The sequence below is a fragment of the Rothia amarae genome, assembly GCF_014705945.2.
In the GTDB taxonomy this organism is placed as follows: domain Bacteria; phylum Actinomycetota; class Actinomycetes; order Actinomycetales; family Micrococcaceae; genus Rothia; species Rothia amarae.
Genome location: NZ_CP061538.1, coordinates 806638 through 864308 on the forward strand (window position 1 = coordinate 806638; position 57671 = coordinate 864308).

General features: G+C 53.1%; 50 protein-coding genes, 1 tRNA gene and 1 pseudogene (2 of these 52 only partly in view). 31 read left to right on the plus strand and 21 right to left on the minus strand.

Annotated elements, in window-relative coordinates:
- On the minus strand, positions 1 to 1157 hold the 5' portion of the coding sequence (locus IDM48_RS03855; RefSeq protein ID WP_068171404.1) for a magnesium transporter MgtE N-terminal domain-containing protein. It extends 163 nt beyond the left edge of the window; the window shows 1157 of its 1320 coding nt (coding positions 1-1157); the start codon lies at positions 1155 to 1157; the stop codon falls past the left edge of the window.
- 171 nt (positions 1158 to 1328) lie between these two features.
- Between IDM48_RS03855 and IDM48_RS03860 the strand changes: the two genes are divergently transcribed.
- Positions 1329 to 2189: a YflT domain-containing protein gene (locus IDM48_RS03860; protein ID WP_151147277.1), complete on the plus strand. Its 861-nt coding sequence runs from the start codon at positions 1329 to 1331 to the stop codon at positions 2187 to 2189.
- 117 nt (positions 2190 to 2306) lie between these two features.
- Here the strand turns inward: IDM48_RS03860 and IDM48_RS03865 are convergent, their stop codons facing one another.
- The gene (locus IDM48_RS03865; RefSeq protein WP_190618138.1) at positions 2307 to 3854 is read right to left on the minus strand and encodes an aminopeptidase P family protein; all 1548 of its coding nucleotides are present in this window, start codon (positions 3852 to 3854) and stop codon (positions 2307 to 2309) included.
- Positions 3855 to 3937: 83 nt separating this feature from the next.
- Between IDM48_RS03865 and IDM48_RS03870 the strand changes: the two genes are divergently transcribed.
- Positions 3938 to 4777 (plus strand): PHP domain-containing protein, encoded by an 840-nt coding sequence (locus IDM48_RS03870; RefSeq protein ID WP_190618140.1) that lies wholly within the window; start codon positions 3938 to 3940, stop codon positions 4775 to 4777.
- Positions 4778 to 4828: 51 nt separating this feature from the next.
- Here IDM48_RS03870 and IDM48_RS03875 read toward each other — a convergent pair whose 3' ends face one another.
- The 4 genes from IDM48_RS03875 to IDM48_RS03890 all read right to left on the minus strand — a co-directional run bounded on the left by IDM48_RS03875 (position 4829) and on the right by IDM48_RS03890 (position 8993).
- Positions 4829 to 6376: a DEAD/DEAH box helicase gene (locus IDM48_RS03875; protein ID WP_238398035.1), complete on the minus strand. Its 1548-nt coding sequence runs from the start codon at positions 6374 to 6376 to the stop codon at positions 4829 to 4831.
- A gap of 248 nt (positions 6377 to 6624) precedes the next feature.
- Positions 6625 to 6852, minus strand: a complete 228-nt coding sequence (locus IDM48_RS03880) for a DUF3107 domain-containing protein (RefSeq protein WP_145173488.1) — start codon at positions 6850 to 6852, stop codon at positions 6625 to 6627.
- A 106-nt stretch (positions 6853 to 6958) separates the two neighbouring features.
- Positions 6959 to 7627, minus strand: coding sequence for a TetR/AcrR family transcriptional regulator (locus tag IDM48_RS03885; RefSeq protein WP_233126020.1), 669 nt, complete (start codon positions 7625 to 7627; stop codon positions 6959 to 6961).
- A gap of 64 nt (positions 7628 to 7691) precedes the next feature.
- Positions 7692 to 8993: a glutamyl-tRNA reductase gene (locus IDM48_RS03890; RefSeq protein WP_145173485.1), complete on the minus strand. Its 1302-nt coding sequence runs from the start codon at positions 8991 to 8993 to the stop codon at positions 7692 to 7694.
- 179 nt (positions 8994 to 9172) lie between these two features.
- Between IDM48_RS03890 and hemE the strand changes: the two genes are divergently transcribed.
- The 8 genes from hemE (at position 9173) to hemL (ending at position 18259) form a co-directional block, all read left to right on the plus strand.
- Positions 9173 to 10291: a uroporphyrinogen decarboxylase gene (gene hemE / locus IDM48_RS03895; protein WP_083147264.1), complete on the plus strand. Its 1119-nt coding sequence runs from the start codon at positions 9173 to 9175 to the stop codon at positions 10289 to 10291.
- 19 nt (positions 10292 to 10310) lie between these two features.
- On the plus strand, positions 10311 to 11762 hold the full coding sequence (gene hemG / locus IDM48_RS03900; protein ID WP_190618142.1) for a protoporphyrinogen oxidase: 1452 nt from the start codon (positions 10311 to 10313) through the stop codon (positions 11760 to 11762).
- A gap of 122 nt (positions 11763 to 11884) precedes the next feature.
- Positions 11885 to 12619, plus strand: coding sequence for a hydrogen peroxide-dependent heme synthase (hemQ, locus tag IDM48_RS03905; RefSeq protein WP_238398071.1), 735 nt, complete (start codon positions 11885 to 11887; stop codon positions 12617 to 12619).
- Entirely contained in the window at positions 12620 to 13945 is a 1326-nt protein-coding gene (locus IDM48_RS03910; protein ID WP_190618146.1) for a ferrochelatase, read from the plus strand.
- Positions 13942 to 14904 carry a hydroxymethylbilane synthase gene (gene hemC, locus IDM48_RS03915; RefSeq protein WP_068171373.1) on the plus strand — a complete coding sequence of 321 codons (963 nt, stop codon included), beginning with the start codon at positions 13942 to 13944 and terminating at the stop codon, positions 14902 to 14904. Before IDM48_RS03910 ends, hemC begins: the two co-directional genes overlap by 4 nt.
- Entirely contained in the window at positions 14904 to 15788 is an 885-nt protein-coding gene (locus IDM48_RS03920; RefSeq protein ID WP_068171371.1) for a uroporphyrinogen-III synthase, read from the plus strand. The genes hemC and IDM48_RS03920 overlap by 1 nt, the downstream gene beginning before the upstream one ends.
- Before the next feature lie 35 nt (positions 15789 to 15823).
- Positions 15824 to 16822, plus strand: coding sequence for a porphobilinogen synthase (gene hemB / locus IDM48_RS03925; protein ID WP_068171369.1), 999 nt, complete (start codon positions 15824 to 15826; stop codon positions 16820 to 16822).
- A 111-nt stretch (positions 16823 to 16933) separates the two neighbouring features.
- Positions 16934 to 18259, plus strand: coding sequence for a glutamate-1-semialdehyde 2,1-aminomutase (gene hemL, locus IDM48_RS03930; RefSeq protein WP_068171366.1), 1326 nt, complete (start codon positions 16934 to 16936; stop codon positions 18257 to 18259).
- Between the two features lie 87 nt (positions 18260 to 18346).
- Here hemL and IDM48_RS03935 read toward each other — a convergent pair whose 3' ends face one another.
- A complete protein-coding gene (locus IDM48_RS03935) occupies positions 18347 to 19696 on the minus strand; it encodes a threonine/serine exporter family protein (RefSeq protein ID WP_233126019.1) in 1350 nt (449 codons plus the stop codon).
- 85 nt (positions 19697 to 19781) lie between these two features.
- Positions 19782 to 20471 carry a 3'-5' exonuclease gene (locus IDM48_RS03940; RefSeq protein ID WP_068171363.1) on the minus strand — a complete coding sequence of 230 codons (690 nt, stop codon included), beginning with the start codon at positions 20469 to 20471 and terminating at the stop codon, positions 19782 to 19784.
- A gap of 188 nt (positions 20472 to 20659) precedes the next feature.
- On the opposite strand from IDM48_RS03940, the gene IDM48_RS03945 reads away from it, so the two are divergent.
- Positions 20660 to 23989 (plus strand): ATP-dependent helicase, encoded by a 3330-nt coding sequence (locus IDM48_RS03945; RefSeq protein ID WP_068171361.1) that lies wholly within the window; start codon positions 20660 to 20662, stop codon positions 23987 to 23989.
- A gap of 7 nt (positions 23990 to 23996) precedes the next feature.
- The gene (locus tag IDM48_RS03950; RefSeq protein ID WP_068171358.1) at positions 23997 to 27644 is read left to right on the plus strand and encodes an ATP-dependent DNA helicase; all 3648 of its coding nucleotides are present in this window, start codon (positions 23997 to 23999) and stop codon (positions 27642 to 27644) included.
- Positions 27645 to 27674: 30 nt separating this feature from the next.
- On the opposite strand, the gene IDM48_RS03955 is transcribed toward IDM48_RS03950, so the two are convergent.
- Positions 27675 to 28685: a phosphotransferase gene (locus tag IDM48_RS03955; RefSeq protein WP_068171356.1), complete on the minus strand. Its 1011-nt coding sequence runs from the start codon at positions 28683 to 28685 to the stop codon at positions 27675 to 27677.
- Positions 28686 to 28721: 36 nt separating this feature from the next.
- On the opposite strand from IDM48_RS03955, the gene nudC reads away from it, so the two are divergent.
- Genes nudC through IDM48_RS03970 form a run of 3 tightly spaced genes read left to right on the plus strand, consistent with a single transcriptional unit; the run spans position 28722 to position 32343 of the window.
- The gene (gene nudC / locus IDM48_RS03960) at positions 28722 to 29843 is read left to right on the plus strand and encodes an NAD(+) diphosphatase (protein WP_068171353.1); all 1122 of its coding nucleotides are present in this window, start codon (positions 28722 to 28724) and stop codon (positions 29841 to 29843) included.
- 44 nt (positions 29844 to 29887) lie between these two features.
- Positions 29888 to 31732, plus strand: coding sequence for an ATP-dependent helicase (locus tag IDM48_RS03965; protein WP_190618147.1), 1845 nt, complete (start codon positions 29888 to 29890; stop codon positions 31730 to 31732).
- Positions 31733 to 31767: 35 nt separating this feature from the next.
- Positions 31768 to 32343 carry a M48 metallopeptidase family protein gene (locus tag IDM48_RS03970; RefSeq protein ID WP_238398037.1) on the plus strand — a complete coding sequence of 192 codons (576 nt, stop codon included), beginning with the start codon at positions 31768 to 31770 and terminating at the stop codon, positions 32341 to 32343.
- Between the two features lie 160 nt (positions 32344 to 32503).
- On the opposite strand, the gene IDM48_RS03975 is transcribed toward IDM48_RS03970, so the two are convergent.
- Entirely contained in the window at positions 32504 to 33961 is a 1458-nt protein-coding gene (locus IDM48_RS03975) for a zinc-dependent metalloprotease (RefSeq protein ID WP_190618148.1), read from the minus strand.
- 173 nt (positions 33962 to 34134) lie between these two features.
- On the opposite strand from IDM48_RS03975, the gene IDM48_RS03980 reads away from it, so the two are divergent.
- Positions 34135 to 35247, plus strand: a complete 1113-nt coding sequence (locus IDM48_RS03980; protein WP_190618150.1) for a YlbL family protein — start codon at positions 34135 to 34137, stop codon at positions 35245 to 35247.
- 72 nt (positions 35248 to 35319) lie between these two features.
- On the opposite strand, the pseudogene IDM48_RS03985 reads toward IDM48_RS03980, so the two are convergent.
- Positions 35320 to 36923, minus strand: a pseudogene (locus IDM48_RS03985) (helicase HerA-like domain-containing protein).
- 262 nt (positions 36924 to 37185) lie between these two features.
- Here IDM48_RS03985 and IDM48_RS03990 point away from each other — a divergent pair.
- A complete protein-coding gene (locus tag IDM48_RS03990) occupies positions 37186 to 40191 on the plus strand; it encodes a UPF0182 family membrane protein (protein ID WP_238398039.1) in 3006 nt (1001 codons plus the stop codon).
- A 140-nt stretch (positions 40192 to 40331) separates the two neighbouring features.
- Positions 40332 to 40405 (plus strand) — tRNA-Met (locus IDM48_RS03995).
- On the opposite strand, the gene IDM48_RS11815 is transcribed toward IDM48_RS03995, so the two are convergent.
- A complete protein-coding gene (locus IDM48_RS11815) occupies positions 40365 to 40727 on the minus strand; it encodes a helix-turn-helix domain-containing protein (RefSeq protein ID WP_083147272.1) in 363 nt (120 codons plus the stop codon). The genes IDM48_RS03995 and IDM48_RS11815 overlap by 41 nt on opposite strands.
- Positions 40728 to 40837: 110 nt before the next feature.
- Here IDM48_RS11815 and IDM48_RS04005 point away from each other — a divergent pair, with 110 nt between their 5' ends.
- From IDM48_RS04005 to IDM48_RS04020, 4 genes are all read left to right on the plus strand, one after another.
- A complete protein-coding gene (locus IDM48_RS04005; protein WP_068171340.1) occupies positions 40838 to 41074 on the plus strand; it encodes a helix-turn-helix domain-containing protein in 237 nt (78 codons plus the stop codon).
- A gap of 624 nt (positions 41075 to 41698) precedes the next feature.
- On the plus strand, positions 41699 to 42103 hold the full coding sequence (locus tag IDM48_RS04010; RefSeq protein WP_068171335.1) for a hypothetical protein: 405 nt from the start codon (positions 41699 to 41701) through the stop codon (positions 42101 to 42103).
- Between the two features lie 40 nt (positions 42104 to 42143).
- The gene (locus IDM48_RS04015; RefSeq protein WP_068171330.1) at positions 42144 to 43046 is read left to right on the plus strand and encodes a hypothetical protein; all 903 of its coding nucleotides are present in this window, start codon (positions 42144 to 42146) and stop codon (positions 43044 to 43046) included.
- Positions 43047 to 43170: 124 nt separating this feature from the next.
- Entirely contained in the window at positions 43171 to 44199 is a 1029-nt protein-coding gene (locus tag IDM48_RS04020; protein ID WP_190618152.1) for a DUF2637 domain-containing protein, read from the plus strand.
- Between the two features lie 108 nt (positions 44200 to 44307).
- Here the strand turns inward: IDM48_RS04020 and IDM48_RS04025 are convergent, their stop codons facing one another.
- Complete coding sequence (locus tag IDM48_RS04025; RefSeq protein WP_190616923.1) at positions 44308 to 45084, minus strand: transposase family protein; 777 nt, start codon at positions 45082 to 45084, stop codon at positions 44308 to 44310.
- 300 nt (positions 45085 to 45384) lie between these two features.
- Here IDM48_RS04025 and IDM48_RS04030 point away from each other — a divergent pair, with 300 nt between their 5' ends.
- From IDM48_RS04030 to IDM48_RS04055, 6 genes are all read left to right on the plus strand, one after another.
- Positions 45385 to 45870 carry a sigma factor gene (locus IDM48_RS04030; protein WP_068171322.1) on the plus strand — a complete coding sequence of 162 codons (486 nt, stop codon included), beginning with the start codon at positions 45385 to 45387 and terminating at the stop codon, positions 45868 to 45870.
- Complete coding sequence (locus IDM48_RS04035) at positions 45870 to 46571, plus strand: hypothetical protein (RefSeq protein ID WP_190618154.1); 702 nt, start codon at positions 45870 to 45872, stop codon at positions 46569 to 46571. Before IDM48_RS04030 ends, IDM48_RS04035 begins: the two co-directional genes overlap by 1 nt.
- Complete coding sequence (locus tag IDM48_RS04040; protein WP_158004408.1) at positions 46534 to 46956, plus strand: hypothetical protein; 423 nt, start codon at positions 46534 to 46536, stop codon at positions 46954 to 46956. Before IDM48_RS04035 ends, IDM48_RS04040 begins: the two co-directional genes overlap by 38 nt.
- Positions 46957 to 46968: 12 nt before the next feature.
- Positions 46969 to 47559, plus strand: coding sequence for a hypothetical protein (locus IDM48_RS04045; RefSeq protein WP_068171312.1), 591 nt, complete (start codon positions 46969 to 46971; stop codon positions 47557 to 47559).
- A gap of 140 nt (positions 47560 to 47699) precedes the next feature.
- On the plus strand, positions 47700 to 48452 hold the full coding sequence (locus IDM48_RS04050) for a hypothetical protein (protein WP_068171310.1): 753 nt from the start codon (positions 47700 to 47702) through the stop codon (positions 48450 to 48452).
- Positions 48453 to 48467: 15 nt separating this feature from the next.
- Positions 48468 to 48761 (plus strand): hypothetical protein, encoded by a 294-nt coding sequence (locus tag IDM48_RS04055; protein WP_068171307.1) that lies wholly within the window; start codon positions 48468 to 48470, stop codon positions 48759 to 48761.
- A gap of 259 nt (positions 48762 to 49020) precedes the next feature.
- Here the strand turns inward: IDM48_RS04055 and IDM48_RS11820 are convergent, their stop codons facing one another.
- The 5 genes from IDM48_RS11820 to IDM48_RS04065 all read right to left on the minus strand — a co-directional run bounded on the left by IDM48_RS11820 (position 49021) and on the right by IDM48_RS04065 (position 50617).
- Positions 49021 to 49380: an integrase core domain-containing protein gene (locus tag IDM48_RS11820; protein WP_369796766.1), complete on the minus strand. Its 360-nt coding sequence runs from the start codon at positions 49378 to 49380 to the stop codon at positions 49021 to 49023.
- Positions 49334 to 49690, minus strand: coding sequence for a hypothetical protein (locus IDM48_RS11825; RefSeq protein WP_420803878.1), 357 nt, complete (start codon positions 49688 to 49690; stop codon positions 49334 to 49336). Before IDM48_RS11825 ends, IDM48_RS11820 begins: the two co-directional genes overlap by 47 nt.
- A gap of 42 nt (positions 49691 to 49732) precedes the next feature.
- Positions 49733 to 49918, minus strand: a complete 186-nt coding sequence (locus tag IDM48_RS11830; RefSeq protein ID WP_083147259.1) for a hypothetical protein — start codon at positions 49916 to 49918, stop codon at positions 49733 to 49735.
- On the minus strand, positions 49915 to 50130 hold the full coding sequence (locus tag IDM48_RS11835) for a transposase (RefSeq protein WP_420803879.1): 216 nt from the start codon (positions 50128 to 50130) through the stop codon (positions 49915 to 49917). Before IDM48_RS11835 ends, IDM48_RS11830 begins: the two co-directional genes overlap by 4 nt.
- Positions 50131 to 50284: 154 nt before the next feature.
- Positions 50285 to 50617, minus strand: a complete 333-nt coding sequence (locus tag IDM48_RS04065; RefSeq protein WP_068170513.1) for a hypothetical protein — start codon at positions 50615 to 50617, stop codon at positions 50285 to 50287.
- Positions 50618 to 51125: 508 nt separating this feature from the next.
- Between IDM48_RS04065 and IDM48_RS04070 the strand changes: the two genes are divergently transcribed.
- Complete coding sequence (locus IDM48_RS04070) at positions 51126 to 51329, plus strand: cold-shock protein (RefSeq protein ID WP_068170519.1); 204 nt, start codon at positions 51126 to 51128, stop codon at positions 51327 to 51329.
- Positions 51330 to 51396: 67 nt separating this feature from the next.
- On the opposite strand, the gene IDM48_RS04075 is transcribed toward IDM48_RS04070, so the two are convergent.
- Positions 51397 to 52734, minus strand: a complete 1338-nt coding sequence (locus tag IDM48_RS04075; RefSeq protein ID WP_190618156.1) for an MFS transporter — start codon at positions 52732 to 52734, stop codon at positions 51397 to 51399.
- 169 nt (positions 52735 to 52903) lie between these two features.
- Between IDM48_RS04075 and udk the strand changes: the two genes are divergently transcribed.
- Positions 52904 to 53524 carry a uridine kinase gene (gene udk, locus IDM48_RS04080; protein WP_068170521.1) on the plus strand — a complete coding sequence of 207 codons (621 nt, stop codon included), beginning with the start codon at positions 52904 to 52906 and terminating at the stop codon, positions 53522 to 53524.
- A gap of 73 nt (positions 53525 to 53597) precedes the next feature.
- On the opposite strand, the gene IDM48_RS04085 is transcribed toward udk, so the two are convergent.
- Complete coding sequence (locus tag IDM48_RS04085) at positions 53598 to 54314, minus strand: PspA/IM30 family protein (protein ID WP_068170522.1); 717 nt, start codon at positions 54312 to 54314, stop codon at positions 53598 to 53600.
- Between the two features lie 120 nt (positions 54315 to 54434).
- On the minus strand, positions 54435 to 56453 hold the full coding sequence (locus IDM48_RS04090) for a TPM domain-containing protein (RefSeq protein WP_190618158.1): 2019 nt from the start codon (positions 56451 to 56453) through the stop codon (positions 54435 to 54437).
- Between the two features lie 268 nt (positions 56454 to 56721).
- Here IDM48_RS04090 and IDM48_RS04095 point away from each other — a divergent pair, with 268 nt between their 5' ends.
- On the plus strand, positions 56722 to 57671 hold the 5' portion of the coding sequence (locus IDM48_RS04095) for a S1C family serine protease (RefSeq protein ID WP_238398041.1). The gene runs 517 nt beyond the window's last position; the window shows 950 of its 1467 coding nt (coding positions 1-950); the start codon lies at positions 56722 to 56724; the stop codon falls past the right edge of the window.

The window sequence follows — 57671 nt, forward strand, 5'->3', positions numbered from 1 at the left end:
ATGCGGGAAATTTCCGCAAGAGAAGACATATCGGAGACCGGTTCGATGGAGGAATCCAAAAGTGTTCCCACCAGCTCGCTGGGCGGATAGCGAAGAAGCTGCTGCATATGAACCATACCTAGATATTTACCAGTGGGGGTTTCCAACGGGGGACGGGCTACCAAGACGGCAGCTGCCATCGCGGGGGAAATTTCTTCCTGCCGGATATGCGCCAGTGCCTCAGCAACGGTAGCTTCAGGGGAGAGAATAATTGGAACAGGGTTCATTAACGAACCTGCGGTTCCCTCCTCATATTCCAGAAGACGACGGACATCGTCTGCTTCTTCTGGTTCCATCAAGTGCAGCAGTTCTTCACGTTGAGCATCGGATAGTTCGTTGAGGAGGTCGGCGGCGTCATCCGGTTCCATTTCCTCGAGAACCTGGGCGGCGCGTTCCACATCGAGGTGAGAAAGAATTTCCACCTGGTCATCTTCGGGAAGTTCCTGCAAGACGTCTGCTAGGCGCTCATCTTGGAGTTCATGGGCAACTTCGACCATGCGCTTGTCGTTCATCTCGTGGATGGCATCTGCCAAGTCCGCAGGATTGGCGTTTGCATGGTTTTCGACGAACGCGGTCGCAGCCTGGGGTTCTAAATCGGTGGAGAGAATCGCTTCATTCCAGTCCACAATCAGAGTATCTTTACGACGGCGCAGCAGACCACCGGTTTCGTGGGCGCGAGAGACAAAGAGCTCGGAGAGGAACCAGTCACCATTCCGGCGCTGCTCCATGGCAACATCTTCAACCATTGCTTCACCTGAACCGTCGGTCAGTCGTACCTTGCGGTCAAAAATTTCAGCAACGACCAGTGCCTCGGATCCACGCTGTTCGAACCGGCGGAGATTAACCAAACCGGTACAGATAATCTGCGAAGATTCAATAGTCGTTACGCGGGTCATAGGTACAAAAATTCGTTTCTTACCCAGGACTTCAATCACGATGCCCACTACGATGGGCTCTTTGCCCTTTTGTCCAGCGGTTCCTGTCAACGCGGAAAGGGCACCAAAACTCTGTTTGAGCACCACAATATCGCGTAATCGTCCTAGACGATCACCCAGGGGGTCAAAAACGTCCATGCCGAGTAGACGGGCAATAAAGATTTTGTTCGGTGTAGTACTCACCCTTTCAAGATTAGGGGATATTGAGGGCAAATCGGGAGTCCCAGAGAAAAGTGTGAGATAAACGAGTAGATTTCCCTGTCAAGGAGTCAAAATTTACTCAATTTTTCGCCTGTTGCGATACCTTGGGCAATTATTAGGAATCTTTGCGGTAAACACGGAAAAATAAAGTGCATGAATGAGCAACAGATAACACCCGTTATTCCAGAAGCCGGCAAAATTCCCCGCGGTGAGCTGGTGCAAAACTTTACTTCTCGTGCAGAACTGGATGCCGCGATGGGGCGTCTGACGAGCGCAGGCTTACCTGCCCAGGCATTTTTTGTGGTGGGGCATGACCTCAAACAAGTTGAATATTTTATAGGCAAGCTGTCATATCCACGTATTGCTTTGAGCTCAGCGCTTAGCGGTGCAACCTTCGGTGCTCTAATCGGCGTGGTGACCGCATTGGTGACCGGCACATCTGTCTTGCCGCATCTTGCTTCCGCAGTACCCTTGGGCATTGCCATCTGGATGATTTTTGGCATTCTCTCTTTTTCTCGGGGGAACAAGAACGGCGCCTTCCAGATGCGCCAGCAAATGATTCCTACAGCTTTTTCGCTGATGAGCAATCCCAGCGTAGCGGCACAGGCTCGTGAAGTACTGGGCGTCCGTTCCCAGAACTTCCGCCCGCAGCTAGCACACCCCAATACCCCCGCATCGGGAACACCATCATCTGTAGTTCAGGGGCACTCCCATGAACAAGCAGATCCCACCACCTTTGTTGGCCCCGAATATAACAGGGACGGCTCGCCCGCCGGCGGCAAATTTGGGCTACGCATTGACGACCCCGAAGAGTACGCCAAGATGGTGCGCACCGAACCAATGCGCCCGGACGATTCTGAACAGAGAATCGAAAAGGTGCGAGAAGAGCAGAGTCCTCAACGATACGGTCTGAAGGTAGAGGATTCTCAAGAGGTTCAGGATTCCGTACGCAACGCACCTGCTTCATCTGCCCCAGAGGAGCCCTCGGAACACCACGGTTCCCGCAAGTCCTAACTTATGACCTCTCTTGATTGAGAGACACTGTAGAACAGTTATCTGCTGAACTCATGAGCAAGGCCCATCACCTGAGCGGTGATGGGCCTTGTTCTTGTCTTCGGACGCAAGATTGCTCTATTGAGCTAGCTCTGCCATCCACTGCTCAATTTCTTCAACCGTACGAGGCAACGCAGCGGAAAGATTCTCATTGCCTGCTTCAGTAATCAGGACATCGTCCTCCAATCGAATGCCGATACCTCGTAGTTCTTCTGGAATGGAAAGATCTTCTTCTTTGAAGTACAGACCGGGCTCGATAGTGAAGACCATACCCGCTTCGATAGTGCCATCCAAGTAGAGGTCTTTTTTCGCCTGCGCGCAGTCGTGCACATCCAGCCCTAGATGGTGGCTGGTGCCGTGCGGCATCCAACGACGGTGTTGCCCGCCCTCGTCCGAAAGAGCGACCTCGGCGCTGACCGGCAGAAGCCCCCAGTCCTCAAGGCGGGAGGCGAGAACATTCATCGCTGCAGCATGGACGTCGCGGAATTTATTGCCAGGAACTGCTGCCTTAAATGCCGCATCTGCAGCGTCCAGCACCGCCTGATAAGCCTTTGCCTGAACTTCGGAAAATTTTCCGTTGACGGGGAAAGTACGGGTGATATCAGCGGTGTACAGCGTATCGTCCTCAACACCGGCGTCCAACAGTACTAGCTTGCCCTCTTCGACTGCACCGGTGTTCTGAATCCAGTGCAGTACGGTGGCATTGTTACCGCAGGCAGCAATGGTGTCATAACCCAAGTCGTTGCCCTCTTCGCGGGCTTTCGTGAAGAAAGCACCTTCGATAACGCGTTCGCCACGACGGTGCGCTACCGCACGAGGCAAAGCTCGAATAACGTTTTCGAACCCTTCAACGGTAGACGCTACCGAACGGCGTAGATTATCGATTTCTACCGCGTCCTTCACCAAACGAGCCTCGGAAAGCGCTTCGGTCAACACAGCATCGGTGGCATCTGCCTGTTCCAAATCAACGCCGGTGTTATACCGCGAGGTATCCACCAGCGCGTCGATGTTCAAATCGACATTGCGCACCAGTCGAATCTGAACACCACCGAGCGCTTTATTTCCGGCATTCTTGGTGATAGCAACTTCGAGCTCGGAAAGATCTTTACACTTCACACCGTACTCAGCTTCAATTTCAGCAAGGGTGGGGCGGGGGCCAATCCAAAATTCACCGTATCGAGGATCCGAATAGAACTGCTCGGTATCTCGCCCCGCCAAAGGACGGAAGTAAAGAGTCACCTCATGATTCGAACCATTATCCCCAGCGCCTTCTTCTACAGGCTCAAAAATCAGCACTGCGTCGGGCTCATGGTCGGTACCTAACCCCGTCTGATGTGCAAAAGCAGAATGGGGGCGGAAGCGGTAATCCGTATCGTTAGAGCGAACTTTCAAAGGCCCCGCAGGCAAAACCAAACGCTCACCGGGGAACTTCAATGAAATAGCCCGACGGCGCTTTGCAGCAAAATCGGCTACCTCAGCACGATTGGGAATCTGATGGTTGCTCGGTGCCCAGTTAGAACTAATAAACTCAGTAAAAGCATGGGATTTAGGAGGCTGCGAGCGATTATTAACACGCTCTTCCAGCGGCTGATCATCTATTTCAAAATTGTTCTCAGAAGTATTCATGGTTTTAACTCTAATACGGCAGGTAACGCTTATCATCTCCGGTTCACTTCTGGCTATGGGTGCAAGCGACCTAAGATAGAGGCATGGGTTATGACCTGCATGTGCATTCAAAAATTTCAGACGGTACTCAGTCGGTCAAAGATCTGGTTCAGGAAATTGCTGAAACAGGTCTAGACGGCTTTGCGCTGACCGACCATGACACCACAGCTGGCTGGTCTGAAGCAGATCAAACCGCTCAAAAACTAGGACTAGATTTTGTGGCGGGAATGGAAATTTCCTGTGCGGGGCATGGCGTGAGCATTCACCTGCTCAGCTACTTGCATGATCCCACCTATCAGCCACTCTTGCAGGAAATTGCTCGTGCCCGCGAATCCCGCATTCACCGTGCCCAGCGGATGGTGACTCTTCTGAGCGAAGACTATCCTATCGATTGGGACGACGTCATGGAACAAACGGGTGAGGGAGCCACTGTAGGCAGACCCCACATAGCTGATGCTCTCGTGGCAGCCGGTGCTGTGGAGAACCGCTCAGAAGCCTTCGCTTCCATCCTCACCCCACAATCGCGCTACTATGTGTCGCACTATGCAGTGAATCCGGTTGAAGCCGTACGGCTGGTACGTGCCGCCGGGGGAGTACCGGTTATGGCGCATCCGCGCGCTCGTAGTCGAGGCCGCATTGCCTCTGCAGAGCTCATCGAAGAAATGATTGATGCGGGACTTGCCGGGCTAGAAGTTCATCACCGCGATAATTCACTTGAAGACCAGAAATGGTTACATAGCATAGCGTTCGAGCATGACTTGTTGGTAACCGGGTCATCTGATTATCACGGTGCTGGCAAGCCAAACCGTCTGGGTGAAAACACCACCGATCGGCACACGGTTCAATGCATCCGGAAACTTTCCACCTTTTCACCCAGTAGATAGAAAGGGGAAGGAACCGGTGAAATCACCTGCTCCTTCCCCGCCAAGAACTACTTACTCGCCCTTGTTATCCGCGGGCTTGCGGCGACGTCGACGACGGCGCGTGCCATCTGAAGACTTCTCTACCGATTTTTCACGAGAGTCTGCCGTTTTCTGCGCGGAATCCCCATCAGCGCGCCGGCGCTGAGGACGGCGATTATTGGACTTCTCGTTCTGTGCGGATTGCTCGCCGTCGCGGCGGCGATCGCCACGGCGCTCCGAGCGGTTACGGTTCCTGCCGTTGCCTTGGCGAGAACCAACGCGCTCGTTGCGGCGATTATTACTCCGAAGCCCGGCTGAGTGGTTCTGAGAGAGGCCTTCTTTCGTCTGTTCGTCGCGGGGCAACTTGCCCTTGACGCCCTCAGGAATATCGAGGTCAGTAAACAGATGATCGGAGGATGAGTAAGTCTCTACGGGCTCAGGAACGCCCAGCTCCAGTGCTTTGTTGATGAGCGACCAGCGGGGGACATCTTCCCAATCCACCAGGGTGACTGCGGTACCATTGTTCGCCGCGCGTCCGGTGCGACCCACACGGTGCAGGTAGGTCTTCTCGTCTTCGGGGCACTGGAAGTTGATGACGTGTGTGACGTCATCAACGTCGATACCGCGAGCGGCGACGTCGGTTGCCACGAGAACATCAACGCGGTCATCACGGAACGCCTGAAGAGCCTGTTCGCGCGCTCCCTGGTTCAAGTCACCGTGAAGGGCGCCGGCGGCGAATCCGCGGGTGTTAAGTTCGTCGGCAAGTTTCGCGGCCGATCGCTTGGTCTTACAGAAAATGATGGTGCGACCGCGACCGTTCGCACGGAGGATGCGGCCGACCAGCTCGTCCTTATCCAGCGGGTGCGCACGGTAAATCACCTGGCGGATGGATGCCTTAGTAATAGACTCATCGTCCGGAGACGACGCCTGAATATGCATAGGCTTGGTCATGTAGCGGCGAGCCATAGTTACTACGGGGCCGGGCATAGTGGCTGAGAACAGCATAGTCTGGCGAACTTCGGGCAGGACCGCCAGGAGTTTTTCAACATCGGGCAAGAAGCCTAAGTCCAACATTTCATCGGCTTCGTCAAGAACTACAATCTTGACCTGCGAAAGATTCAGCTTCTTTTGGCGCTGCAAATCGATCAGGCGACCGGGGGTGCCCACTACCAACTCGACGCCCTCATCCAGAACCTTAACCTGCGATTCGTAAGGCACACCGCCGTACAGGGTGACTGTACGAGCGTTGCGTTTCTTAGCCGCAGCTTCAAGGTCAGAACCCACCTGAATAGCAAGCTCGCGGGTAGGGACCACGATGAGTGCCTGAGGCGCACCGGGGGATTTGAGGTGGGACCAACCGGCGTCATCTCGGCCAACCACTCGCTGAATAGCTGGCAAACCAAAACCGAGGGTCTTACCTGTACCGGTTTTCGCCTGGCCGATAATGTCATGGCCGCCAAGAGCGACGGGAAGGGTGAGTGCCTGGATAGGGAAAGGAGAAAGGATACCGCGTTCGGCTAGTGCCTCGCAGATATCTTCTCGTAAGCCGTAATCGGCAAAAGTCTTAATTTCTTCAGTCAACGAAGGTTTCCTTGAAAATATAGGTGCATCTACTGTCTGAAATCCGCCAGTTTTAGAACCGGGATAGACAGGACGCGAGTGGAGAAGCCGATCGTAAAAAGTACGCTCTCAACGGGGAGAGTCTCAAAATGGTATATGCCGTCCAACGACCGGGCAACCAGATAACACTTCTCATAGTAGCAAATTGAAAAATGAAGCAGTGAGAGCGGCAACACGCTCTCACTGCTTCATCAGGGTTTTATTAATTCTTATTCGGAAAATCCAAAGCCAATACGAGGCTTGGTCTCTGCGCCGAGTTCGATGTAACCAATCTGCTCGGCAGGAATCAAAGTGATAGCACCCTTAGTATTTTCTAGCTCTAGAACTGACTTATCCTGCAAAGCCTGGGATACCTTTGCCTTGATGTCATTCGTTGACTCTTCGGTCTCAATAACGATTTCGCGTTGGACATGCTGAACGCCAATTTTGATTTCCACTTTTACTCCGTTTCCTTCAACGAAAAATATTTGCGTTGAATTTAGTCTAGGGGGAGCGCCCCTGTGATTTTTCGAATATCACTCAGAGCAAATTTTGAGATCTCGATTATTCCCAATCTTCGTCAATAATAGAAATGCCGCCCCACGCTAAGCGGAACACCAGTTGCTCCACCTGAGCGAGCTCATCGGTGGATGCACCTTGGCTAATTGCGTGTTGCGTGGCAGAAATAACCATGCCTGTAAGCGTTCGTGCCAGCAGGACTGCTTCTTTGATGGGCAGACCGGCGTTGGGACCCAGAATGCCAGCGATATGCCCCGCGATAGAGGTGTAGAGCTTGTCCAAGCATTCTTGAACTGCAAGGTCACTTTGAATATCAGACTCAAAAATGAGCCTGTAGCCCTGGGGATTGGTGCGGATGAACTCAAAGAAAGCGCTGAGGGCACCCTCTACGCGGCTACGATTATTTTCTGTGCGGTAGAGAGGCTCAACAATGCGCTTGATGAGATCATCAATTTGCTCATCGAGAACGGCAAGATAAAGATCGCGCTTTGATTTGAAGTGCTGATAAAGAACTGGCTTGGTGACGTCTGCTGCCGACGCAATGTGGTTCATGGTCGTGACGTGATAACCCTGGGAGGAAAAAACTCGAAGGGCTGAAAAAACTAACTGCTGACGTCGTAATTTTTTAGGAAGGCGAATTCCACCGGTTGCCTGTTCTGCGGAGAGTCCGCTGAGGGCAGTGGGCTCGGACTGATTCTCGAAATGTGCGCTCAAGTGTGTGTCCTGACGTATCTAAGGTGCGAAATTATCTACGTGTGAGATTGATGAATGCCATACTCTAAGACGCGTCTGCCTGAGGGATATCTCGGACGACTTTTTCTTGAGACTGCGAAACTTCAATGCCGTAAAGTGCTTCGAGACCCGCAATATATTCGGATTCTCTGCCTTCTTGGGCTAGCGAACGTGCTCTGACCGTAGGAGTGTGTAAAAGGGATTTGACCATGCGACGCATTGCGAATTCGACCTGATCAGCAGCTCCTCCACACCCAAAGTGTCCACGAACTTTCTCTAACTCGGAGTCGAGAATGGACATGGTGTGCTCTCGAAGAGCAACAATAGCAGCATCTACAGTGCGCGCCTTTTGTTTAATGCGGAATTCCTCAACAGCATTGTCCACTATTGTGTGGGCAAGCTGCACGGAACTATCCATTTCTTCAGGGGCTGCCAAGCGCACAGACTCTAAAGTAATGAGTTCTGTATCTGGGAGGTCGGCTACCTCGGGGGCGAAATCGCGAGTGAGGGCAAGATCGAGGATAACCCGCTTTCCCGCAGGAATTTCATCGGCACTGAGCGGATCAGAGCTACCCGAACACCCGATAATGACATCTGCACTAGCCAGCGCCTGAGGCAAAGAAGCGCCGTCAATCGCTTTTACCCCACGCTTGTGGGCAAAAGTAGCTGCACGGCCGGTGAAGGAATATACCGTAATATTCTGGCAACCTCTATCTCGCAAGGCTGCAACGGTGGCACCTGCATAGGCACCCGTACCAAAAACCAAAGCCGATCGGTCTTTCCACGTTTTCTCGGCGACGTCGTCGGCAAGGTCCAAAGCAACAGAGACCACCGAGCGTCCGCGAGCGCCCAAGAGTGTTTGCTGTCCTACTCGTCGGGCAGTATTGGCTGCGTTGTCAAAAAGCCGCACAAGATTTCCAGAGGCTTTGCCCTCTTCTTGAGCGGCAGTGATGGCGCGGCGAACTTGGCCGGTGATTTCTCGTTCTCCCACAACTGCGGATTCAAGACCTGAGGCAACGGTGAAGAGATGGTGAGCTACAGCGTCGTTGAAAAAGACGTCAAAACTTGATTCAACGGTCGAATAATCTAAGGACGATAGCGCTGAGAGTTCTTCAAAAATCGCGGTGGCTACTTCGGCGACATCTTGTTCTGCTTTTTGGTCCGTCGCCACAGAATCCTGAGCTGTTTCCCCGTAGATTTCTAGGCGATTGCAGGTAGAGAGAACCACTAAACCTCGGGTTTCTACATCGAGTTCTGAGGCATCAAGTGAACTAGCACCGTTGGCTAGATGTGCCACGGTGCTCAAATCGACAGTTTGGTGAGATGCTACGAGAGAAAAAATAGTCACGACTTCAATATCATAAACATGTCTGAGCTACCTTGGCGAATAGCTGAGGTCAAACTCATGAATGAGATACCCCGAATGGGTTGGACTCAGCGGGGAATGCGCGCTACTTACCGTGCCGAGCACAAATAAATGACAGAGTGTAGACAAAACACCCAGAATTTATTGGCACAATAGAACATATGACTTCATCACTTCGCCAGCGTAACTTGCTCACCGACGAGCAGCTGAAGCACCTGCCTGCCCATCACCCCTTGCGAGCGGGTGGAACCGCTGACTCTCCGATGATGAGAGCACTGACCGGGCGGCAGAGCGCGCATCGTCCCGTGTGGTTCATGCGTCAGGCTGGGCGTTCACTTCCTGAATATTTAAAGGTTCGCGAAGGTGTCCCGATGTTGGATGCTTGCCTGACTCCTTCGTTGGCAGCTGAAATTACCCTCCAACCTGTGCGGCGACACAACGTGGATGCGGGCATCTTCTTTTCTGACATCGTGATTCCTATGAAGCTCGCCGGGGTTGGCGTTGATATTGTGCCCGGGCGCGGTCCAGTACTCGATACTCCGGTTCGCACGTTGGAAGAGATCAAGAACCTTCCCGAACTTGAAGACTCTGCGTTGGATCCTATTCGCGAAGCTGTTGAGCTGACCGTCAAAGAACTAGGAGATACCCCGCTGATTGGCTTTGCTGGGGCTCCTTTCACCGTTGCCGCTTATATGGTGGAAGGCGGACCCTCCCGCGACCACCTGCGCCCACGAACCATGATGCACGCTGAACCCGAAGCATGGGAAGCCCTGGGGCAGTGGGCGGCACGCACCTCAGGCCAGTTCCTTCGCGCTCAGATAGAAGCCGGCGCGTCTGCGGTGCAGCTCTTTGACTCTTGGGCAGGTTCACTATCTGAAGCGGATTATCGGCGTTTCGTTCAGAAACACTCTGCGGATGCTTTGGCAATGGTTGAAGAATTCGGTGTCCCACGTATCCACTTTGGCACGAGTACTGCTGAGTTACTCGGCGCTATGCACGAGGCTGGCGCTGACGTCGTTGGAGTGGACTACCGCCTATCCCTGACCGAAGCTGAGCAGCGCTTGGGCGGAGGGATTCCACTGCAAGGAAATATCGACCCTGCCTTGCTGGCATCGGGTTGGGACGCTCTGCGCGAGCACACCGATCAGGTACTAGCAGCTGGCAACAGCGCACCCACCCACGTGGTAAATCTGGGCCACGGCGTACCCCCGAGCACCGACCCCGCCGTCCTGACCCGCCTGGTGGAGTATATTCACACCCAAACTACCCAGCACGAGTAGAAAGCATTCTTGAACAATAATGGCTATGGACTCCCGACGAACTCACCGCGAATCTGCGGTGGTGGTAGGTGGCGGCATCTCCGGTTTGCTCGCTGCCCGTGAACTAGCGATGAAGGGGCTGCGCGTTACTCTCGTTGAAAAGCGCTCTCATCTCGGTGGTGCTGTAGGCGCACACGAGGTAGATGGGCACGTGCTCGATTCGGGGGCTGAATCGTTTGCTACCCGCACCTCTGATGTTGCGGAACTGCTCACCGAATTGGGCATTGAAGATAAGATTTGCTCACCTTATGACGGCGGCTCATGGCTGTACTTGCAAGACGGCGCCCACCCGGCTCCTCGCACGGGAATTCTGGGTATTCCTGGCGATTTGAGCGATCCTTCAATCCGGGAAATTCTTTCATCAGCTGGTCTTCGACGAGCCAAGATGGATAAGCTACTCCCTGCGTCTGTGGGCGCCAACGCTAAGACTCTGGGTGAACTTGTTCGCAAGCGTATGGGCCAGCAGGTTGTTGACCGACTCGTTGCGCCGGTAACCACCGGCGTCCAATCGACCCATCCCGATGAAGTCGAAATTGAAAGCGTTATCCCCGGTCTGCAGGCAGCGCTCGCCCAGCGAGGTTCGCTTGCCGCCGCTTCGGCATCATTGCGAGCTGCCTCTCCGGCTGGATCCCAGGTTGCTGGCCTAGTAGGAGGTATGAACCAGCTCTCTGAGGCTTTGGTGCGTGATGTTCTGCGCCGCCGTGTGCGTATCCTCACCGGCTACGATGCCATCGCCGTTGACCGTGACCCCGATCGAGGCGGTTGGACCCTGCTACAAAGGGCACCCCAGCTGGGGGAGCGCGTTGCACCGGTTCACGGCAAATACTTAGTGATGGCAACCGATGCACCCACTACCTTGCGAATCCTGGGATCCCATTTGGATGCTTCCACCATTCCCCAGGTCAAAGCAGGGCACGAAATTGCTCTGGTTACCCTCGCCATTGAGCAGCCAGAATTGGATTCTCGCCCCCGCGGCACCGGTCTGCTAGTCAGCGATCAGGTAGCCACCGTACGCGCCAAAGCGCTAACCCATGCCACTGCCAAGTGGAAGTGGATTGCAGAGGAAATGGGTCCGGGCAAACACGTCGTGCGTCTGTCTTACGGACGAGGCAACGACCACGGACCTTTGCGCGAAGTTTCCCTCTATGATGACCAGCTCATCACTCTGGCAATGCACGATGCAGGCAAGCTACTGGGCGTCAGCATCACCCGGGGCAATTTACTGGGGGCTGACGTAGTGCGATGGAAGGGCTCTTTGCCCACCATGCGCCCCGGACACCGCGAAAAAGTACAGCAGTTTCGCAACTCACTGCAGGATCTAGAAGGCGTTACCGCAGTGGGCGCCTGGTTATCAGGCAACGGGCTAGCCGCCGTCACCGCAGATACCCGCCGCACCATGCACGAATTTATTGACGCAACATCAGCCGACTAAAGATTTTATTTTCCAGACAGAAGCCGCGTGCCAGCTCAACACAAACTGGGACGCAGAAAAGGAAGAACACCATGTCACAGCAGGAAAAAGCACACGCATACAGCCACGGTCACGGCGCATCCATGCCCACCGCTAAAGATGCCCACGGAAAGATTCAGGGTCAGCGACCCGGCGAAACCGCCGAGCTCGATGACCAGTTCCACTATTCCATTCACACCGTTTTTGCCCGTGACACCCAGCCTGCGGACAACGCATCCTCTGAAGCTGCCACCGAAGAATTGAACAAGGTTGTAGCACGCCTTGAATCCAACGGCGTCACCGTACGCGGATTCTACGATGTCTCAGCGATGCGCAACGACGCCGACGTCATGGTCTGGGTTCACGGCGCAACCCCCGAAGACCTTCAGGCAGCTATCCGAGATATCCGCCGAACCGTTGCATTCTCCGGCACCAAAATCGTCTGGTCGACCATGGGCGTACACCGCGATGCAGAATTCTCTAACAACCACACCCCATCCTTCGCCAAGGGTATTGCCCCAGAGCGTTGGATTTGCGTCTACCCCTTCGTTCGCTCCTACGACTGGTACACCATCAACCCCGAAAAGCGCCGCGAAATCATGAAGAATCACGGCATGAAGGGCGTAGACTTCCGCGAAGTTCTCCCCAACACCATCGCAACGTTCGGACTCAATGACTACGAATGGCTCATTGCCCTCGAATCCCCTGAACTGGTTCTGCTGGTAGACCTGATGCGTTCATTCCGCAACACAGAGGCACGCCACTACATCCGCGAAGAAATCCCGTTCTACACTGGTCGCCGCATTGAAGCCAGTGAAGTGGCAGGAGTACTTGCTTAAATGACTCAACTTCCCACCGACATTATTCCGAATCGGACAGACCCCCAGAACACTGCAACCAACGGGCCAGCCGTTCTGAATGAGCAGAACCTGGAGGTGTTCCATGGGGAAGAGAACCTTACCCGTGTGCGCTCTGAGGCACCGCGGGATTACGACCTCGTTATTCTTTCCTCCTTCGGCGGCCCTGAAGGCCAAGAGGACGTTATCCCCTTTCTGCGCAACGTCACCGCAGGGCGAGGAATCCCCGACGAGCGTCTAGAAGAGGTAGCCACTCACTACCGTGCCAACGGGGGAGTCTCGCCGATTAACGAGCAGAACCGTGCGCTCCTGGCAGCCCTACAAACGGCACTCGTTGAAAAAGGTCCCGATGTGCCCATAACCTGGGCAAATCGAAACTGGGAGCCTTACGTCAAAGACGTAGTTCAAGAGGCCTACGACAAGGGCGCGCGCAAAATCTTGGTACTGGCTACCAGCGCTTACCCGGGATATTCATCGTGCCGCCAATACCGCGAGGATTACGGTATTGCCTTAGAGGAGCTGGGCCTCGAAGGAAAGCTACAAATCGATAAGGTACGCCAGTATTTTGACGCCCCCGGTTTCATCGCGCCTTTCGAAGACGGTCTTATCGAAGGACTACAGGACGTGCGCGCCCGGCTGGAGCAGGCAGAGCGAAAAGCTGCCGGCAACGGCAAGATTCGCATTATGTTCTGCACCCACTCGATACCCACCAGCGCGGCAAATGAAGCGGGACCTCGCGGCGTCGACTACGAAGGTGGCTCCGCCTACGTTGAAAAACATCTGCAGGCTGCTCGCGCGGTGCTCGCCGGAGTGGAGAAAAAACATCCTGAGCTGTTGAAGGACGTGGAATGGGAGCTGGTCTACCAGTCTCGTTCCGGTCCGCCGTCCATGCCCTGGCTTGAACCCGATGTGAACGATGCCCTCGAAGCGCTAGAAGGCACTGTGGACGGCGTGGTTCTGGTGCCGCTGGGATTCGTCTCAGACCACATGGAAGTCAAGTGGGACTTGGACACCGAGGCTCTGGACACCTGCGAAAAACTGGGGTTTGTGGCAACACGGACACCGACTCCCGGAACCCACCCCGAGTACGTTGAAATGTTGCGCCAACTCATCGGCCAGCGTGTGGCATCTTCTGCCCCTTCGCAAAATCCCGCTGAGCTGGATGAATTGAGAACCAGTGCCTGCGGCACCCCTGGGTGGTTTGACGCCTGCAACCCTGACTGTTGCGTATCGGCACGAGCAAAAGCTCAGAAGCCTACCATTGCTACGTATACAGGTGCCGATAAAGCAGAAGGAGCGCGTTCATGACCTTTATCCTAGGAACGCGCGGTTCTGCTCTTGCCCTCACCCAATCGGGAATGGCAGCTGATCAAATCGCTGCAGCCGGCAACTTTGAGGTGGAACTACGTACCGTTCGCACCGAGGGCGATGTGTTGACCGGCCCCCTCTCTCAGATGGGTGGTACCGGAGTATTCGCAGCAACCCTACGTACCCGCGTGCTCGACGGATCGGTTGACTTTGCGGTGCACTCTCTCAAAGATTTGCCCACTGCTCCCTGCCCCGGACTGGTCGTTGCGGGGATTCCGGAGCGAGAAGATCCCCGTGATGCTCTGATTGCTCGCGACGGGTTGACCTTAGAGAAACTACCCGCTGGTGCCCGCATCGGAACCGGATCTCCCCGCCGCGCAGCACAATTGCGCTTGATCCGACCCGATATCGAGATTGTAGATATTCGCGGCAATGTGGGTACTCGGTTGGCGCGCGTAGCAGGATTCGAATCCTATGGAAATCAAAGCACACCTGCCGGGGACTGCGATGCGGTGGTTCTGGCGGCCTCGGGTTTACGCCGTCTGGGTTTTGAAGAGACAGTTACCGACTATCTTGATCCCACTCAGATGCTCCCCGCCGCTGGTCAAGGCGCTCTGGCGCTGGAGGTGCGCGAGAGCGACGTCGAAAAAGCTACTGAACTGGCAGAGGCAATTCGCGCCGTCGACCATGCGCCTACTCGTTGGGCAGTGACCGCCGAGCGGGCTCTGTTGGCACGTTTAGAAGCCGGATGCGCAGCTCCCGTAGGAACTTTTGCGCGGTTAGAGGAGCAAACACTCGTCCTAGACGCAGTGGTAGCAAACCCTGACGGCTCTGAATCCCTACGCCACCAAGCAACCACTTCCGATCTATCGGCGGATGGCGCGAAAACATTGGGAGAAAAACTTGCTGATGAACTTCTCTCCATGGGCGCCGCCCGCCTGGCAAATCTGACCCTCTAATGACTGCATCTGCACAAATCTTTGTGACGAGAACACCTGCCGCCGCTGGGGAGCTCATTGATGAGCTCCTCGAGGGGGTAGGGAAATCCCTGTTGTCTTCACCTTCTGGCGCAATTGAGCTGCTCTGCGTACCTCTCCACGAGGCAGAGCTTATCCCCCAGAATGCGCGGGAAGTAGCCCGCGAGTTGCTCCGCCAGAGTTTGAAAGGGCAGTTTGATGCGGTCACGTTTACCAGTCGCAATGGAGTACGGGCCTTTGAACAACTGATAGCTTCTCAAGCTCTACCCTTTCCCCCGGAAACATTGATTGCCGCCGTGGGACAGGGTACTGCTGCTGAACTAAAAAAACTGGGCATTACTGCGAATTTCATTCCCGATATCCAAGATGCTCAGCACATGATTCAACAGTGGCCAGCATCTGCTGGTTTGAACCAACGTATTTTGTGCGTACAGGGTGCCAACGCTCGTCCAACACTTCGCGAAGGACTGAAAGCGCTAGGACACCGGGTTGATGTCGCCACCGTCTATCAAATGCGGGACTTTCCCGCTGAATCGGCGCTCGTACAGGGCTCAAAGTCTTACGGGGAGTACGAACCGCTTTCGCTCAATCAGGCTTTAGAAGTAGCTCAGGGACGTACCTCGGCAGATAATTCCACTGCGCGAATTCTGATTGCTACAGCGCCCTCGTTACTCCGGGCGTTTTATCAAGGATGGGTGACTTCGCCGCAGGGTAGCCGAGAGAATTTCCCCCATCTCATTGCCATTGGAAAATCAACCGCCCTCCAAGCTGTCGAATTGGGTCTGACCGCCACCGTACCTGCCAGCCCAGCTGCTTCAGACCTTGCAACCGCAGCCTGCGATACCCTTCTACACCTGACCCGCTAACTTTCTTCCTACAGAATTTTCGTTAAAGGAACACCATGAAAAACCTAGAACTTCCCTTCCGCCCTCGCCGCCTGCGCACCACAGCCGCAATGCGCTCGCTAGTCGCTCAAACTGAGCTGACCCCTCGCAACCTTATTCAGGTGCTTTTCGTTCGAGACGGCATCGAGTCACCCCAGGAAATTGCATCTATGCCCGGGCAGTATCAGCACACTCTTGACTCGGTCTTAGACGAGGTGAGTCGCGCTATCGACGCGGGTATCGCCTGTATCGACCTGTTCGGTGTACCTCTCGATGAAGATAAAGACGATCAAGGCTCCGTTGCCTGGGCTGAAGACGGAATCCTGAACCGCGCAATTGCCGCTATCCGGCACAAGTTTGGCAACGACATCGTGATTATGGCTGATACCTGCCTCGACGAATTTACCTCTCATGGCCACTGTGGTCCGCTCACCACCGACCAATTTGGAAATACGGTAGTGGATAATGATGCCTCGGTAGAGTCATACTGCAAAATGGCGGTAGCGCAAGCGAAAGCTGGTGCCCACATGGTGAGCCCCTCGGGCATGATGGACGGGCAGGTCGCCGCCATCCGTCAGGCACTGGACGACGCCGGATTCACCGACGTCGCCATCATGGCATACTCCGCCAAATACGCCTCAGCATTCTTTGGCCCCTTCCGCGATGCCGTGGGTTCATCCTTGGACGGCGATCGCAAGAGCTACCAGCAAGATCCGGCAAACCGCCGCGAGGGCGTTCTAGAAGCACAGCTCGATATTGAAGAAGGCGCCGATTTTGTGATGGTCAAGCCTGCTATGGCTTACCTAGATATCGTGCGCGAGGTAGCAGATTTCTCACCAGTTCCTGTAGCTGCCTACCAGGTTTCGGGGGAGTACGCGATGATCGAGGCGGCATCTGCCAATGGCTGGGTGGATCGCGAGCGCATCGTTCTCGAATCGCTGAGCGGCATCAAACGTGCCGGGGCGGACATGATTTTGACCTATTACGCTACCGAGGTCGCTGGCTGGTTGAAGTAACGGGCGTACGTTTGCTTGGTTTATTCCGCTGGAGGAAGCCTTACTGTCCCCATCCCGATTTCTTACGCATTAGACTTATCCCCAGAAACCTAACGAAAAGGATTTAGACCTGTGACTGTTTCTGAAGAATTATTTGCCCGCTCTCAAAAGGTAATTCCCGGCGGCGTGAATTCCCCTGTTCGCGCCTTTAACTCTGTAGGCGGTACTCCTGCTTTCATGGTGGAGGCGCAGGGGCCGTACCTGACCGATGCTGATGGCCGTAATTATGTGGATCTGGTTATGAGCTGGGGCCCGAGCTTGTTAGGGCATAAGGATTCGCGCGTTATTGAAGCGGTTCATGCTGCCGTGGAGCACGGTCTTTCTTTTGGTGCGTCTACCGAATCTGAGACTCGTCTGGCTGAGCTGGTAGTTTCCCGTATGAACGATGTTCTGCCCGGCGCTATCGATCAGATTCGCATGGTCTCTACCGGTACGGAAGCTACCATGACGGCGATTCGCTTGGCACGCGGTTATACCGGCAGGGATAAGATCATCAAGTTTGCCGGCTGCTACCACGGGCATGTTGACTCCTTGCTCTCCGAGGCTGGTTCGGGCGTGGCTACCTTGGCAATGCCCGGTTCGGCAGGCGTAACGGAGGCTACCGCGGCTGAAACCATTGTGTTGCCCTATAACGATTTGGATGCAGTCCGCGCAGCTTTTGCCGCTCACGAGGGGCAGATTGCCGCAGTCATTACCGAGGCAGCTCCTTGCAACATGGGTGTAGTTACCCCTGCCGAGGGATTTAACCGCGGACTGCGGGAGATTACCCAAGAGCATGGCGCGCTGATGGTCTTCGACGAGGTATTGACCGGTTTTCGCGTGTCTTCGGCTGGCTATTGGGGCTTTGCATCACCCGACGACGGCGGGTGGGTTCCCGATATTTTCACCTTCGGAAAGGTGATTGGCGGCGGTATGCCCATCGCAGCGTTGGGCGGTAAACGAAAAATCATGGAGTATCTTGCTCCCACCGGCCCGGTGTATCAGGCTGGTACGCTCTCGGGTAATCCGATTTCGATGGCGGCAGGTTTGGCTACCTTGCAGGCGGCAGACGCTGAGGTTTATCAGAGCATCGATGCCAAATCCCGCCAACTGCAGCAAGCGATTGTCGAAGCCTTCGATGCCCAGGGGCTGAATTATTCGATTCAAACTGCTGGAAATCTGTTCTCGGTGGCTTTCGGTACGGCTGAAAACGGCGTCCATAACTACGCGGATATCAAGAATTCTGAGACTTTCCGCTATGCGCCGTTCTTCCACTCCATGCTAAACGCGGGCGTCTACTTACCGCCGAGCGCTTTCGAGGCGTGGTTCTTATCATCGGCTCATACCGATGCTGTGATGGATCGAATCATTGCTGCGCTTCCCGATGCCGCAGAGGCAGCAGCTCAGGCTACCGCCTAACACCAATAGTAAGAGACTATTTTCTCTATAACGATGCCCCGGTATTCTCACCAGAGAGTGCCGGGGCGTCGTCTTCTCACCGCATCATTAGCGTAAATGAGCATGGGAATCATACGTGCGGACTTTTTGAAGATCTCTGTTGAAAAGCCAGTTCTCATCGGTGACAAAACGGGAGATTACTAAGCCACTACCAATAGCTAAGAAAATCAGAAAAACATCAACCATGCCGGAAATCGCATCCGTGAGATTACCGTTAGAAAGATACGCCATGGAACGGTAGAACATCACCCCCGGTACCATAGTGACAACAGCAGGCACTGAGAGCGAAATACGGGAATACTTCCGCCCATGGAGCGGTGAGATGAGTTCAGCCAGAAGAGCAGCGACGAGCGCGGCCAGAAAAACCGAAATCTGCGGCGTCAAACCAGCTTCGGTGAGAAATAGACGAGCTGGGTTAACTAGCGCCGCTATAAATCCTGCCCATAAACAGGCAAAGGGGAGCGCTGAGAAGAGCATGGCGAAACCATAGGCTGCAATAAACGAAGCAACCATTTGGAGTGAATAACGCATCCAAGGGGTCATAGGCGCTGGGGTGGCGACGTCCAAAGGGAGCTCGAAGAGGAACGCCAGAATCCATACTGCAGCGGATGCGCTCACCAGCAATAGAGCAACATAGGTGAGCCGTGAAATCGCCGCCGAAAAGTCGAAGCGGGCAAGATCGAGCATACCTGTGACCAAAGGAAAACCTGGCACTAAGAAAAGAATGGAAGAAATGAAGCCCACCATATGGTTCGGAGCAATCAGTGAAGCTGAGGCAAGGACACCAATCGTACCGCTATAGATTCCTGCTGAAATTACACCACACACAAACCAAATCGCCAGATGATTGACCTCGCGATGCATCAAAAGGGTACGAATCAACTGACCAATGCCAGCTGCACCGAAAACTACAAGGCACCCCACCAAGCCACCACCATTAAGGAAAGCAAAGCCTGCACACGCGAAAGCTGCAGCCAATGCCAACCAAAATTTTGAATAGAGATGGGGGAGCGTGGCGATCCGATCAATCTCAGCGGAAGCTGCTTGAGGGGAAATTTTCTCGGGTAGATTTGAGACAAAATCGCTGAGTAAATCCATCCGATAGGCAGAAATGCCCATGACTCGTTGCTCAGCAATTTCAGTGCGAAAATTGCCGGTAGAGTACGCAGTAGTAGTAATTTCGGTAAAAGAGACCTGCGAATGATGCTCTTCCAAACCCACCGCACGAGCTAGCCGTGCCATGGATGCTTTGACCCGGTAGGCGCTCGCTCCAGACTTCAACAGGAGCAACCCGAGTTTCAGCACAACACCTGATTGGGCCACGAGATGCTCGTGCTGGGAGCGGGTGGACCCTAGATAGATGCTATTGGTGGGCGGAACCATAGACGAATCAGCCACAATAATCCCTCTCGAATGGAATCAGAATCGATTCAATGGTGGCATCCATTGAGCAGAAGCAGGTCGCGTGTAAACGCGATGTTACTCACCTAGCAGTACGCACAGGCCATGAACCATCGATAACTTCGTTCTTTCCCTGGCGCTGCAGATAATCCTGAAATTCAGCAGCCTGAGCGCGTGCCCAACCTATTTGTTCTTCGTGCAAAGACTGAGCATCTACAATAATTTGCGGATACTGCTGAGCCATCGCTGCAAGCAACCGCTCTGCCGCCATCGCGTCGTCCTTAGAGGTATGAGCATTTTCCAAACTCACGCCGTATTCGGCGCTCAGAACTTCGAGGGTGCGCTTACCTTTTTTGAACTTGTGCACCTGTTTATTGATGACGTAAGGGTCAAGTACCGGATAGCAGGTGAGCTCAGGGAAGTCATAGCGTTTGAGCTCGTGATGAAGCACCGAAAAATCGTAGGCGGCATTGAATGCAATAACGGGCACGCCGTCATGAAAGAGACCGCCGAGAGCCATTGCCAGCTCGTAGACCACCTCGCGGGCATCTCGCCCGTGTTCTTGGGCGTATTCGGTAGTGATTCCGTGAACTGCCGCGGCTTGCTCCGGTATTTCTACACCGGGGTTGGCTAGCCACTCGCCAGAACGCAGCACTGTGCCATCGGGATTGACCAAAACCAGCGACGCCGTCACGATACGGGCTGTTGAGGGATCAATTCCAGTGGTTTCTAAGTCAAAGGTGGCGCGGGGTAGCTCAGTCCATGCAGTCATGGAACGACTATATAACTTCTGAGAAAATTCTTCGATTCTCAGATTTCCTGCTGTCATGAAGGGAAAAATTACTTATCTTGTCAGTCGTCTTTGCCATAGTTCTGACATAGTCTTGAAGAACCCGCCTGCTAGCAGATAGAAATTGCAGGGAAAACAGGGGTAGAAGAGAGAAGGATAGAGCGCACAACATGAACCAGAAATTATCAGGTTTGCCCCAGCACGAACTCATCCTCGGTGCACCAGGAACCGGCAAGACCGAGGGCATAATAGAGCGTGCCCACCGCTTTCTCTCAGAGGGCGCAGACCCCGCCTCTTTGCTGATACTCACCCCCACCCGTCAATCTGCTACTCGCATACGCGAAGAACTCACTGCCCGGGCGCAAACCACCATGTCTTCCGCGCCGATTCGCGCTTGGCAGGCATATGCCTTTGATGTTCTCCGACGAGCGCATGCTTTAGGCATCCTGCCCGGTCTAGAGTTCTCTCCCAAACTCATTTCCGGTCCAGAACAGGACGTCATGATTGCCGAGCTTCTCGCCGGACATAGCCGGGGAGAAGGTCTAGCAGTGTTCTGGCCCGTGGATTTACATGAAGCTCTAGGAACACGGGGTTTCCGCCACGAAATACGCGATTTCTTTGACCGCATGGCCGAATACAACCTCACCTCCGAGCACGTCAAAGAACTAGCCCAGCACTGGGACCATCCAGAATGGGCGGCAGCGGCGCAACTATATACTGAATATCAGCAGATACGCCGCCTACGGATGCCCAACGCTTTTGACCCTGCGGCATTGATTCATCAGGCAACGGAAACATTCCTGAAAAACCCTGAATTCCTAACTGCCGAACGTGCTCAACTGCAACTGGTTTTGGTAGACGATATGCAGGAGGCTACGCCCTCTATTTTTCGCCTTCTGCGCGTCTTAGCAGATTCAGAAAGTTCAGCAGAACCTGCCCCTGTATTTAGCGTGACGGTATGCACCGACACCGTAGTTCAAGGTTTCCGCGGCGCCCGTCCTACTCTCGCGAGCCAGCTTGAAGATATCTTGAATCACCCGCACCGAGACATGCTCGATGTTTCTTATAGAATGCCTCCTGACATCGCGCGCTCCTGGGAATCGGTAGCAACCCGCATTCCCGTCGTCGCCCAGGCACGGCATAGCCGTGATCTCACCGAACCGGTGGGTGATACCCAGGAACAGGCACTGTGGAATTTAGGCGACGACGGCACCCTGCTGGACCCCGAAAAGTCCCAGGACAATCGCCCTATCGTACAAGGGTTGACAGTCGAAACAGCCCAGCATGAATCACGTCTGATAGCGCAAATGCTTTTGGAAGATCATCTTTACCGAGGCAAAGCTTTTTCGCGTTCAGCGGTGATCGTCCGAAATGGTTCGGATGTTTCTCGTATCAAACGGGTTTTGGTGGGGCAAGGTATTCCCGTGCAAACGTCTTCTGCGCTCACACCTGTGCGTGATGAACCCGCGGTGCGCCCCTTCCTTGATGCCCTTTCGCTGATTCTTCTTGCTCCTTCTCCGCGCTCGTCTGAGGATGAAACTGAACCTGGTCAAGAAGAAACCCATACTCAGCGCCCTGCTCAAGGATGGGGAGTTGATACTGCATTGTCTCTTCTGACCTCCCGCTTGGGAGGTGCTTCTCCCATGGACGTACGCCGTCTCAGGCAGAGATTGCGCGCCGAAGAACTCCGAGCCGGAGGAACACGGTCCAGCGATGATTTGCTGGTGGAAGCGCTCTTGAACCCCAGCAACTTGCCGGCGGGAAATGCCGGAGCTGCTGCACGTCGAATCAGCAATGTTTTGGCGGCGGGAACCGAAGCTCTACAACAAGAAGGTGGAACGGCTGAAACGGTGCTCTGGGCGCTGTGGGAGGCATCGGGTCTTGCCCAACCTTGGCGAGAACAAGCCCTCTCTCAAGGAGTAGGAGCCGACCGCGCGCACCGCGACTTAGATGCCATGCTCGGATTATTCGAGGCAGCTGCTCGCTACGTTGACCAGATGCCCGGTGCCACCGCCGCACAGTTCTTGGATTACATTGATTCCCAAGATTTGCCGATGGATACCCTAGCTCAGCGGGCAAATTCTTACGATGCCGTTGAGATCCTTACCCCCGCACTCGCAGCGGGGAGGCAGTGGGACACTGTCTATATCGCCGGATTGCAAGAGGGCACCTGGCCCAACACCACCATTCGTGGTTCTTTACTGAATACCCAGCAACTCACCGATATTTTTGATGTGGGTCCGCAAGCAGCCGCGACTGTCTCTATCGGCGATCGAATACGAGATACCCGCTACGATGAGTTACGGCAATTCTCTACGGCTGTTTCCCGCGCCAGCGAACGCCTCATCTGTACTGCGGTTTCCTCGGTTGATGACGCACCGAGCGAATTTCTCGATATGGTAGCGCCAGCTCCAGAGGGGCAGCGCACCAACGTAGAAGTGCGGCGTCCTATGACCTTGCGCGCTCTCATCGCTGAGCTTCGCCAGTGGGCAGAAAAACAGGACGACGATTTCCACCGAGCACAGGCGGCAACTGAAATTTTGCATCGGCTCAATGATCCTGCCCAAACAGCGGGAGCCCACCTACCCGGTGTTCACCCTGCTACCTGGTGGGGTCTGCTACCGATTTCTTCAACTGGCGCAGGGTTCGGGGAGAACGAGCCAATTCCCATCTCACCGTCCCGGGTAGCCGAAATTCACCGCTCACCTCTGGACTGGTTTGTTTCCGCTTCCAAAGCAGAGGCGGCCACAGACCTATCGCGAACACTCGGTACTCTGGTACACGAACTTGCTGAAGACATGCCAGATGCTCCCCGGCATCAACTACTCGATGAATTACACCAGCGCATCAAACAACTGAACTTGCCAGATACGTGGGAGTCAGCGCAGGTGATAGAGCGTGCGGAAACAATGGTGCGAAAGTTTGCGCAGTACACCGCAGATCTTTCCACGCTGGGGCGCAAACTGGTGGGTGTTGAAGGTGCCTTTAGTGTACTCATTCCCGGGCCAGCGCGGGATGCTCTTCTGAGCGGACGAGTGGATCGACTAGAAGTGGACTCGCTGGGCAGATTCGTGATTATTGACTTGAAAACAGGCTCCACCCAGCCCACCAAAGCTGACCTGCAGAAGCACCCTCAGCTCGCCTCTTACCAGGTTGCATTGGAAGCTGGCGCAGGTGAGCACATGGCGCAAGCTTTTAGCGAGCACCATCTATCGCTACCCAACAAGCTGAAATTCGAGGGTCTTCAGGAACTTTCCGGTGGAGCCTTCCTCATTCAACTAGGTAGAGATACCAAGACGTACATAGAGCAAGAACAACCGGCTCTCACTTCTTCAAGCACTTGGGCTGTTGAACTCATTAATCGAGCGGCCGAACTGATTGCGGGCAACCATGTGGAGGCACGGCATACGTCGTCCTCCAGCAGTTCTTTCGGCATTCAATGCAAACTTCCCGATATCTGCCCGCTGTGCAACCGCGGCCGCCAGGTCACTCAGAATTAGGTCTACGATGCAACAACATTTATATACTCCCGAAGAAATTGCCGATGCTCTGGGACGTCCGCGCCCTACAGTTGAACAGTCAGCGATTATTGCCTCCCCCCTCACCCCGCGTTTGGTCGTGGCAGGCGCCGGATCGGGTAAGACGGCGACCATGGTGGATCGTGTGGTCTGGCTTGTAGCCAACGGATTAGTTCGAGCCGATCAAGTGCTGGGCGTCACCTTTACCCGCAAAGCCGCCGGTGAACTACGGGAGCGTATGCGTATGCGCTTGGAACAGCTACGCCGCTTAGACATGGTGCGTACTCCGCAGAATGAGGAAAATGCCCCGGTTTCAGATCCCAGTGTTTCCACCTACCACTCCTATGCCAATACGTTAGTGGCGAATTACGGTCTGCGACTGGGGATTGAACAGGATGCGCAGATGCTGGGTAGCGCACAGGCATGGCAGCTGGTCGCACAGCTGGTTGAGTTTGTAGATCCCAAACTGTTGCCGGTTGATCCGCCGTCGAAAAAGAGCATCATCGAGGGCGTGATGCAACTGGCAGGGGAGTGCTCCGAGCACCTCATTGACCCCGAAACCATCATTGAATGGTGCCAGCAGCAAATTGCCGCATTAGAAAACATCGATAAACCCGGGGCTGTGAGCGAGCGGAACAAACTGGTACAAAGGCTTCACAACCGTGTTTTCTATGCTCTTTTAGTGCAGCAGTATTCTCGCTTGAAGAAGCAAATGCAGGTTATGGACTATGGCGATTTAGTGGCGTTAGCTGCGCGTATAGCCCGCGAGATACCGCAGGCAAGTGCCACGGAGCGGGATCGTTTCAAGGTGGTCTTGCTGGACGAATTTCAAGATACGTCCCATGCTCAGATGCAGTTATTTTCCGATTTGTTTGGCGGAACAAAGGGGCGCGAAGAACATCCGGTCATGGCGGTGGGCGACCCCAAGCAATCCATTTATGGTTTCCGCGGGGCATCCGACGGCCAGCTGTTTAGCTTCTACAGCTACTTTCCCACCCAAGACACCACCGCAAGTTATCTGACCGTCGCGTGGCGAAATGACACGGCAATTCTTCATGCGGCTAACCGGGTAGCTGATCCGCTCAAAGTGCAACCCGCATGGGTTCGTTCACCTCACCAGGTGGACGTACCCGATTTGGTGGCCAGACCAGAACCGGGCGTCGGACAAGTGCTGATGGGCCGCTACCTCACTGACCAAGAAGAGGCTCGCTCGATGGTAGAGAAAATAGCCCAGGAACGAGCCCATCATGCTCACCGTCCTCTGACCGAAATGCCCACTATGGCAGTGCTGTGTAAGAAACGCGCCATGATGGAACCTATCCGCCAGGCATGTGAAGAGTTGGGTGTTCCCTATCAAATCGTTGGATTGGGAGGTTTGCTGGATACCCCTGAAGTAATCGATATGGTCTCTGTCCTGCGAGTTCTTGCTGACCCGGGGCGCTCGGATGCCCTGATGCGTCTCATGGCAGGTGCCCGCTGGCGACTCGGTTTATCTGACCTGCTGGCATTGTCCGACTGGTCCACCCACCTTGCACGCGAGCGCGAGAAAGCTATTCGAGAAGGGCGCGCGGAGAACCTTTTTGCCGACTTGAGTGAGCAAGAACGGGCAGAAGAAGAGGCAAGGCAGGCGAGGGAGACCGTTTCGGATATTACGGATCATTCCTCTTTGATTGAAGCGCTGGAAACCTTACCGAAACCGGGCTGGACGTCGGTCCGAGGTCGTTCACTGACCGAGGTGGGTCTGCAAAGGCTTCAGGCACTTGCTGCAGAATTCAGTTATCTTCGCCAATTTATGGCAGATGATATTTCAAGTTTGCTGGTAGAAATCGAGCGGACAATTCTGCTCGATATCGAGTTGGCGGCTAAGCCGGGGCGAGGGAACCATGAGGCGCGTCGAAATCTAGATGCCTTCCACGAGGTTGCCGCTCAGTATGCGATGAGCGCTCCGCGCATCAACGCCACCCTACATGCAGGAGCGGCAGCGTTTCAGAACAGCGATGAGCTGACTGAAGACGACGAACGAATACTTCGTTTCAGCTTGACCGCATCGAGCGGATCAGCCAGCGGAATTAACGGTTTCTTGGCATGGTTGGACGCCGCTGCTGCTGAAGAATCTGGGCTGGAAATGGCTGCTGAAGAGCCGCGTCATGATGCGGTGCAGATTCTGACGGTGCATGCCTCGAAGGGTCTTGAATGGGATCACGTCTACATTCCAGGGCTCTACCAAGGCGATTTTCCCCTGACAAAAGACGCGCGCTGGACCCAGAATTCGCAGACTGTTCCCTGGCCTCTACGCGGGGACAAGAACTTTTTGCCCGGGTGGAATCCCGACCACGAAAACCTCACTGATTTCAAGGCATATATAGGGCAGTTCAAAGAAGAAGCCCTGATACACAGTACTGCGGAGGAACGGCGTCTTGCCTACGTGGGTATCACGCGCGCTCGCACTCTTCTGATGCTGGGCTCGGCAGCTTGGAAAGGGACCGCGAGTAAGCCTGTGCAAGCTTCTGAATTTTGGGAGGAACTGGCTGAGGAAGCACAATTGAGTCCCCAGCATGATCCTGCGAGCGACATGCCGTTGATGCTGCGTACCTTGGACGAAACTCAGATAGGGGAGGAGAATCCTCAATCGGCGTCGCTCACCACCGCTCTATGGCCTTTTGACCCTCTGGACGGGCCCGAAATTATTCAGTGGAAGAACGAAGAAGAATGGGATCTGGCTCATGATGCAGGACATAGTTCAGAGAATACTTCCCCCTCTGCAGGTGAATCTATGACCACAGATATTCTTCGCGACCCGGCGGTTTCCCGGCGAGCGAGGCTTACCCGTGCCGCGCAAAACGTCCTTCGTGGTTCTGCGGAGGAGGGCGACTCGCCAGCTGTCATCGGAGGAGAACAAACCCAGCTGGACGGGCCTTCCATTGAGGATTGGCGTCAAGAAACCGAGCTACTCCTGGCGCTGCTCAACGAACCAACGGAGTATCGCGAGTTTGAGCTACCCTCTCATCTCAGCGCCTCGCAGCTGGTGGCGTTGAAAAGTAACACAGAAGCTGTTGTGAGTAATTTGATACGACCGATGCCGCAGCGTCCCGGCATCGCAGCCCGTCAGGGTAGCATTTTTCATGCCTGGGTGGAGTCCCATTTTGAGCACTCCGCAATGCTAGATATGGGAAATGAAGAGTTTGCCGACGATGACATTGATGATTCTTTAGATTTACCGCAACTACGGGAAAACTTTTTGGCGAGCGAGTGGGCAAACCTGCAACCGTGGGCAGTGGAATTTCCGCTCGAAACCCCGGTTGAAGGTATTTCGGTGCGGGGGCGAGTAGATGCTATTTATCGCCACATTGATGAATCGGGACATATGACGTGGGAACTGGTGGACTGGAAAACGGGTCGAGTTCCTCGTGCTTCTGAGATGGAGGCTAAATCCATCCAGCTAGCACTGTACCGGTTGGCTTTTGCCCGGTTGAATGACATCCCAGTTGAGGACGTTTTTGCCACTTTCTTCTACGTGGGGGCGGCAAAGACAGTGCGACCGCAACATCTGGCTGACGAAGAATCGTTGAAGAGGCTGATTCGTCGAGCGTACAAGGCTGGACAACAGGGGGAAGCGTCTCAGCGTAGAAAACGCTAAACCTACCTCTTATACTTAGAAAATGATGAGTTAGGGAGCCGCTACCGACCCTGACGGTTTATCATCTGGACTCAGCGCGAAGTTGGTCTTATCGTCGGTGATTTCTCCGACTCTGCGCAGATCATTTTCTAGTTGATGGAGCATGGCAAATGCTTCATCGACCATCGCCTGATCCTCTAATTCGATACCACGTATCAACCATTGGGCTAGGGCAAATTCGGCGTAAAGATTCGCGCGTAGCGCCAGAGAATTATCGGGGCGTTGCGGCATCTGTTCGGTATAGACGTTCATGACCCGGTCGCTAAAGGAACGGTCTTCGCAGGCAAGAAGCCAGGAGAAATCCATGGCAGGATCCCCCACACATACTTCGGACCAGCCGGTTACTTCGGTGACTTTTTTCTGGTTGAGGACCAGGTTATCTTCGTTGAGATCCCCGTGGATGACGCGCGGTCGAAAGTTCCATATGTGGGGGTCGGTGAGCAGTTCTCGCCAGCGGCGAATGAGGCCGGCGGGCACTTTGCCGGTTTTTTCGACTCGTTCGAGTTCTGTGAGACGGCGTTGGCGCAACTGTTCGGAGGTGTAGACCGGAAGGTCGGCGTCTTCAATAATTGTGGTGGGCATTACGTGAATGGTGGCAATTATGCGCCCCAGCGCGGTTGCTAAATCTTCGGTGCCCGGTTTGGCATGAGAGGAAATTTCTGCCAGTTCGTCAATGTCGTAGTGGCTACCGGGAATGTGGGTATAGATAAAAGTTTGCATACCATCGACAGGCACTGAGCCGACAATAGTGGGCACCTGAAAAGGAAGGCGCGCGCGCAAACCGGCGGAAAAGGACTGGAGAATTACGTGTTCAGCTTCTAAACGAACGCTTGCTTCGGGGTTCTTGGGAGAGCGGACCCGCCAGCGCTTATCGGCTGAATCGATAATGATGGCCGAATCAAAATCGACGGCATCGTCAGCAGAGGGGAGCGCGGCAACAGGATAGAGCCCGGGCACTCCGGCAGATACAATAGCGGCAAGTTGAAGCGGTGTAACAGTCACCTTTCCAGAGTACAAGAGAATCAGCAGGTCACAGCAATGAAGCAGGAATCTAACCCTATTTTTGAAGAAAACTCTACGAATTCTCGTGAACCAGGAGAATCTATTGCACCGTTAGGGTATCTGCCTCTGACTGGTACGCGACCTCGGATGGAGGGTGAAAATCGGGCTCGTCCAGGCTTTCTTTCTCAGCTTGTAGAGGATTTTCTGGGTGCAGAGAAATCCCAGAAGGAGCCGGTTCTCGTGGCAGTAGAGGGGCACGAAATCTTAGTGGATGAGACATCCAAGCCTCTGCAACTGAACGCTTCGATGATTAAAGCTGAAGTGCTCAGGCATTGGGTAGCAGAGCCGCAGCGCCAAGCTGATGTGATTTTCATCGGCAGAACACGCGAGGGGAGCGCGGTTCTGGCCTTGACGGGCAACTGGGAATACTTCTGTGATTTCAAGACCGAGCATCTCAACCTCTTAGGACCCGACGGAGAGCAACGAGCGCCCCGCGACGTCCTGGCCTCTCATGCCGAGGGGCACTGGCAGTCGGTGCACGAGCTTGCCGAACATGTAGCGAATTCTCAAGACGCAGAGTTAAAGATTTGGTTAGAACTTGCTGGCGCTGCTGTGGCATTGAACAACTGGCACAGAGGAGCAGCCTATGACCCGGCAACGGGGCAGGAAACTGTTGTGGCTCAGGCGGGATGGTCGCGTGTGAATTCTGCCGGTCGAGAGATTTTTCCCCGAACAGATCCGGCAGTTATTACAGCGGTAACTGCAACCTTTGACGGCGAAGAACGAATTCTGCTGGGGCAGGCACGCGCCTGGGGAAAGAATCGGTTTTCCACTTTTGCCGGGTTCATCGAAGCCGGTGAATCAGCGGAGAACGCAGTTCAAAGAGAACTTTTGGAAGAGTGCAACGGCGAAGTAGACAGCCTACAGTATTTGGGTTCGCAGCCCTGGCCTTTTCCGCGTTCACTGATGCTAGGGTATCGTGCTGAGATTTCTAACCCCCACCAGGTGCAAGCGGACGGCGAAGAAATAGAAACGGTACGCTGGTTTACCGCTCACGAGCTGAAAACCGCTCACTCCAGCGGGGAAATCAAGCTGCCCTCCCGCGCGTCAATCTCCCGTATGCTCATCGAGAATTTTCTCGGTGAACCGTTGGCATAAATTACACTGGAAGAGCCCTTTTAAACACAACCTTCAGGAGTTTCATGTCTACTCTGCCGAATCCTGCGCACTCATCCAGTAGCTCAGCGAATTTAGCAGAGCAGGCACCGCCGAGCCCTGAGTTGATTTTGCAGGGGCTTGATCCTGAGCAACGCCGGGTTGCTACTGAACTCAGCGGCCCCATGTGCGTGTTGGCAGGCGCCGGCACCGGTAAGACGCGCGCGATTACTCACCGGATCGCCTATGGAATTGCTACCGGCAGATACGTCCCAACCCGCGTCCTAGCTCTATCATTTACAACTCGCGCTGCCGATGAAATGCGGGTTCGTTTGCGGGCACTGGGTTCGGTAGGAGTGCAAGCCCGAACCTTCCACTCGGCAGCTTTACGGCAGCTCCGATTCTTCTGGCCGCAGGCGGTTGGCGGCTCCGAACCTCGCATCATTTCCCATAAAGCTCAACTGATTACCGAGGCCGCTCAGCGCCTGCGTATCAGCGCCGACCGGGCGATGATTCGAGATCTCGCCGCTGAAATTGAGTGGGCAAAGGTCAATATGTACACCTATGACACCCTCATGCCACATCTGGCAGATCGCGTTTTGCCCTCGGATATCACCCCCATCAACATGTGCCGCCTTTTCAAAGCCTACGAAGATCTCAAAGATGAGCGGAACATTATTGATTTTGAAGATGTTCTGCTTCTGACCGTGGGGGTCTTAGAGGACGATGAGCAGGTCGCTGCCGCCGTCCGCCAGCAGTACCGGCACTTCGTCGTCGATGAATACCAGGACGTTTCTCCCCTTCAGCAGCGGCTACTGGACGCCTGGCTAGGCGGGCGCGATGACCTATGCGTAGTGGGTGATGCCTCACAGACCATTTACTCCTTCACCGGCGCAACGAGCCGCCATTTGTTGGAATTTACCCGCCGCTACGACAACGCCAATGTCGTCAAACTAGTGCGAGATTACCGTTCCACCCACCAGGTCGTTGAACTAGCAAATACCCTCCTGAACTCCCGCAAGCCGGCTAAAGATTCCACCCCGGGAGCCTGGGCCAAACCTTTAGAGTTGGTATCTCAGCGGGGGACAGGGCCCACCGCAGAGTTCTTCGAATACGCCGACGACGAGGACGAGGCCGCGGGCATCGCCGAAGACATTCAAGATCTCATCACCAAAGAGGGCGTCGAGCCGTCTGAAATTGCCGTGCTTTTTAGGACGAACGGTCAATCAGCTGCACTGGAACAGGCACTCACCGACGAAGGTATTGCCTATCAGCTACGCGGGGCAGAGCAATTTTTCTCCCGCCCCGAAGTCAAAAATGCCTATGCCCAGTTACGCGGTGCCGCCGCTGCGATTTCTGATGATCCGGTGCCCCAAGCCACCCGCGATATCCTTAAATCCCTGGGGTACACCGCTAAGGGGCCCTCGGCGTCCGGCGCTGTTCGCCATAAATGGGAATCGTTGGCTGCACTCGTCTCTATGGCAGATCGCCTGCACAACGAGCGAGAAAAAGCGCGCGATCAAGCCCACGATAACGGCGCCAGCGAGCTTCCTCGTCCCTTCACCATGCCGGAATTCGTGGCAGTACTCGCCCAGCGGATGGCGCACCAGGATCCACCCAAAATGAACGGTGTGACCCTGGCATCTCTCCACTCGGCGAAAGGCCTGGAATGGGACGCCGTCTTCCTCTGCGGTCTCAATGAAGGGCTCATGCCTATTTCCTTTGCCAAAACGGGCGATGAAATAGATGAAGAACGCCGCCTGCTTTATGTAGGCATCACCCGCGCTCGCAAATATCTCACCTTCTCCTGGTCGAGGGCGCGCACCCCCGGCGGCCGGGCGAATCGACGCCGTTCGCGTTTTCTTGATTCCATCGCGCCCCCTACTAAATAATCAACCTTTGAGCTTGCCCCTAGAAAGCGCCGCCCTTGCCACGTTCAAGCACTTCTGAAAGCGTTATTCCTGCCACTGAATCCATGCCGGAGATTGTGGTGGTGCGTTCCTCCCGGCGCCGGAAAACGGTGAGCGCTCGCATGGACGACGACGGGCGAGCACGGCTCATGGTTCCTGCAACCAGCAGCCCCCGCGAGGTGCAGGAGTACATTCAAAAGTTGCTCCCAGATTTGCTCAAACAGCGTCAGCGGAATAAGAGACAGCAGGATGCGCGGGCCAGCGATGAATATTTGATAGCTCGTGCCGAAGCGCTGATGGAAAGACTCCCGAAGATGACTCGCCCCACCAGTATCCGTTGGGTGACTAATCAGAATACGAGGTGGGGATCTGCTACCCCTTCACGCGGAAGCATCCGCCTTTCCCACGTCTTGCAGGGTGCCCCAGAATATGTGATTGATTTTGTGTTACATCACGAGCTGTGCCATTTTATCGAGCTCAACCACAGCGCACGCTTTAGAGCATTAGAAAGCCTCTACTCCCGAAAAGCGGAGGCAGAGGCTTATCTGGCAGGTTTAAGCGCCGGGCTCAAATTCCAAAAACTAAAGGGTTGATTCAAGGGGATAAGCATCCAGCACGCACAGCAACGGTGAACTTACCTTCTCGCATGCTTCGCTCGCGCTCAGTGAAGCGATTGGTGCCAGACCCAGCCAGTTCACCGTACTGCTGTGCCCGAGTGTGGAGATCTGGCCTTATACCTTATCCCAAAGCTTGCTAGTCCTTATCTGAGTCCGAATCGTCGGGCTTATCGGAGTTCTTGTTTTCCGAAGCGTTATCCGTTTCAGATTGCTCAGACGCCTGATCTTCGTCGTAGCCGCCAGAAAGGAGCTTCTCCAAAGCGGCGTCGAACTCGTCGTCAGATGCGGTGACCATCTCGACGCGCTTCGTGTAGGCATCGAGGTCATCCAGCTCGTCGCCGGTAGGTAGTGTTTCGGGAGCGCTCCACAACTCATCGCGGGCGTCTTTACCGCGTTCTTCACCGTAGGAACGCCAGAAGTTAGCGGCTTCTCGGTTCTTGCGGGGGTGCAGTTCCAATCCCACAAGTGCTGCGAAGATATGCTCGGCAGGTCCTCCGTTGGCATGACGGCGGTTCATGGTTTCCGCCAATTGTGCCGCCATAGGCAGGTTTTTGGTAGCTTGCTCGGTAATGACAGTTACCCAGCCCTCTACGAGCGCCAGCAGGGTTTCCAAACGCGCCAAGGCAAGTTGCTGATCTTCGGTATTCTGCGGGGTGAAAATTTCAGCAGCGAAGGCTTCCTGCATGGCGTCGGGGTTCATAGGGTCAATCTCTTGAGCGGCGTCCTGCATTCTCTCAATATCTACATGAATTCCGCGGGCGTAGCGTTTTACCAAATCAATAATGTCTTGGCGCAACCAGGGGTTTGCCTTGTAAAGGCGTACCAGCGCAGCTTCACGGACCGCCAGATACAGCATGACTTCCTGGGCAGGGATTTCTAGCCCCTCGCCGAAATTTTTGATACCCGCTGGAACTAACGCTGAGCGTCCCTCTGCCATGGGAAGACCGACGTCGGTGGAGGAGACTACCTCTGCCGCAAGTTTGCCGATGGACTGACCAGCTTGGGCGCCAAACATCATGCCACCGATTCCCGAGAGAATATTGGTTTGACCGCCCAGCAGAGATTTAATTTCTTCAGGTAGCTGTGAATCCATGGAGTTATTCATGGCTTCAGACATTGATTCGGCAATGGGGCCGGCAATTTCTTGGAATACTCCAAAAGTATTCTCTACGTATTCAGACTTTGACCACGCCTCAGTCTGAGAGCTGGGGCGTTCAAAGGCGGTCACCGGGTCTAACCAAAGATCTGCCAGCTGGGTGGCGTCTGCAACCGCTGATTTTTCGTTGGAAGTTACAGAGGCGTCGCCATCGGCAGATACCACCTGACGCGCAGTTTGACGGGCAAGATCCCAATTCACCGGTTCGTCGGTCGAGGAGCTACTCATCATGGCGCTCACCTGGGCAAAAATACCCTGCATCATAGCGGGATCAATGGGCATGCTACCCATGTTTTTCATCATGTCAGGGTCTATGCCCATGGCGGAAGGGTCAAAATTACCCCCAGGGAACCCGCCATTTTCAGAGAGCTTTTTGAAAAATTCTTCGAACGGATCGGAGCCGTCGTGGTTTTCGTGTGAATTGTTCGATGAAGCCATAACACGTCTCTCCTTGCCACATATTTTGGTGATTATTTTCCTCTACGTTACCCAACGAGCCTGAGTGCTGGCTAATGTTTTGCCCACAGCTATGAAAACGTACAGCAAACAACCAGCTTGAATCCGCTACCACAATCTACGAGGGACCCTGGGCGAGCCGGTAACCTAGAACAATGACTTCCCGCGATTCATCAAATCCCGCATCTACCAATTCCCGCCTGTTACCCCGGTTACGCACCGGGCGTCCATCTGCTCGCACCACTGCAGGTTGGGCTACAGGTTTGTTGCTGGTAGCGGGTTTTGTGGTTCCCGTTGATTTCGTGACCGAGGAGCCTGGCCCCACCTTTAACACCATTGGCGATTATGAGGGTCACCAGCTCATTTCAATTGACGGTGCTAAGACCTATGATGTTTCAGGCAATCTTGATATGACGACCGTGTCGGTAGCGGGTGGTCCCAACACCACCCTCACCGCAGTACCTGCTCTGGCAAGCTGGTTAAGCTCAACCAGCACGGTACTTCCATCGGACTTGCTGTACCAACCCACCGTCACCAGTGAGCAAGTAGCTGAGCAAAACACTGCGGATATGACTAATTCTCAGGAGATAGCTCAGGCAGCTGCCCTCAATTATCTGGGTAAACCGGTGAAAGAAAAGCTGAAAGTAGCCTCACTGACTGAAAATAGCCCCAGTCAAGGAAAGATTCAAGAAGACGACATCTTGCTTAAACTGGGCTCAACAACCTTGGAAAATTATGGGCAAATTGCTGAGATTTTAGACAAGAACCGCGACAAGCCCCTTGCCGTCACCGTCAGCAGAGATGGTAAAGAAATCACCGAGACCATCACCCCTCAGCGCAGCGATGACCATGGCCGCTACCTTCTAGGTCTCGCGCTGGATCGCTCCTATGAGTTCCCGTTCAAGGTCGAGTACGGTCTAGAAGAAGTAGGCGGGCCCAGTGCCGGCATGATGTTTGCCTTAGGAATCATTGACGAGCTCACCGAAGGCAAGATGACCGGCGGCGTTCACTTCGCGGGAACAGGAACTATCGAGTCCAATGGCGATGTTGGGCCTATTGGCGGTATCGCCCAGAAAATGGTGGGAGCGAAAGACGCCGGTGCCACGGTTTTTCTTGCCCCAGCAGATAACTGCGACGAAGTGGTAGGGCATATTCCTGAGGGGCTGTCCGTGGTGAAAGTTTCCAATCTGACAGAAGCAGCCGATGCCGTGAAAAAGATTGGGGCAGGAGAGGATCCTTCCACATTCCCCACCTGCACCGCTGAGTAAAAGCATCAAAACAAGAGCATAAAAAATCTCCGCCCGAATTTTTCGGGCGGAGATTTCTTATAGGCTCAGGGTTTAGAACAAGCCGCCCAGACCGCCTTTACGGCCGGAACGCTTGGTGCCAAAGATGGATCGCACGATCTCGCGACCCAAGGTAGTGGCAATGTTGGTGCCCACCCTCATAACGGCGTCGTTGCGTTTCTGACGCTCGCGCTCTTCTTCTTTAGCGCGTTTCTCGGCTTCTTTAGCTTCAGCAGCTGCACGCTTTTCGGCTTCTTTTGCTGCCGAATCATTAGCCTGACTCTGCTGGGCGGAGGCGGTCTCTTGCTGCGTTGCTTCTGCTTTCTGGGTGAGCTTCTCAAAAGCAGATACCGAATCGACCACCGTGGCGTACTTAGTATTCAGCGTGCTGTTGTTCACGGTGGCGCTGAGCGCTTCGGGAGCCGATCCCATGAAAGACTGCGGTGCGTACATGCGGGTGAGGGCAACCGGTGAGGGTGCGCCGGTTTCGGTCATGACGGTTACGATTGCCTCGCCGGTTCCCGCCGTCGTCAACACTTCTTCGAGATCATAAGCAGATTTGGGGAAGGTCTTTGCTGTTGCTACCAGCGCCTTTTGGTCATCGGGGGTGAACGCGCGCAGAGCGTGCTGTACGCGGTTAGCGAGCTGACCCAGAACTTCGGCGGGTACGTCCTTAGGTGTCTGCGTAATGAAGAAGAGCCCTACACCTTTAGAGCGAATCAAACGCACAGTCTGAGTGATGGCCTCTTTGAACGCTTTAGAAGAACCGTTGAAGAGTAGATGTGCTTCATCGAGAAAAAAACGAGTTTAGGCTTTTCACCATCGCCCACTTCGGGCAAATCTTCAAAGAGATCAGCCAGCAGCCACATGAGGAAGGTAGAAAATAGCTGGGGCTTAGACTGCAGATTAGCCAGCTCTAAGATGCTGATGATGCCGCGGCCGTCGGAGGCTGTGCGCAAGAACTCGGCTGTATCAAATTCAGGCTCGCCAAAGAACTTGTCCATACCATCTGCTTCAAGGGTGACCAGACCACGCAGGATGACACCGGCAGGCGCCTTAGATACTCCACCTAGGTTCTCCAGCTCGGCTTTGCCTTCGGCTGAGGTGAGGAATTGGATGACCGCACGAAGATCGGCAAGGTTATAGAGTTCGAGCTCTTTTTGGTCAGCGTAGTGGAAAATTAGCTACAACGCCGATTCCTGGGTGCTGTTCAGGTCCATCACTCGAGAGAGCAAAATTGGACCGAATGATTCAATGGTGGCGCGGATAGGAACACCGGTTCCTTCACCGCCGAGAGTGAAGAATTCGGCGGGGTAGGAGGTGCCCTGCCACGTTTGACCCAGCGCCGACGTCCGCGCGACGAGCTTGTCATTGGATTCGCCGGGGGCGGCGATTCCTGAGAGGTCGCCTTTCACGTCTGCCATAAAGACAGGCACACCGTTGGCTGAAAGCTGTTCAGCGAGTACCTGCAAGGTTTTTGTTTTACCGGTACCGGTGGCACCAGCGATGAGACCGTGGCGGTTCATCATGGCAAGGGGGAGTGAGACATGAACATCTGGCTGAGGTTCACCGTTGCTCAGGGCCACGCCAAGATTTACTGTGGCACCTTCAAAGGTGTACCCGCTTTTAATTGCATCAAGCTGAGCATCATGAGACATGGCTTCAGTATAACTTTCAGTGTTCCAGCTAGCGGGAACGACCTGAGGAATCTGAGGGTTCTTCCGGTAATAACACTTCGCGTGATAAACGCGATTTCGCTGGGGCGGTAGTGAAACTGCTTCAGGAAGCTTTTCGCGATTAAGAAATAAATCCCCATGCCACCTTTATCTTTGGCACAATGGATAGACACCTAAGTGCGGTGCCAAGGCACCGTCAGACCGGCGAATATAAATCGCACACCACTGAAGTTTCGAGGAAGATGTGAGCACCGGAGCAGCTAGCCCGCCCCAATCCCGCCGTCCACAACGAAAAAACAGCACTCTTATCACCACGCTGGTGATAGTGGGAGTGCTGATTGCGCTCTTTGTGTTTGGCACGCAAATCTATACCGATGTTCTCTGGTATGACCAGCTGGGTTTCTTGAATGTTTTTGTCAAAGAAAACCTCTATAAACTTGCTCTTTTCGCTTTAGCAGGGCTGATTACTGCAGCGGCAGTGTGGGCAAGCCTTTACTTTGCATACAAAAAGGGTCAGGCGCCTCAAGCGCCGAATCGTCGTCCCCATCGCCCTTACTCGCAGACTGCCCCTGGGCAGGGAGTGCCGGGGCAGGATCCTTTTGCTGAGTTCCAAGATATGTTCAACCAGAACATGGATCGCTACCGTCAATCGGTAGATAGCATGCGAAAGGTTTTGCTGATTGCAATTCCTCTCATTCTTGGCTTGTTCGTCGGTAGTGGCGCGATGTCCCAGTGGGAAACCGTTGCTCTTTTCTTCAACGGTGGAGAATTTGGTCAGAAGGATCCAGAATTTGGTCGAGACTTAGGCTTCTTTATTTTTAGCCTCCCTTTCTGGAAAGCGCTTCTTACTTTCTTGAGCACCGTCGTTATTCTTTCGGCACTTGCCGGAATCGTCATGCATTACTTCTACGGCGGTATCAAAGTTAACGAAAAAAGTATTGATACTACTCGCGCTTTCCGTATGCATGCAGCGGTTTTGGCGGCTCTCTACTTGGTTTTGCGCGGTGCCCAGTTCTGGCTGGAGCGTTACACCGCTACTCAGTCCCAGTCCGGTAAATGGGCTGGCGCTATGTACACCGACGTCAACGCGATTATCCCCGTCAAATCTATTTTGGCGATTGCTGCCGTTTTGGTTGCGGCGTTCTTCATCGTGGCGGCTTTGACCAACCGGTGGCGGCTACCCGTCATCGGTATTGCCGTGATGTTGATTGCGGCGCTAGTTGCCGGTGCCGTATACCCCTGGATTGTTCAGCGCTTCCAAGTTGTTCCTAACGAGCAGGCAGCGGAGAGCGAATATATCCAGCGCAACATCGATTCAACTCGCGCTGCATTCGGGCTAGAAAACATTGATGTGCAAAATTATGATGCAACTACCGCCACCAACGCCGGAGCTTTGAAGGGGGAGAGCGAGACCATTTCTAACATTCGTTTGTTGGATCCGAACGTAGTATCGGCGTCTTTCGCTCAGCTTCAGCAGTTCCGCCCCTACTACCGGTTTGATGACAACTTGGCAGTGGACCGCTACAAAATCAATGGCGAAACCCATGACACCGTGCTGGCAGCACGCGAATTGAACCCTGCGCAGAATGCTGATTCTTCGTGGATTAACCAGCATGTTGTCTACACCCACGGCTATGGCGTGATTGCCGCTTACGGGAACCAGGTTGAGGCAGACGGTAAGCCAAAGTTTATGCAGGATGGCATTACAGCAACCGGCGAGATTAGCGAGAACTATGAACCTCGAATCTACTTTGGGCAGACCTCTCCCGAATATTCGATTGTGGGTGGCTCTGAGAGCGACGACGCGCTAGAGCTTGACCGCCCCCAGACTGCTAACGATCAAGAAAATGCCGACGCCAAGTACACCTTTAAGGGTGACGGCGGCCCGAATATTGGTAATTTCTTCAACCGTCTGGCGTACGCCATCAAGTTCCAGTCTTCGGATATCTTGCTTTCTGACGTCGTTCGTCCTGAGTCACAGGTGCTCTATGACCGTGATCCTACCGACCGCGTCAATAAGGTAGCTCCTTACCTTACGGTGGACGGCAACCCCTATCCTGCGATCGTCAATGACCGCGTGGTGTGGATTGTGGATGCGTACACTACCAGCGATCAGTACCCTTACTCGCAGTCGCAGGAGCTCGGTGAGGCGACCGTCGATTCGGAGACACAGTCAGGTGCTGCCGCTGCCCTTCCCAACAAGGAAGTAAACTACATTCGTAACTCTGTTAAAGCTACGGTTGATGCCTATGACGGTTCAGTAGACCTTTACGCATGGGACGACCAAGATCCTGTGCTTAAAGCATGGCAGGGGGTCTTCCCCCAGACCGTAAAACCGGTTTCTGAGATGAGCGCGGGCCTGTTGGATCACGTGCGTTATCCGCAGGACATATTCAAGGTTCAGCGTGAAGTACTGAACAGGTATCACGTGACCGATGCCGGGTCGTTCTATGCAGGCGACGACGTTTGGTCAGTTCCTAATGATCCCACTGTGGAGCAGGCGACTCCGTTGCCTCCTTACTACCTCTCATTGAAGATGCCTGAAGAAGAACAAGGGGCTTTCTCTCTGACGACGAGCTGGATTCCGCAGCAGTCCGATGACAACACTCGTAACGTCATGTACGGATTTATGTCTGCCAACGGCGATGCAGGTACCGGCAAGGACGGCGAGGTCTCAGATCAGTATGGAAAGCTCACATTGCTTGAGCTGCCTCGAAGCTCTGTGGTGCCTGGTCCCGGTCAGGCGCAGAACAACTTCAACTCTGACACTGAAGTCTCTACCGAGCTGAACCTGTTGCGTCAGGGCGCCTCTAAGGTAACCAACGGTAACTTGCTGACTTTGCCGGTTGGAGATGGCATTCTTTATGTGCAGCCGGTCTACGTGCAATCCTCTGGCGATTCTTCTTACCCGACCTTGCGTCGAGTACTCGTTGGGTTTGGTGAAAAGGTAGGCTTTGCGCCCACGCTGGAAGAAGCTTTGAACGAGCTATTCGGGGGTGACTCGGGCGCGCAGACCGCTGCTGACGCTGGTGTGGACGAAAAGAAGGCTGACACGGGATCCTCGGATAAACCGGATGAGTCTTCCGATTCGCCGTCACTACAGCAAGCGCTCAAGGACGCTTCTGCAGCGATGAAGGATTCTGAAAAGGCGATGAAGGACGGCGATTGGGCTGCCTATGGTGAAGCTCAGGACCGTTTGAATAAGGCGCTAGCGCAGGCTATGGAAGCTGAGGGCGCTGTAGCCGAGTAATATCGCGCTACCGCTGGAGATGAAGCTCCGGGTTCTCTTTCTCTGAGGAGAGAAGAACCCGGAGCTTTTGTGTTGTCTCTTACAAAGGGGGCTTTTAGGTTGCAGCAGGTTAACGGCATGTGTATAGTTATAGAAGTCGCCGCGGGGTGGAGCAGTTCGGTAGCTCGCCGGGCTCATAACCCGGAGGTCGCAAGTTCAAATCTTGCCCCCGCAACTACATCGTAAGAAGCCCCATTCGGTATAAAGCCGATTGGGGCTTCTTCTTTATTCCCTTCATTGTTTGTAACGGTGGAGGGGATTTTTGCGTTTAAGATGCCTTCGCCAAGTAAGTCGGCTAAAGAAATTTCTAAAGCAGCAGCAATGGTAATTAAATCTGTAATGCTGATTGCGATTTTCCCACGTAATTTTTCAGATACGGATGACTGAGTAACTCCCAGGATTCGAGCAATATCGCCTTGGTTGAGGCCTCTTCGAGCCATCCAAATTTTTACTTCTTTACCCACGGCTTCGGCGGGGGTGATGATTGTTTTTGCCATACCTTCAAGCTACAAGTATTTCTGGATAATAGCAAGTAAAAATGAAAAATTATTGGCTAAGCCGATAAATAAAGATTGCGCATTATCGGTATCACCGATAATGTGTGAGTATGACCTATGCAGATTCCATCGCGGGCAACATCCGAGCCAAAGTTAGCCGCCGCGAAATCAACCAAACAGACCTAGCTCAACATCTAGGTATTTCTCAGGCTCAGATGAGTTCCCGACTTAGAGGTCGAGTTGAATTCAAACCCAGTGAGATTGAAAATATTGCTAATTTCATGGGTGTAGAAATTGAAGAACTCACCAAATACGTCAAATTTTCAACCACTCATAATGGTGCCTAGCTATAAGCAGCAAAGCACTTGAATGGGCTCGTACCCATGAATTCGAAAACAGCGCCGTAGGATGAACAGCAATCCTCCGCTTCCTTGCAGGGCAAGCTGACGACGACGGTTACATCCCCGATCACGAAGGTGATAAAGGCGTAGCGTTCATCATTCACGAAACGTGCGCTAGTAAATCCACTGTCATCCGAGCTCTCAAAGAGTTCGAACAGGCTGATTTGCTTCATCGTGAACGACGCGCATATGCAGACTTCGGCGGCCGTCAAACAGACCTGATTGTCCTTCATCTTTGGAATAGGGGCACTAAAACTCCGTGGCGAACTATGAAGGCACTCAAGCAACTTCAAAAGAGTAATCAGGCACGATTTGGGATTCCCATCGAAGAAGTGGAAGTAGAAAATCAGCCTGTGAATAACTCCAAAAACACACAAGGTGTCACTCTGACACTTAGCGGTAATTCCGGGGCAAACACACAAGGTGTCACTCCGACACCTTCAGAGAGGCTAGGTGTCAATCTGACACAGGCTAGGTGTCACTCTGACATAAACGACACTCCCGCCTTAATAGGAACGCGCGCACAGACTTCTCTAATCAGTCAGTCAGTCAGTCAAAAAAGAGCAACCTGTGGATAACTCAGAGACTGACCGACCAACCGAAAACCTCAAAAAATCTCCTGCACCAGTCAGCAGAATTACCCGAGGCGTGAATCATCAAGACCTTCGAATGAATCTCAAAAAATCCTCAGGTCTCGATTCTGGTCACATCAATGATGATGTGCTGGCTCAAATGATTCAGATCGTTTTTTCTCGAGCAACCCAAGATATCCGAAGCCCTCAACCCTTCGCCTTCAGCTGCATTTCCAAAGAGTTCTACGAGCTTGCCTCCCTGGCTGAATCAGTAATCGAGCATAAACAGTCACAACAAAAACCCCGTATCGTTACCTGCCCTGTCCACCACATGGAGCACTCGGCTGAGCGAGAATGTCCTGGACACCGAGCCGACCGACTCGCTGGAATTCTTACCCCCTAAAAAGTCTTGCAATCCTAACCATTTCTCAAAGGAAAATATCATGAGCGCACTTTTGCAAACCCCCGTATTCGAGCCAGCCGAAGAGGTAGAAGTTCTCCCCGAACTCACCCTCGATCAAGCCAAGCAAATCACCAAAGACCTACCCCAGTCAGCCACACTCTTGCAGAGCCTGTGCGTGATGGCATACAGCCAGCGCATCTGGCTCACCATGGGTTACACCAGCTGGGATGCGTACCTGGACGGTGAAATCGGTGAAGAACGCTGGATTCTGCCACGTCACCGCCGCGGTGACTTCATCAACCAACTAGCCAAGGAAGGAATGCCCACTCGCGCCATTGCCTCAGTCGTTGGACTTTCGCATATGAGCGTGGCTAAAGAAATCAAAAAAGCTAAAGAAGCCGGAGCTCTCCCCGAAGACTTGCCAACCATCGGACGTGATGGACGCACACGCAAAGCGCTCGTGCGAAAAGCACCTGCGGCTGTACCTAATGAACAACTGGACTTGCCCGTAGCTGATCTAGGGATTGGCTTTTTCAAAGCCGCAGAGAGCAAAACAGCTACCCCTGCAAAAGCTCAACGAGCAGCCACTGACCCCTTCGATACCACTATCACGGCGGTCAATGAGGAATTACCTCGCGGTGAAGATACACCAGATGATTACCTGTACTTCCCAGAAATTCTTGAGGTCTCCACCGAGCTTGAAGAGCTCTTCAAGAAAGCTATGACCGCGAATAATCGGCAAGTTTTTGACCCCGGGAGTGTTTCGCAGAAGATGGCTCAACAGGTCGTGCATACGTTGCTTGCCGGCTCAGGTTTGCTCAAACTCTTCAACCTACAACCGGACTTGCTAGGAGATTCAGAGCAACTAGCAACCGCAGTGGATTCCACGGTTATCACGCTCGATGAGGTCGTGACCACCCTGCGTGAAGATGAACAGGGCTAGGTTGATGAAGCGTTTGGCGGATAAAAAATGTGGCGATCCGTCTTGCACGGCAGATCGCCACATGAAAAAACTTGTCAAACCAGTTTATGCAATTACGAGATACAACACTCTAGGAGACCAAGTTATGAAAACAGATTATCAAAGAACTGGAACACCTGTGAAGAATATCCCCAGAACTAGGCAGAACCGGATCAACCCGGACTCTATCCGAACCCTCTGGTTCACCGTCATTTTGATTGGGCTATTGGGGCTCACCTCTTTCATGGTCTCGTTCAATGGTTTGCATGATGTCGCCGCTTGGGTAGGGCTGCCAACCTGGATGCGATGGGCTGTACCAATTTTTATTGACATTGCGATTCTGGCGTATTCGATGGCTGCGGTGATTCATAAATCCCGTAAAGAACCTGTGGGTCTGACCTGGTTCACGCTCGGGGCGTTCACCACGATTTCAGTGGTCGCTAACGCGGTTCACGCTTTGAGCGTCGGAGAGGGACAGACCGTGTTGCAGTCGTGGATTGGTGCGTGTATTGCTGCTACGGCTCCTGTGGCGGTTTTTGCGGCAACGGAAGAAGCATCACGATTGGCTTTTGCTGTTCCTGATGAAGAAGACACTGAGCCCGAAGCTGGCTCAGAAGAGCGCACGACTTCTGTGAGACGAGTGGATGATGTTCTGGCGGAGAGGTTACTGGAGGTGCCTACCTCATCTCCGACGGTGAGCGCAGTGGCTTCTGTTCCGGCTCAGTCAGCTATCAGTGCTAACCCTCGTGTGGAGCATCAGCACTTTTCTGATTCTGAGACTGGGGTTGTTGAGGAAATAACAGCAGATACTCCCGAAGAAACTCTCCCACAGGGCGAGCAAGAGGATTCTGTTGCGCAAGAGGTTTCTTCAGTAGATTCAGAATCTGAGCCTGAGGTGGTTGTTGACGATGAAACCGAAACCAGTTCAGAGGCGATCTCTGCGGTAACTGCCGAAGAGCTGCCCGAGGAAGATCAGAAACTAGCACGCTGGGTCAATGAGCAAATAGAAGAAGGCGTCAAGATTACCGGAGCTGCGGCAGGTCGTTTTCTTGATGTCTCTGACCGCACAGGTCGCAACCGTCTGAACCGTTTACGTGAGCTATATCCGGCGGTATTCGAGGGCGAAATATTGTGAACTTCGATGAAGCTATCTCAGTCACAAGCATTGAATGTGAGTACACTCAATGGTGGCTGGTTCCTTCGTTCGCAATAACCGGTTTTTTATTTCCCCACATATTGAGGCTTATTCAAAAGTCCTCCCAGCCGCATAAAACACCAGGCCCCGCACCACCGAAAACACCTGCCGATACAAACTCAACGGCCGCCTAAACCCCGAATAAAGAACCCGCCAGGTCTTCACTTGAGCGATAACCCGCTCCACCACAGCCCGTAATCTATTGATAATGCGATTATTATCCTTGACACCCTGAGGCACTTTCACACCAGGCTTACGCCTGGTCGGGGTTGCTAACCCCAGGCCTATATAGCCCTTATCGGCCAGAGTCGAGGAATCCAGTAGCTGATCTAGCCCGTGAGCTCTGAAAGCATGAGCATCATGCCTTGCCCCGGGTAGCGGGTCAGTGATGACTAAGAGCCTGCCATCGAGGGTGCAGATGACTTGGTGGTTGAAACCGGTTCGTTTATGTTTGCCCGAAAAATTTGTTTTTCCTAGTGAACGCCAGTTCCAGGTGGGTACAAGAGTTCCATCGACAACCAAAGAACCTGGTACATCCAGGCTCATTTTCAAAGGCTGTTCTAGAGGTTTGAAGACCTTTGCAAGCGCCTTTTCGATAGTGTTGATGGTCCGTGAGATAGTAGGTTGCGAGACGGTGAAGATTTCAGCAAGTAGCTCTTCGGTGAGATTGTGTCGGTGGTAGAGCAGAGTGGTTTTGAGTGCCTGAGCTGGAGTGAGGGCTGGTGGTCTTCCTCCTGGTTTACCCCAGATGAGTTGGTTGGTCAGGGCTGTCAGTAGAGCGGCAAATTGCGTGGCGGTAAGGCCGGTTGTACGCTGGTGGTGCAACGGTTCTTCCTGGTGCGGTTTGAGAATATTTGTGGTTATTTATCCTCAAGGTTGCCGCTATGGTGGGGCCGTTGTCTAGTTGGTGGGTGTGAGGTGTGTGCATACTTTTGAATAAGCCTCATTTTTATAAAACACAAATAGACCGGATTGTGTCTTTTGAAAAATCACTCATCAGCATCTGCAAAGGAAATCATGTCTAACCCGCTAAAAAACACCGATAGTAGCTTCTGGGCGCTGTCATGCTTGCGTAGGTGTTGATGAGCCCTACCGCCCTACTACTGGCAAAGAGACGATGTCATCATGAGCAAAGCAACCGAAGAGGTATGGACTGCTGAGCGTATCGAGGCGCTAAAACAAAGTCGTAGGGCAGTGAAGTCTTACCTGAGCAAGTGGGGTTTGACTTTCCTTGATGCAGAGTATGTGGTGCAAGAAACGTACCTGCAAGCCACACGAAAAATTGATTCTTTTGACCCAGAGCGCGGTTCGTTCGCTGAGTGGATTAATGCTGTGGCAGTGAATCAGGCTCGTTCGATGGTTCGGGCGCATAATTCGCGGGCTAAAACTGATCAAGTGTATAAAAATTTACAGTTGAGTCAGGACGCACTGGTGGATGAACCACAACTGGCGTGGGAGGATTCCTCGGTGACGATTGAGCGTATCGGCACGGTGCTGGCGATGGTGAAATTGTCGGTAGAGCATCAGCATCTTTTTGAGCGGTCCTTGGTGCTCATTCGTGATTTTGATGGTGATGTGTCTGCGGCGGCGGTGAGTCTGGTGGCGGTCTGATGTCCTTGTCGGAGCTTCATGTGGGTCAGTTTGTGTTGGCTCAAATCGGAGTTGATGCTTCGCCGGTGGCTGATCCGAACAGTCCCGATACTGAGTTTGGTAATTCTGCGGAGGCTTTGGTGTATCCGCGTGTGTTGGGCACAGTTGTTGGTGTTAATACCGCGGAGAAGACGGTGGAACTTTCTGCCGTGTCGCGCGAGAGCGAACGAGATTTCACTGTTCATGTTCGTCCATTGGAGACGCAGGAGAAGTTTCGAGTGCTTACTGCGGAGCAAGCTGAGGCTACTCTGGGGGGTGCTGAGTGGGCTGTGAACCGTGATGCTGTTCTGGAGACTTTCGGCAGTGTTACTCTAGCGGATATTGAACCAGGAGATTACATCACGGCTGCGCATCTGAAGATTTTGCCTTCTGTATGTGAAGAATTTATTGACCTGAAAAACGTCCTAGTGACGGGGGTCAATGTTTCTGGTCGAGTGCTGCATATGGCGTATGAGGATGGTCTGCATCTAGCAGTAGAAGCTGAGGCGGGTGCTCATTGTTATGTGGAGTCGTTAGCTGCTGCTCAGACGATTGCTCTGGCTGCCACGATCCGCGATAGTAGCCCGGTGTTGGCTTTGGAGGCTGCCGATATTTCTGAGATGGCTGTGGGTGATGATGTGCAGGTTGAAGGTCAAGACGTGCGCAACAGATACCACTATTGATGTTCGTGGCACGGTGATGGCGGTAGAGCCTACCACCGAGGAGATCGCCGGTTCTGTCACTGTTGCTGATGAAGATGGTCATCAGCATGTGGTGGTGACTGATGGTGAAGAGGATATTCATCGAGTCAGTGGCGGCCCTGTTCAGGAGCGCGTAACGCAAGTACCTCGTGCGGAAGAACTGATCCAAAGTTACAGTCGAGAGTTGAACGAGCATCCGGAGACTCGACGGATTGCTTGTGCTCAAATTCGTCCTGGGGACAGGGTAATTGACGGTCAGCAGTGGTTTAACGTGATGCGCACTAAACAGCTCAGTCCGGAGTCGGTGGCTATTACTGTTCTCACGGAGCGCGGGTTGGTCACCACTGGTATTTCTCCCGATACGTAGGTGACGGTGGAGATGAGTCCTGATTCTGGTGTTGCTGAGCAGAACTGGCGTACTCGTTCGATTAGTCGCGTGCGTACTGGGGATGTGATGGGTTATGAGGGTCAGATTCTCAACGTTGAGGAAGTTCAGCCGCAGTCTGATGGGACTGTTTTGGTTTCTGGTATGAGGGAGCTTGAGGGGGTATTGGAGCCTTCGGCTTTGCGTCTGTGGAAACAGGAGTCTGTTCAGGTGCGGCAACCGTTGTGTGCGGTGGAACGTGCCGGGGTGGTTGGTGCTTTGGAGCCTGCTAAGGTTTCTGATTTGCAACCAGGAGATTTGTTGCAGACTCGTCATGATGTTCTTGTTGTGGTGATTGATGTGAAAGAAAACTTTGAGTCTTCGGGTAAGACTCGGGTGTATTTCCAGATGATGGCTGAGGGAAGGACTAATCCTATGTTCTATGATCATGTCCCTGGCCATGAATTGAATCGTTACCAGAAACATCAGGTTCTTCAGATTCAGCAGGTTCTGGGGGAGAGTACTTTGCGGACTGCGGTTGCTGAGGTTGCTCCGGAGCCTATGTATTTGGGTCTGGAAGATTCGGGGTTAGATTTTCGGCTGTAGAGATTTATAGGATTGCGCAATAAAAAAGAGCTTAACAATCGAAAATATTAGCTAACCCTGTTGCATTTTGAATGTCAGCTCAACAGACTTGAACCGAGGCTTAATTGAGCCTCGGTTCATTGATAACTGAGGAAAAATCTATGCGAATCACAACAAAGGTGTTGTCTTCTTCTGCACTAGCTCTTCTTCTTCTGACCTCCTCAGGTCTAGCCCAAGCTGGAACGGTCACTTCCAGCCCTGACAGCTCTAAGGAATTACGCAGCTCAGCTCTCATACATGTCCCCTCAACAGAAGCAAGCGACGCAGAACAGTCCATATCTGCATATCAAGAAGAGGTTGAAGAGCTATATGCAGAAGGAGATATTATAGCTTTCTCTCCAACTGCCCCTGAAGGAAGTAAATTCTTCGCAGGAGAAGTAGCTTCGGACTTAGATTCTCTTCACCATGATTCTTCAACGTCAACAACTCCGGAGAGCAACCTTTATCTGAACCCCATAAAAATCGGTTTATGCAACGCTGGTAGAGAAAATACTGTCGTTTACACTATCCGCAATTCGAAACATAACGGGAATATCGATCTAAAATGCGGAAATAAAGACAACGGATACGTGCACATTCGGAGCAGGCATGAAGGCGATTGGAATAACGCAAAGGGAGGTTTCGCTGGATACTGGGATGATTTTATGCTGTATTCAACAATCAATGCTTTACAGGCACCTTCATATAGTCGGCAGCAGAATTCAACCACTCGCTGTTATGTAACTCCTATTCAAGTCTTCAAAAAAGTTAATAGAAAACCGGTATACCAAAAAACAATCTATCCCCGTGTGGCGGTTTCTACAAACAATCGTAAAGTCATCACATCATTTCCCACGGGAAATAAAACCTGTTAGGGACACTATAGAGATATGAATGTTTCTGACGAAAATGTACCGATGTTTTCAGCTAATTACACCCTGGACCCTTTCGTGGATTACATGGTTGATGAGTTGCATCCTTATTACGGTTTTAGAGAAAAATTCTCTTCAGAACTTATCCAGCGATATGAACATTGGTGTTCTTTCTTTCTGGATAATTTCACGGAAGAGAACCATGGTTTCTACAACCAAGACCAGCGTGCATGGTTCGATCGAGAATACATTCAACTTGCCAATGAATTTCGTCAACTAGGTCTGGTCTTTCGTCTGGATCTATGGTGGTAAATTTCTAGATATGTAGAGACCCAGTCCCTTGAGGGCTGGGTTTCTACGTCAATTTGTTGTACTTGCGTCTTTACGAGGCGTCACCTAGTCTGTGTACTCTCTTTACTCTTTAAATGGAAAACGGGAGAGGAGCAAATCTGCTCAACTCTCCCGTTCCTATAACTCGCAACGAAAACAATGTGGGCGGGTGTTGGTGTTCCACGGAATAACACAACTAGGGGATGGTTGTCCTGATATGTACGTGGTTTAGTTCCGACAATTATAAGACCACTAAAGCACCATCGACCACCTCCTGAGGAGTCCGATAACCAAGACCCTGATGCAACCGAACCCGATTCCACCAGCGCACCCACTCAGCCGTCTCCAACTCCAATCGAGCCACAGAATCAAACAGGCGATCCTTGACCATCTCCGCCTTATACGCACTATTGACGGACTCAGCCAAAGCATTATCATAAGAATCCCCAGTAGAACCCACCGACAGCTGCACACCCAACGCCTTCAAATCCTGGGTGTAACCAGTAGAAACATACTGTGACCCCCTGTCAGAATAATGCACAATCTGCGTTAGATCAGAACCATCTTTCTTCGCCTGGAACAAAGCCTGCTTCAAAGCCATCAAAGGCATCCCCAGAGTATGCATCGTCGAAGACACACCCCAACCCACAATCTTCCGGGGAAAACACATCAGTAATGAAGGCCGTATAACAGAAGCCAGAATACGTCCTGATATAGGTGAAATCAGCTACCCACAGCCGGTTCGGGGCAGTGGCGGTAAAATCCCGATTCACCAAATCAGGACGGTCATCAACCACTGTAGCAGCCCGAGTCGTGACAGGCTTACGACCCCGATGAGCACCAGCAACACCGGCTATTTTCATCAGCCGGTAGGTCTGATCCCGACCGATGTTCCAGCCGACCCGGTTCATGGCGTGCCACATTTTGCGCACACCATAGACTGAATAGTTTTCCTAGTGGATTTTCATCAGCTCAGGAATCAGAAGCTGGTCCTTCAAAGTACGTGCAGCAGGAACACGAGCCTTAGCGGCGCGGTAGCCGCGTGAGGTGATGAAACCACCAGCTAGGTTTTCTTGTAGTGCGGTGCAGATGTTCTCAACCCCGAAACGATTCCTATACCTATCGATATAGCGGATCATGATCGGGCTGGGCGGCCTGGTTCTGCCGCGAAAAAAGCCGGGGCGGTGCGCAGGATTTCGTTGGTTCGCTTCAACTCGGCGTTTTCTTTGCGCAGGCGCCGGTTTTCTGCTGCCATATCAGTGGTGGTGCCGGGGGTGCTGCCAGCATCGATTTCGGCTTGTTTGTGCCATTTTCGCAGAGTATCGGGGCCGATGCCGAGGCGTTCTCCGATGTTTCGGCAGGTGCGTGTAGATGCCTGTGTCGGGGTTGTTTTCGAGGTGGTCGGCCAGTAGGCGTAGGGCTCATGTTTTGAGTTCGGCGGGGTATTGGGTGGGCATGGGTTTGTTCCTTTGTTTTTTGTTTGTTTTCAATTTACGGGAGCGGAACTAAACCCAGGACATATCAATAGGATCGTCGTAACCGATGTAGGGCTGGTAGCCGTTTCGGGTTCGGAGTTGGCCGAGTGCCCGTTCGTATTTGCCTGCGCGGGGGTTGTTGAGTGTTTTTTGGTCTTGGCTTATAAGTTCTTTGACCAGGAACTCATTAGGGCGGTGAACCTCGACGATGTATTTTCCCCAGCCGTAGCATCTGTCGTAGGAGCGTTCAATGGCGCGTGCTTTTTCTTGGGTGGATGCGTAGGTGGTGAGGATGGGGTGCTCACTGCCTTGTGGCGTTACGGTGATGGCGTAGAGATTTGTTTGGGTGTTACGGAATTCCACTGTTAGTTCACCTCGTCTTAGAGGTGATGTACATCGTGGGGTTCACTTTTTTGAAGTAAAAGAATTGTGGTTATTACTTGGCCCCAAATTGGGGCTCATAACCCGGAGGTCGCAAGTTCAAATCTTGCCCCCGCAACTTGATAAAAAGACCCAGTTCTTAGGGACTGGGTCTTTTTTATTTTTGTCTTCTTTTACCCCGCGACCTAGAGGTTTTCTGAGGTACAAAGGCGACTATTTTTCTTAGACGGCTTACAAAGCTGAAGAATGTCGTGTATAGTCAAATCTTGGTTGATACGCATTTCTACGGATTCAACATCGTCTCTTCGATGTCATTGTTTTTGTAAAAATTCCTATTACCTCATCGGTGATGATTCTCTTCAACGCCCAGAAGGTTCTAGGCGGAGAAACTGATCCAGAGAACAAAAAGTGTTCTCACTTCCATATCTGAAGATCGATATGGAGCAATCGACCTCATTCTCGAGGTCATAACGAAAGTAATACAAAAAACATGGCTAACGGCACAGTAAAATGGTTCAACTCCGAAAAAGGCTACGGATTCATCCAGCCTGAAGACGGTTCAGAGGACCTTTTCTTCCATTACTCAGCAATTCAGAGCAGCGGTTACCGCACCGTTGAAGAGGGTCAGGCAGTAGACTACACCGCAGAGCGTGGCCCCAAGGGCATGCAGGCTAGCGAAGTTCGCCCCCTCTAATCCTTAGATTTTTAGAGAAAAAAGGACCGGTTCGATTGAACCGGTCCTTTTGGCATACCCTAACGCTTTAACTTAAGGTACGTCCTTTGAGTTCTGGCAGTACAAAGGACGCTGCCGCAGCTAGCACAAATGCCGCAGCAAACGTCCAGAAGAGGGCATTCATCCCGCCCCAAGCAAGGAGCGGGGGCACAATCAGTGGCGCTGCAATTGAAGCGATACGTCCAAAACCAGCCGCTGCCCCGGTTCCTTTACCTCGTACACTGGTGGGGTACAGCTCTGGCCCGATTGCATAGAGCGCTCCCCAGGCACCTAGATTGAAGAAGGAAAGTAAGCAGCCAGCCAGAATGAGGGTTGCTTCATTCCATGCCACTCCAAAGAAGCAGGCAGCAGTAGCGGAGCCGATGAGAAAAGCAGCCAAAGTGGAGCGTCGTCCCCAGCGTTCAATCAGAAAAGCTGCGACCGCATACCCGGGTATCTGAGCGAGCGTCATGATGAGGGTAAAGCTAAAGGATTTCACCAGCGTAAAACCCTGGGCATGGAGAATCGATGGAATCCATGTAAAAGCGCCGTAGTACGAAAGATTGATACAGAACCAGATTATCCACAGCGCGATGGTGCGTGAACGAAGTGAGCTGTGCCAGATCGAAGTAATGGAGGAGTCGCTGTGAGCACTGCTCGGCGAGGAGGAGGCTGGTTCTGCTGTTTTTTGCACGATACGGGAAGACGAAAAGAGGGGTGGTGAGTCTTCGAAGGCGCGGACTATTTTCTCGGCTTCGGCATCTTTTCCCTTCGCTTCCAAGAAGCGCACTGACTCGGGGAGTCCCAATCGTATCACCATGGAATAGGCAGCGGGAACTAAGCCGATGGCAAGTGCCCACCGCCATCCATTCTCTGAACTAGGGACAACGAACGTCCCGATGCAGGCAGCCGCTATCCAGCCCACTGCCCAAAAACCTTCCAGAATAACCACAACGCGCCCGCGAATGCGTGAGGGGGCAAATTCTGAGACGAGCGTGGAAGCAACCGGTAATTCGGCGCCCAGTCCCAGACCCACCACGAACCTAAAAATAATGAGTGCAGCCAGAGAACTCACCAGCGCCGATGCGCCCGTGGCAAGACCGTAAATTAACAGTGTTGCGGCAAAGATTTGCCGCCGTCCCCACCGATCTGCCAGCAGACCACCTAGCGATGCGCCAATGGCCATGCCCAGAAATCCGATGGATCCCAGCCATGAAGTCTGAGTTGGGGTCAAACCCCACTGGACGGTAAGAGCCGCCATTACAAAGGAAATGAGCCCTACGTCCATGGCGTCGAGTGACCAGCCAATGCCGGAGCCGATGAGGAGCTTAGAATGCTTGCGAGTAAAAGGGAGTCGATCAAGTCGTTCGTTTTTTGTCAGTGACATGGAGTGCTTTCAGAGAAGAAACGCTATTAGCAACCAATAGTAAAGGTTATTTAGACCTGAAGGAAGAGGGTGAGAAACGTGTCTGATTTTTCCCCGTTCTTCTCTTACCGTAAATCTCCGTTTCTAAATCGTGCCACAATAGAGAAAACGAGAGTCTAGAGGAGAAAAAGTGCGTCCACTCGTTATTGGTATCGCCGGGGGAACCGGGTCTGGTAAAACCACGCTCACCCGAGCGCTCATCGAATCGTTTGAAGAACAAGTTGCCGTAGTTTTTCACGACAACTACTACAAGAAAAACGATCACCTCACCTACGAAGAACGTTGTTTGCTAAACTACGACGCTCCGGATGCATTCGACAACGATCTTTTGGTCAAACAGCTAGATGCGCTCATCGAAGGGCAAACCATCGAGTGCCCCGTTTATGATTTCTCAGACCACAACCGCTCCGAAGAAACACTGATGGTGCAGACCCGTCCCATCATCATCGTGGAGGGCATCCTCATTTTTGCTGAGCCCGCAATTCGCGAGCGTCTAGACATCAAACTCTTTGTGGATACCGACGCCGACGTGCGCATCCTCCGTCGTATGCGGCGCGACGTCGTCGAACGCGGGCGTAGCATCGAATCTGTACAGACCCAGTATCTAGAGACCGTCAAGCCCATGCATGAGCTCTACGTTGAGCCCTCCAAACGATACGCGGACATCATCGTCCCTGAGGGCGGAACAAACTTGGTAGCGCTGGATATGCTGGTTCATCGTATTAAATCTCAGTTGGGTTCTCAGGCTTAAAGCTCATATACATGAGGGAGGCTCTCGCAGACGCGAGAGCCTCCCTCATGTATAGAAAGCGTTAGAAGCTAAATTATGCGTTCTTGTTCTTCAACGCAGCAAGTCGAGCCTCAAGCTCCGTTTCTTTGCCGAGTTCTTCCAAATCGTTGAACTGCGCATCGATGGAGGAGGATGCCAGCTCCTGCTGACCACGAACCATGGCTTCTTCGCGGCGTACCTTTTCCTCGAAACGTGAAATTTCAGAGGTAGGATCCATGACATCGAATGACTTCAAAGCGTCGTTGACCTGGGTTTGTGCTGATGCGTTCTTGCTACGAGCCACCAGCTCATCACGCTTGGAGGAGAGCTCACGGAGCTTTTCGCGCATCTTGGTCAGACCGTCTTTGAGCTGCTCAACGACCTGAGTCTGTGACTCAATCTGGGGCTTGATGGAAGCTGCTTCTTTCTCAGCCTGCATCTGGCGGCCCAGGGCAACCTTAGCGAGATTATCGAACTTATCAGCATTGGCGGTATCGCCGCTGGTACGGAATTCGTCTGCCTTGTTGGACGCAGCCAGAGCCTTGTTGCCCCACTCCTCAGCTTCACGCTGATCTTCTGCGAAATCTTCTTCGAGGAGGCGGAGGTTACCAATAGTCTGAGCTACTGCCTGTTCAGCTTCAGCAATGTTATTGGTGTAATCGCGTACCATCTGATCCAGCATTTTCTGGGGATCTTCTGCAGCGTCAATAATTGAGTTGATATTAGCCTTCGCAAGCTGAGCAATACGGCTGAAAATGGTTTGCTTGACCAACTTAAACTCCTTAGAGATTAATGAATATGTATATTTTTATTGTGCCAGGTAAAGGTTGAGAACGTGCAGAGTTTCAGGGAACTCTCAGGCAATGTTCACACTGAGCGCACGGGTGCAGTCTTAGAAGTTGCCACCGGCGCCGCCGCCAAAATCGCCCCCGCCACCGAAGTCGCCTCCGCCGCCAAAGCCCCCTCCGAAGCCTCCGCCGCCACCGAACATACCGCCGCCTGAGTGATTTCCTCCAAAGAGAGAACCCATCAAGATGCCGCCGAGCATGGCAGAACCTAAATCGACCCCGCCGCGATTGCCATAACCCATATTGCTGCGGGTGAAAGAATCGACATCGGCCTGAGCGAGATTCTGTGCATCGTTCGCTAAACGAATAGCGTTATTGGCATAGTTCAGAGCTTCCATGGGATCGGTGCGTTGCAAGCTCTGAGCCTCTGCAAGATTTCGTTCTGCTTCGCGAAGCTTGGTGCGTGCTTCTGCGCTGACCCCGCCGCGACGAGCCCATACATATTCTGAGGCAGAAGAAACTTGCGCCTGAGCAGATACGAGAGTGTGCTGTAAGGTATCGCCTGCTGCTCGTTGGCGGTCTTGAACCTCGCGCACATTATTGAGTGCTCTATCAAGGTCAGAACGTACTTCGGTCAGTTTGCGGCTCAAAGCGAGGGGATCGGATTTTGGCGCGGCAGATTCGGCTCGGATCTGATCGATGACGGCAGAAACTCCGGCGGCAGCGCCGGCAAGTTCGCCTGTATTGGCAAACTTGGAGAGTTCGCGTGCTTGAGCGACATCTCGCTCGGCAACCAAAATTGCCGAATCAAGCGATTCTTTAGTCTTTGCTAGCTCCAGCTCCCGGTGGGTGACTGATTCAAGAAGTCCCTTGGCCTGGCCAACAGCTTCTTCCGCAGCACGAATTTCTAGTACAGCTTCTGATCTGTTGGAATCCATATGAGTCTGTGCCTGGCTCATGCTCGTTCGAGCGAAGTCCAAACGTTTGTGAGCTTCTTGAACGTTATCGGCAACCGGAGTGACCGCCGAGTCGGCGTACAGCGAGCGGATTTTCTCCAGCGACTGTTCAGCGGTAGGAAAGAGCTGTTCTGTCTCGCTGAAGCGACCCTCCAGAGCTTGGAGAATTTGCGGTGCATTTTGTTCTAACTGGCGCAGATTAGTGAAGTTTTGCTTCTGCTCTTCTAGCGCGCGGTAGGCGTCTTTGGTGCGGCTGATAATTTCTCCCAGCCAGGCGCGCTGTTCTTCTTCGGTATCCGGAATCGTGTCATCGAGTTGTTTCTGCAACTGGAAGGAGCGTTGCATATGCGCTTTAGCGCTCTCAATGGCTGTCACGAAGGGAGCGACCTCTGATTCTCCGTATTGCAAGCGTGCGAACTCAACCTCTTGTTCAGAGTGGACTATAGCGTCGTCCACCTGCACCAGCATGTTCCCCGCTTCTTTACGCAGCTGGGGGATGGGGACGAGAGTTTGCTGGGTCTGTGGACGGTCGAACTGCCCAGGAGCAGAATTTGAGTTTGCAGATTTACGACGTCGACTGACCATCCAGGCGCCACCGACAGCAAGCGCTGCAACACCACCCAAAACGCCCACACTGGTTGCTACACCGCCAACAGATCCGCTACCGTTATCAGAGGTAGTAGCGCCACCTGAGAGCTTTTCATCAATTCCTTGCACAGCCGCTGAGGCAGCTGCTGAATAATCAGATTTTTTGAGCTGAGGAAAGATGTTGTTCTGATAGATCTCGTTGACATCCGAGGTAGAGAGGAGCCCATTGCCGCCGGGTGCAAAATATGCTTGACGGTCGTCGGTGGCGATGACCAAGAGGACATCGTTACTCCCCAGATTATTCATCGAACCAAATTTTTGAGCCCACTGCTCAGAATTTGAGGGCGATTCAAACTGATCGATGGTCACCACAAACAGATTGATCTGATGTTCATCTGCTAACTGGGATATGGAATTCTTGAGCCCCGAAGTATTCCCCAGAGCACCGGTGGTGTCTTCAACACGAACCGAGGGTTGCAAATCCATAGGTGCCTGAGCCCAAGCAGTCGGTGCAGAAAACAAAATTCCAATTGAGGCGCAAGAAGCTAATGCGATGCGGGCGGAAGGTTGAAGTTTCATGAGACCTCTCGATCTAAAAGGGGATCCTGCTCTTGGTGCGAGCACTAAGAATCTTTAGTCAATATTCTAGAGGTAAGTGGCACCCGTTACGGGAGAATTCACCGTATTCGCCCCTGGCGCACTTTCCTGCAAAAATCAACAATTGGCTTTCAGTAAACTTACAGAATAAACACAAAGTCATCACAGTAGAGTGCGAGATAGTTGAACCATATTCATGAAATACGGCAACTGACGCCGCCACTATTCTTATATGAAGGGAATTCATCCAATGACTCAAGACCCCTGGGGCGAGAATCAGAATCCTGGAGTGCAAAATACACCGGGAGCTCACGGCTCCACTGAAAATGCCCAGGGACAAGCTTGGAATCAAACGTCGGACCCTACCGTTCCTCTGAAAACCCAGCAGTATGACGGTCGGTATCAGGAGAATCCCCAGTATGGGCAGCAACCATCCTATTCGGCTCAGTCCCAGTGGACCGGGCAGGGTTACGGTACGCCCGTCCAAGCACAGCCGACCTCACGAAAAAAACACTCAACCGGTGCTTTACTTAGTGCTGCTTTAATAGCTGCGCTCGTAGGCGGCGGTGCAGGAGCCGGGGCGGCTCTGCTCTCAGATAACGGTATCTCAACGGTGGGTACCACGAATCCGGGCACAACTATTGTCAATAACACGGACTCAGTCAATGAAGTAACCGCTGCTGCTGCTAAGGCGACGCCGTCGGTCGTTACCATCGGGGTAACCAGCAATTCGGGGCAGGGGTCTGGGTCGGGCATCATCATAGATGGAGAAGGCCATATTCTGACTAATACACACGTAGTGACCCTCGATGGCGCGGCTAATAACGCCAATATTGAAGTTCAGATGTCAGATGGAACTGTCAAGAAGGCAACTTTGGTTGGAACCGACCCCACGAGCGATCTTGCCGTCATCAAAATTGATACGGCAGGAATGAATATCACCCCAGCAACTTTGGGAGATTCATCCAAACTGAACGTAGGAGATACGTCGTTGGCTATCGGCGCACCCCTGGGGTTGCAGAATACCGTCACCGATGGAATTATCTCCACCCTTTCTCGTACGATCGAAGTTGCATCCTCAGCGGCACCTAATAACTCAGAAGGATCTTCGGATCACTACGGCTCCCAAGAATCACCCTTTCAGTTTGAAATTCCTGGTCAAGAAAGTCAGAAGTCCCAGACCCAGTCCAGTATTGCCAT

Coding starts and splice junctions, on each gene's coding strand:
- IDM48_RS11815 (WP_083147272.1), bottom strand. CDS start 40,727: ATGGCAAAAACAATCATCACCCCCGCCGAAGCCGTGGGTAAAGAAGTA.
- IDM48_RS03920 (WP_068171371.1), top strand. CDS start 14,904: ATGACTGCATCTGCACAAATCTTTGTGACGAGAACACCTGCCGCCGCT.
- IDM48_RS04075 (WP_190618156.1), bottom strand. CDS start 52,734: ATGTCACTGACAAAAAACGAACGACTTGATCGACTCCCTTTTACTCGC.
- IDM48_RS03910 (WP_190618146.1), top strand. CDS start 12,620: ATGACTCAACTTCCCACCGACATTATTCCGAATCGGACAGACCCCCAG.
- IDM48_RS11830 (WP_083147259.1), bottom strand. CDS start 49,918: ATGATCCGCTATATCGATAGGTATAGGAATCGTTTCGGGGTTGAGAAC.
- hemC (WP_068171373.1), top strand. CDS start 13,942: ATGACCTTTATCCTAGGAACGCGCGGTTCTGCTCTTGCCCTCACCCAA.
- hemE (WP_083147264.1), top strand. CDS start 9,173: ATGACTTCATCACTTCGCCAGCGTAACTTGCTCACCGACGAGCAGCTG.
- IDM48_RS04035 (WP_190618154.1), top strand. CDS start 45,870: ATGTCCTTGTCGGAGCTTCATGTGGGTCAGTTTGTGTTGGCTCAAATC.
- hemG (WP_190618142.1), top strand. CDS start 10,311: ATGGCTATGGACTCCCGACGAACTCACCGCGAATCTGCGGTGGTGGTA.
- IDM48_RS04020 (WP_190618152.1), top strand. CDS start 43,171: ATGAAAACAGATTATCAAAGAACTGGAACACCTGTGAAGAATATCCCC.
- nudC (WP_068171353.1), top strand. CDS start 28,722: ATGAAGCAGGAATCTAACCCTATTTTTGAAGAAAACTCTACGAATTCT.
- IDM48_RS04070 (WP_068170519.1), top strand. CDS start 51,126: ATGGCTAACGGCACAGTAAAATGGTTCAACTCCGAAAAAGGCTACGGA.
- IDM48_RS04030 (WP_068171322.1), top strand. CDS start 45,385: ATGAGCAAAGCAACCGAAGAGGTATGGACTGCTGAGCGTATCGAGGCG.
- IDM48_RS03870 (WP_190618140.1), top strand. CDS start 3,938: ATGGGTTATGACCTGCATGTGCATTCAAAAATTTCAGACGGTACTCAG.
- IDM48_RS04015 (WP_068171330.1), top strand. CDS start 42,144: ATGAGCGCACTTTTGCAAACCCCCGTATTCGAGCCAGCCGAAGAGGTA.
- IDM48_RS03945 (WP_068171361.1), top strand. CDS start 20,660: ATGAACCAGAAATTATCAGGTTTGCCCCAGCACGAACTCATCCTCGGT.
- IDM48_RS03950 (WP_068171358.1), top strand. CDS start 23,997: ATGCAACAACATTTATATACTCCCGAAGAAATTGCCGATGCTCTGGGA.
- IDM48_RS11820 (WP_369796766.1), bottom strand. CDS start 49,380: ATGGCTTTGAAGCAGGCTTTGTTCCAGGCGAAGAAAGATGGTTCTGAT.
- IDM48_RS04090 (WP_190618158.1), bottom strand. CDS start 56,453: ATGAAACTTCAACCTTCCGCCCGCATCGCATTAGCTTCTTGCGCCTCA.
- IDM48_RS03940 (WP_068171363.1), bottom strand. CDS start 20,471: ATGACTGCATGGACTGAGCTACCCCGCGCCACCTTTGACTTAGAAACC.
- IDM48_RS03860 (WP_151147277.1), top strand. CDS start 1,329: ATGAATGAGCAACAGATAACACCCGTTATTCCAGAAGCCGGCAAAATT.
- hemB (WP_068171369.1), top strand. CDS start 15,824: ATGAAAAACCTAGAACTTCCCTTCCGCCCTCGCCGCCTGCGCACCACA.
- IDM48_RS04055 (WP_068171307.1), top strand. CDS start 48,468: ATGAATGTTTCTGACGAAAATGTACCGATGTTTTCAGCTAATTACACC.
- IDM48_RS03865 (WP_190618138.1), bottom strand. CDS start 3,854: ATGAATACTTCTGAGAACAATTTTGAAATAGATGATCAGCCGCTGGAA.
- IDM48_RS03975 (WP_190618148.1), bottom strand. CDS start 33,961: ATGGCTTCATCGAACAATTCACACGAAAACCACGACGGCTCCGATCCG.
- IDM48_RS11825 (WP_420803878.1), bottom strand. CDS start 49,690: ATGAACCGGGTCGGCTGGAACATCGGTCGGGATCAGACCTACCGGCTG.
- IDM48_RS04045 (WP_068171312.1), top strand. CDS start 46,969: ATGAGTCCTGATTCTGGTGTTGCTGAGCAGAACTGGCGTACTCGTTCG.
- hemQ (WP_238398071.1), top strand. CDS start 11,885: ATGCCCACCGCTAAAGATGCCCACGGAAAGATTCAGGGTCAGCGACCC.
- IDM48_RS04005 (WP_068171340.1), top strand. CDS start 40,838: ATGACCTATGCAGATTCCATCGCGGGCAACATCCGAGCCAAAGTTAGC.
- IDM48_RS04050 (WP_068171310.1), top strand. CDS start 47,700: ATGCGAATCACAACAAAGGTGTTGTCTTCTTCTGCACTAGCTCTTCTT.
- IDM48_RS03980 (WP_190618150.1), top strand. CDS start 34,135: ATGACTTCCCGCGATTCATCAAATCCCGCATCTACCAATTCCCGCCTG.
- IDM48_RS03965 (WP_190618147.1), top strand. CDS start 29,888: ATGTCTACTCTGCCGAATCCTGCGCACTCATCCAGTAGCTCAGCGAAT.